General features: G+C 50.7%; 53 protein-coding genes and 1 other RNA gene (2 of these 54 running past the window's edge). 25 read left to right on the top strand and 29 right to left on the bottom strand.

The features are described from left to right. From argH to NNX04_RS16385, 3 genes are all read left to right on the top strand, one after another. Positions 1-800, top strand: partial view of an argininosuccinate lyase gene (gene argH, locus NNX04_RS16395; RefSeq protein WP_261946477.1) — the 3' portion only. Its footprint begins 601 nt before the window's first position; the window shows 800 of its 1,401 coding nt (coding positions 602-1,401); its start codon lies beyond the left edge, outside the window; its stop codon occupies positions 798-800. 191 nt (positions 801-991) lie between these two features. Then, positions 992-3,145 (top strand): PAS domain-containing hybrid sensor histidine kinase/response regulator, encoded by a 2,154-nt coding sequence (locus NNX04_RS16390; protein WP_261946476.1) that lies wholly within the window; start codon positions 992-994, stop codon positions 3,143-3,145. Between the two features lie 5 nt (positions 3,146-3,150). After that, positions 3,151-6,084 (top strand): class I adenylate cyclase, encoded by a 2,934-nt coding sequence (locus tag NNX04_RS16385; protein WP_261946475.1) that lies wholly within the window; start codon positions 3,151-3,153, stop codon positions 6,082-6,084. Positions 6,085-6,121: 37 nt separating this feature from the next. Here NNX04_RS16385 and NNX04_RS16380 read toward each other — a convergent pair whose 3' ends face one another. Both NNX04_RS16380 and NNX04_RS16375 read right to left on the bottom strand, forming a co-directional pair. Then, complete coding sequence (locus NNX04_RS16380; protein WP_261946474.1) at positions 6,122-7,237, bottom strand: hypothetical protein; 1,116 nt, start codon at positions 7,235-7,237, stop codon at positions 6,122-6,124. A 71-nt stretch (positions 7,238-7,308) separates the two neighbouring features. Then, positions 7,309-7,809, bottom strand: coding sequence for an ester cyclase (locus tag NNX04_RS16375; RefSeq protein WP_261946473.1), 501 nt, complete (start codon positions 7,807-7,809; stop codon positions 7,309-7,311). 260 nt (positions 7,810-8,069) lie between these two features. Here NNX04_RS16375 and NNX04_RS16370 point away from each other — a divergent pair, with 260 nt between their 5' ends. Continuing rightward, positions 8,070-9,044: an AraC family transcriptional regulator gene (locus NNX04_RS16370; RefSeq protein WP_007638362.1), complete on the top strand. Its 975-nt coding sequence runs from the start codon at positions 8,070-8,072 to the stop codon at positions 9,042-9,044. On the opposite strand, the gene NNX04_RS16365 is transcribed toward NNX04_RS16370, so the two are convergent. The 4 genes from NNX04_RS16365 to cobA all read right to left on the bottom strand — a co-directional run bounded on the left by NNX04_RS16365 (position 9,041) and on the right by cobA (position 14,640). Further along, positions 9,041-10,396, bottom strand: coding sequence for a PAS domain S-box protein (locus NNX04_RS16365; protein WP_157152424.1), 1,356 nt, complete (start codon positions 10,394-10,396; stop codon positions 9,041-9,043). The genes NNX04_RS16370 and NNX04_RS16365 overlap by 4 nt on opposite strands. A 219-nt stretch (positions 10,397-10,615) precedes the next feature. Next, positions 10,616-10,948, bottom strand: coding sequence for a nitrite reductase small subunit NirD (gene nirD / locus NNX04_RS16360; RefSeq protein ID WP_151055743.1), 333 nt, complete (start codon positions 10,946-10,948; stop codon positions 10,616-10,618). 119 nt (positions 10,949-11,067) lie between these two features. Continuing rightward, the gene (nirB, locus tag NNX04_RS16355; RefSeq protein ID WP_007638372.1) at positions 11,068-13,608 is read right to left on the bottom strand and encodes a nitrite reductase large subunit NirB; all 2,541 of its coding nucleotides are present in this window, start codon (positions 13,606-13,608) and stop codon (positions 11,068-11,070) included. A 99-nt stretch (positions 13,609-13,707) separates the two neighbouring features. Continuing rightward, positions 13,708-14,640, bottom strand: a complete 933-nt coding sequence (gene cobA / locus NNX04_RS16350; protein WP_261946472.1) for a uroporphyrinogen-III C-methyltransferase — start codon at positions 14,638-14,640, stop codon at positions 13,708-13,710. Positions 14,641-15,143: 503 nt separating this feature from the next. On the opposite strand from cobA, the gene moaA reads away from it, so the two are divergent. The 3 genes from moaA (at position 15,144) to NNX04_RS16335 (ending at position 18,897) form a co-directional block, all read left to right on the top strand. Further along, positions 15,144-16,148 (top strand): GTP 3',8-cyclase MoaA, encoded by a 1,005-nt coding sequence (gene moaA / locus NNX04_RS16345; RefSeq protein WP_007638375.1) that lies wholly within the window; start codon positions 15,144-15,146, stop codon positions 16,146-16,148. A gap of 1 nt (position 16,149) precedes the next feature. Beyond that, a complete protein-coding gene (moaB, locus tag NNX04_RS16340; protein ID WP_007638377.1) occupies positions 16,150-16,665 on the top strand; it encodes a molybdenum cofactor biosynthesis protein B in 516 nt (171 codons plus the stop codon). Positions 16,666-16,917: 252 nt separating this feature from the next. Next, positions 16,918-18,897, top strand: a complete 1,980-nt coding sequence (locus tag NNX04_RS16335) for a putative bifunctional diguanylate cyclase/phosphodiesterase (protein ID WP_261946471.1) — start codon at positions 16,918-16,920, stop codon at positions 18,895-18,897. Positions 18,898-18,941: 44 nt separating this feature from the next. Here the strand turns inward: NNX04_RS16335 and NNX04_RS16330 are convergent, their stop codons facing one another. The 3 genes from NNX04_RS16330 to nudE form a co-directional block, all read right to left on the bottom strand. Beyond that, positions 18,942-19,157, bottom strand: coding sequence for a hypothetical protein (locus NNX04_RS16330; protein WP_040390962.1), 216 nt, complete (start codon positions 19,155-19,157; stop codon positions 18,942-18,944). A 203-nt stretch (positions 19,158-19,360) separates the two neighbouring features. Further along, positions 19,361-20,230, bottom strand: coding sequence for a 3'(2'),5'-bisphosphate nucleotidase CysQ (gene cysQ / locus NNX04_RS16325; protein WP_261946470.1), 870 nt, complete (start codon positions 20,228-20,230; stop codon positions 19,361-19,363). Then, positions 20,220-20,819, bottom strand: coding sequence for an ADP compounds hydrolase NudE (gene nudE / locus NNX04_RS16320; RefSeq protein WP_050976951.1), 600 nt, complete (start codon positions 20,817-20,819; stop codon positions 20,220-20,222). The genes cysQ and nudE overlap by 11 nt, the downstream gene beginning before the upstream one ends. A 68-nt stretch (positions 20,820-20,887) precedes the next feature. On the opposite strand from nudE, the gene yrfG reads away from it, so the two are divergent. The 4 genes from yrfG to hslO are packed head-to-tail and all read left to right on the top strand — an operon-like array spanning position 20,888 to position 23,384. Further along, a complete protein-coding gene (gene yrfG, locus NNX04_RS16315) occupies positions 20,888-21,544 on the top strand; it encodes a GMP/IMP nucleotidase (RefSeq protein WP_040390964.1) in 657 nt (218 codons plus the stop codon). A 3-nt stretch (positions 21,545-21,547) separates the two neighbouring features. Continuing rightward, entirely contained in the window at positions 21,548-21,982 is a 435-nt protein-coding gene (locus NNX04_RS16310; protein ID WP_007638385.1) for an RNA-binding S4 domain-containing protein, read from the top strand. A gap of 18 nt (positions 21,983-22,000) precedes the next feature. After that, entirely contained in the window at positions 22,001-22,438 is a 438-nt protein-coding gene (locus NNX04_RS16305; protein ID WP_261946469.1) for a DUF4124 domain-containing protein, read from the top strand. A gap of 40 nt (positions 22,439-22,478) precedes the next feature. Beyond that, positions 22,479-23,384, top strand: coding sequence for an Hsp33 family molecular chaperone HslO (gene hslO, locus NNX04_RS16300; RefSeq protein WP_261946468.1), 906 nt, complete (start codon positions 22,479-22,481; stop codon positions 23,382-23,384). A 47-nt stretch (positions 23,385-23,431) separates the two neighbouring features. On the opposite strand, the gene NNX04_RS16295 is transcribed toward hslO, so the two are convergent. Then, positions 23,432-24,745, bottom strand: coding sequence for a gluconate:H+ symporter (locus NNX04_RS16295; protein ID WP_261946467.1), 1,314 nt, complete (start codon positions 24,743-24,745; stop codon positions 23,432-23,434). Positions 24,746-25,022: 277 nt separating this feature from the next. Next, positions 25,023-26,399 (bottom strand): ATP-dependent RNA helicase DbpA, encoded by a 1,377-nt coding sequence (gene dbpA, locus NNX04_RS16290; protein WP_261946466.1) that lies wholly within the window; start codon positions 26,397-26,399, stop codon positions 25,023-25,025. 133 nt (positions 26,400-26,532) lie between these two features. Here dbpA and NNX04_RS16285 point away from each other — a divergent pair, with 133 nt between their 5' ends. Then, positions 26,533-27,372 carry a MipA/OmpV family protein gene (locus NNX04_RS16285; protein WP_261946465.1) on the top strand — a complete coding sequence of 280 codons (840 nt, stop codon included), beginning with the start codon at positions 26,533-26,535 and terminating at the stop codon, positions 27,370-27,372. A gap of 18 nt (positions 27,373-27,390) precedes the next feature. Here the strand turns inward: NNX04_RS16285 and NNX04_RS16280 are convergent, their stop codons facing one another. Beyond that, positions 27,391-27,999, bottom strand: a complete 609-nt coding sequence (locus NNX04_RS16280) for a class I SAM-dependent methyltransferase (RefSeq protein WP_151055729.1) — start codon at positions 27,997-27,999, stop codon at positions 27,391-27,393. An 87-nt stretch (positions 28,000-28,086) separates the two neighbouring features. Between NNX04_RS16280 and NNX04_RS16275 the strand changes: the two genes are divergently transcribed. From NNX04_RS16275 to NNX04_RS16265, 3 genes are all read left to right on the top strand, one after another. Next, positions 28,087-28,809 carry an acyltransferase gene (locus tag NNX04_RS16275; protein ID WP_151055727.1) on the top strand — a complete coding sequence of 241 codons (723 nt, stop codon included), beginning with the start codon at positions 28,087-28,089 and terminating at the stop codon, positions 28,807-28,809. Between the two features lie 33 nt (positions 28,810-28,842). After that, on the top strand, positions 28,843-29,676 hold the full coding sequence (locus NNX04_RS16270; protein WP_007638408.1) for a helix-turn-helix domain-containing protein: 834 nt from the start codon (positions 28,843-28,845) through the stop codon (positions 29,674-29,676). Between the two features lie 110 nt (positions 29,677-29,786). Beyond that, positions 29,787-30,236 carry a carboxymuconolactone decarboxylase family protein gene (locus NNX04_RS16265; RefSeq protein WP_225318547.1) on the top strand — a complete coding sequence of 150 codons (450 nt, stop codon included), beginning with the start codon at positions 29,787-29,789 and terminating at the stop codon, positions 30,234-30,236. A gap of 58 nt (positions 30,237-30,294) precedes the next feature. Here the strand turns inward: NNX04_RS16265 and NNX04_RS16260 are convergent, their stop codons facing one another. The 9 genes from NNX04_RS16260 to NNX04_RS16220 form a co-directional block, all read right to left on the bottom strand. Next, entirely contained in the window at positions 30,295-31,137 is an 843-nt protein-coding gene (locus tag NNX04_RS16260; RefSeq protein WP_261946464.1) for a hypothetical protein, read from the bottom strand. A 162-nt stretch (positions 31,138-31,299) separates the two neighbouring features. Beyond that, a complete protein-coding gene (locus NNX04_RS16255) occupies positions 31,300-31,869 on the bottom strand; it encodes an NUDIX domain-containing protein (protein WP_007638414.1) in 570 nt (189 codons plus the stop codon). A 33-nt stretch (positions 31,870-31,902) separates the two neighbouring features. Next, a complete protein-coding gene (locus tag NNX04_RS16250) occupies positions 31,903-32,220 on the bottom strand; it encodes a DUF3301 domain-containing protein (protein WP_261946463.1) in 318 nt (105 codons plus the stop codon). A gap of 134 nt (positions 32,221-32,354) precedes the next feature. Beyond that, positions 32,355-32,564 carry a cold-shock protein gene (locus tag NNX04_RS16245; protein ID WP_039912329.1) on the bottom strand — a complete coding sequence of 70 codons (210 nt, stop codon included), beginning with the start codon at positions 32,562-32,564 and terminating at the stop codon, positions 32,355-32,357. A gap of 282 nt (positions 32,565-32,846) precedes the next feature. Then, a complete protein-coding gene (locus NNX04_RS16240) occupies positions 32,847-33,221 on the bottom strand; it encodes a hypothetical protein (RefSeq protein WP_151055718.1) in 375 nt (124 codons plus the stop codon). A 36-nt stretch (positions 33,222-33,257) separates the two neighbouring features. Next, positions 33,258-33,779: an MgtC/SapB family protein gene (locus NNX04_RS16235; protein WP_007638428.1), complete on the bottom strand. Its 522-nt coding sequence runs from the start codon at positions 33,777-33,779 to the stop codon at positions 33,258-33,260. A 36-nt stretch (positions 33,780-33,815) separates the two neighbouring features. Beyond that, positions 33,816-36,350 carry a 2-octaprenyl-6-methoxyphenyl hydroxylase gene (gene ubiH, locus NNX04_RS16230; RefSeq protein ID WP_261946462.1) on the bottom strand — a complete coding sequence of 845 codons (2,535 nt, stop codon included), beginning with the start codon at positions 36,348-36,350 and terminating at the stop codon, positions 33,816-33,818. A gap of 53 nt (positions 36,351-36,403) precedes the next feature. After that, a complete protein-coding gene (gene pepP / locus NNX04_RS16225) occupies positions 36,404-37,717 on the bottom strand; it encodes a Xaa-Pro aminopeptidase (RefSeq protein WP_261946461.1) in 1,314 nt (437 codons plus the stop codon). Between the two features lie 119 nt (positions 37,718-37,836). Next, positions 37,837-38,445, bottom strand: a complete 609-nt coding sequence (locus NNX04_RS16220; RefSeq protein WP_007638438.1) for a UPF0149 family protein — start codon at positions 38,443-38,445, stop codon at positions 37,837-37,839. A 231-nt stretch (positions 38,446-38,676) separates the two neighbouring features. On the opposite strand from NNX04_RS16220, the gene NNX04_RS16215 reads away from it, so the two are divergent. The 4 genes from NNX04_RS16215 to NNX04_RS16200 all read left to right on the top strand — a co-directional run bounded on the left by NNX04_RS16215 (position 38,677) and on the right by NNX04_RS16200 (position 40,198). After that, positions 38,677-38,883, top strand: coding sequence for a TIGR02449 family protein (locus tag NNX04_RS16215; RefSeq protein WP_007638440.1), 207 nt, complete (start codon positions 38,677-38,679; stop codon positions 38,881-38,883). Positions 38,884-38,895: 12 nt separating this feature from the next. After that, positions 38,896-39,198, top strand: a complete 303-nt coding sequence (locus NNX04_RS16210) for a cell division protein ZapA (protein ID WP_078044256.1) — start codon at positions 38,896-38,898, stop codon at positions 39,196-39,198. A 145-nt stretch (positions 39,199-39,343) separates the two neighbouring features. Then, positions 39,344-39,520, top strand: a non-coding RNA gene (gene ssrS / locus NNX04_RS16205) — 6S RNA. Positions 39,521-39,571: 51 nt separating this feature from the next. Continuing rightward, positions 39,572-40,198 carry a 5-formyltetrahydrofolate cyclo-ligase gene (locus tag NNX04_RS16200; RefSeq protein WP_261946460.1) on the top strand — a complete coding sequence of 209 codons (627 nt, stop codon included), beginning with the start codon at positions 39,572-39,574 and terminating at the stop codon, positions 40,196-40,198. 107 nt (positions 40,199-40,305) lie between these two features. Here NNX04_RS16200 and NNX04_RS16195 read toward each other — a convergent pair whose 3' ends face one another. From NNX04_RS16195 to ilvA, 3 genes are all read right to left on the bottom strand, one after another. Further along, complete coding sequence (locus NNX04_RS16195; protein ID WP_007638444.1) at positions 40,306-40,428, bottom strand: hypothetical protein; 123 nt, start codon at positions 40,426-40,428, stop codon at positions 40,306-40,308. Between the two features lie 301 nt (positions 40,429-40,729). After that, a complete protein-coding gene (locus tag NNX04_RS16190; RefSeq protein WP_261946459.1) occupies positions 40,730-43,303 on the bottom strand; it encodes a family 20 glycosylhydrolase in 2,574 nt (857 codons plus the stop codon). A 290-nt stretch (positions 43,304-43,593) separates the two neighbouring features. After that, positions 43,594-45,108 carry a threonine ammonia-lyase, biosynthetic gene (gene ilvA / locus NNX04_RS16185; protein ID WP_410004061.1) on the bottom strand — a complete coding sequence of 505 codons (1,515 nt, stop codon included), beginning with the start codon at positions 45,106-45,108 and terminating at the stop codon, positions 43,594-43,596. A 172-nt stretch (positions 45,109-45,280) separates the two neighbouring features. Here ilvA and rpiA point away from each other — a divergent pair, with 172 nt between their 5' ends. Further along, positions 45,281-45,955, top strand: coding sequence for a ribose-5-phosphate isomerase RpiA (gene rpiA / locus NNX04_RS16180; protein ID WP_007638459.1), 675 nt, complete (start codon positions 45,281-45,283; stop codon positions 45,953-45,955). A 103-nt stretch (positions 45,956-46,058) separates the two neighbouring features. Continuing rightward, the gene (locus tag NNX04_RS16175) at positions 46,059-47,678 is read left to right on the top strand and encodes a methyl-accepting chemotaxis protein (RefSeq protein ID WP_261946458.1); all 1,620 of its coding nucleotides are present in this window, start codon (positions 46,059-46,061) and stop codon (positions 47,676-47,678) included. Between the two features lie 64 nt (positions 47,679-47,742). Here the strand turns inward: NNX04_RS16175 and NNX04_RS16170 are convergent, their stop codons facing one another. After that, complete coding sequence (locus NNX04_RS16170; RefSeq protein ID WP_261946457.1) at positions 47,743-48,696, bottom strand: choice-of-anchor A family protein; 954 nt, start codon at positions 48,694-48,696, stop codon at positions 47,743-47,745. A gap of 226 nt (positions 48,697-48,922) precedes the next feature. Continuing rightward, complete coding sequence (locus NNX04_RS16165; RefSeq protein WP_261946456.1) at positions 48,923-50,188, bottom strand: glycoside hydrolase family 26 protein; 1,266 nt, start codon at positions 50,186-50,188, stop codon at positions 48,923-48,925. 184 nt (positions 50,189-50,372) lie between these two features. Between NNX04_RS16165 and tsaA the strand changes: the two genes are divergently transcribed. From tsaA to serA, 3 genes are all read left to right on the top strand, one after another. Beyond that, on the top strand, positions 50,373-51,095 hold the full coding sequence (tsaA, locus tag NNX04_RS16160) for a tRNA (N6-threonylcarbamoyladenosine(37)-N6)-methyltransferase TrmO (protein WP_261946455.1): 723 nt from the start codon (positions 50,373-50,375) through the stop codon (positions 51,093-51,095). Between the two features lie 17 nt (positions 51,096-51,112). Next, positions 51,113-51,838, top strand: coding sequence for a DUF4197 domain-containing protein (locus NNX04_RS16155; RefSeq protein WP_007638467.1), 726 nt, complete (start codon positions 51,113-51,115; stop codon positions 51,836-51,838). A gap of 237 nt (positions 51,839-52,075) precedes the next feature. Further along, on the top strand, positions 52,076-53,305 hold the full coding sequence (serA, locus tag NNX04_RS16150; RefSeq protein WP_007638468.1) for a phosphoglycerate dehydrogenase: 1,230 nt from the start codon (positions 52,076-52,078) through the stop codon (positions 53,303-53,305). Positions 53,306-53,417: 112 nt separating this feature from the next. On the opposite strand, the gene NNX04_RS16145 is transcribed toward serA, so the two are convergent. After that, positions 53,418-54,416 (bottom strand): DUF368 domain-containing protein, encoded by a 999-nt coding sequence (locus NNX04_RS16145; protein WP_261946454.1) that lies wholly within the window; start codon positions 54,414-54,416, stop codon positions 53,418-53,420. A 106-nt stretch (positions 54,417-54,522) separates the two neighbouring features. Further along, complete coding sequence (locus NNX04_RS16140; RefSeq protein ID WP_261946453.1) at positions 54,523-55,500, bottom strand: alpha/beta hydrolase; 978 nt, start codon at positions 55,498-55,500, stop codon at positions 54,523-54,525. A gap of 193 nt (positions 55,501-55,693) precedes the next feature. Between NNX04_RS16140 and NNX04_RS16135 the strand changes: the two genes are divergently transcribed. After that, positions 55,694-56,839: a helix-turn-helix domain-containing protein gene (locus NNX04_RS16135; RefSeq protein ID WP_151055697.1), complete on the top strand. Its 1,146-nt coding sequence runs from the start codon at positions 55,694-55,696 to the stop codon at positions 56,837-56,839. An 18-nt stretch (positions 56,840-56,857) separates the two neighbouring features. Here the strand turns inward: NNX04_RS16135 and NNX04_RS16130 are convergent, their stop codons facing one another. Beyond that, positions 56,858-57,671 carry the 3' portion of a metallophosphoesterase gene (locus tag NNX04_RS16130; RefSeq protein WP_261946452.1) on the bottom strand. It continues 1,232 nt past the right edge of the window, so only the last 814 of its 2,046 coding nucleotides appear in the window; its start codon lies off the right edge, out of view — the gene reads right to left on this strand; the stop codon is at positions 56,858-56,860.

Here is a 57,671-nt window from a genome sequence, read left to right as displayed (position 1 = left end):
TGGGCGCCGCTGCACTCGCCGGTACAACTTACCCTATCGACCGTGCCTACACTGCGCAGCTACTGGGTTTTGATGCACCGACCGAAAACTCACTCGACTCAGTGAGCGACCGCGACTTCGCCATCGAATTTGCCGCCTTCGCCAGCATCCTGATGATGCACTTGTCGCGCGCAAGCGAAGAGCTGGTGCTCTGGACTTCATCGCAATTCAGCTTTATCGATTTACCGGATCGCTTCTGCACCGGCTCCTCGATCATGCCGCAAAAGAAAAACCCCGACGTGCCTGAACTGGTACGTGGCAAAACTGGCCGTGTTTACGGTCACTTGACTGCGCTTTTGACCCTGATGAAATCCCAGCCTTTGGCTTACAACAAAGACAATCAGGAAGACAAAGAGCCGGTGTTTGATGCAATCGATACCGTGAAAGACTGCCTGCGCGCCTTCGCCGATATGATTCCCGCGATTCAACCGCGCAAAGAGAAAATGTACGAAGCCGCCAAACGCGGCTTCTCCACTGCCACTGACCTCGCGGACTATCTGGTACGCAAAGGCGTTGCCTTCCGCGATGCCCATGAAATTGTCGGCAAATCCGTTGGTTATGGTGTGCAAACCGGTAAAGACTTGTCGGAGATGAGTCTGGCCGAACTGCAAGCCTTCTCCACGGTTATCGAGCAGGATGTATTTGCTGTATTAACGCTGGAAGGTTCCGTCGCCGCGCGCAATCACATCGGCGGTACTGCACCGGCGCAAGTAAAAGCTGCGGTTGAGCGCGCCAAAACAAGCCTTGCCAATCGCGCCTGATTGAACTGATCGTGTCTTACCTCAAAACGCCGCCCGTTAATCGCGGGCGGCGTTTTTTATTGCCGTGGATTTTTCCCTCGCCAAAACCAGGATCGATAGCCTGAATTTCTGGAATTCACGCCGGAATGAACTAGGCTTTAATTCTGGCAGCTTGTTTTTGCCCGGATACAACAGAGGCACTGGTTAGGGATATGAGTGAACACCCACCCCATTCAGGAACAACTGAGCAAGCACTGGCAGCCAGAGTCCGGCAGCTGGAGGAAGAGCTCGCCTCCCTAAAACAAGAACTGCAACAACAGCAACTTCAACAACAAGCCATGGTTGATCGGGATACGCGCCATCAGTACGCGATGGAGGCGACTAACGACGGTCTGTGGGATTGGCATATCCCGAGCGGCAAAATTTATTTCAATCGCAGCTACCTGCGCATGCTCGGTTACGACTATGGCGACCTGCCCGGCAACCTGGAAACCCTACGCGATTATTTTGTCCACCCCGACGACCTGGATAACATGCTCACCGAGTACCGCACTGCGCTGGATAATCGGCGCGAGTCCGTGCAGTTGCAATGCCGCATGCTACACCGCAGTGGCGAGGTGATTTGGGTACACGCCAAAGCCAAATTTTTTGAACCCGATGCCGAGGGGCGCGCCACTCGCTGTGTGGGTGTAAATACCGATATCAGCGACTTTATTAAAACCCGCGAAGACCTGCTCAGCGCCAAAGCGCAAGCCGACCTGGCCAACAAAACCAAAAGCGAATTCCTCGCCCGTGTCAGCCATGAAATTCGCACGCCGATGAATGCGATTATCGGTATCGGCTACTTGCTGCACGACACGCCGCTGGATGAGCAGCAACAGAGTTATCTCTCCAGTATTAATTCCGCCGCCGATTCACTGTTGCAAATTATCAACCAGTTACTCGACTTCTCCAAAATTGAAGCGGGACGAGTCATTCTGGAATATGCCCATTTTGATATTGAACATTTGTTTGAAAAAATATCGCGCCTGTTTGAAATCAGCGCACTGCATCGCAACGTCAATATTGTGTACGACATCAAACCCGATGTGCCGCGTTTTTTGCGCGGTGACGCCTCGCGTTTGAGCCAAATTCTCGGCCATTTAATTAGTAATGCCTTTCAGTATTCCAATACCGATCAAGTGATTGTGCGCGTTGCCAAAACCCGCCAGACCCGCAAACAGCTGATGCTCGAATTCACCGTGGAGGACAAGGGTACAGGCATGAGCCACAAACAACTGGCGGCGATTAAAGAACAGCTGGTGTTTAACAAAAACCTCATCTCCACCGATAAAAATACTTATGGTCTGAGTATTTGCAGTCACTTGGTGCATTTGATGCAGGGCAAGTTTGCAATAGAGTCCAGCCCCAAAAAAGGTTGTAAAGTCAGTTTCAGCGTAGTTTTGGAACACAGCCATCTGGGCGAAAAAACCCTGCTCAACCAACCGCGCAACTTAAACAATATTCGTGTATTGATTGTGGATGACAACACCATCGCGCGCACTATTATTGCGAGCACAGCGCGCAGCATTAACTTGCAAGTGGACGAAGAGGACTGTGCGCTAAATGTGCTGGAGCGCATTCGCAACGCCGACAAATATGGCCAGCCTTACCACTTTGTACTGCTCGACTACCGCATGCCGGGTATCAATGGTTTGCAATTAACCGGCCTGATTAAAGCCGATCACACACTGCGCAAAAAACCTTGGGTATTTTTAATTTCGGCTTATCACCGCGACGAAATTTCCAGTGCCGACCCCAGTGCTGTTTTAGTCGATGAATTTTTAAGTAAACCAGTGAGTGAATCGCGCCTGTTTGATGCGATAGGCCAAACGATTGCGCAAGTGCAATCGCTGCAGGAAATCAGCCCGCCGATCAGCAGCGATCAGGAAACCACAGCACTGCTGGATAATAGCCGCGTGCTTATCGCCGAAGACAATTTGGTGAACCAACAGGTACTGCGCGGTATTTTGAAAAAGAAAAACATTAGCTGCACCATTGCCACCAACGGCGTTGAAGCCCTGCAATTATTGGAAGTCGCCGAGCAACCTTATGCGGCAGTGTTGATGGATTTGGAAATGCCGGAAATGGATGGCATAGAAGCAACGCGCCAAATTCGCGCCGGTGCGGTGAGCAGTAAATTTCCCGTGGCACAGATTCCAATTATTGCTGTCACAGCGCAAGCCATGCGCGGTGATCGCGAGCGCTGTTTAGCCGCCGGCATGGATGGTTATTTATCAAAACCGGTGAACCCGGAGTTACTTTATACAACACTGGCTGATATTTTACGTGCCCACAGTGTAACCAATGACCATCTGCCACATTGAGACCTATGTTTTCCCGCCCGATAGATATTCACGATATAGACGATGGTGTTGACCGCAAACAACTCAGCCAACTGAAGCAGCGATTTCTCACCTTAAACCAACAGCGTTATGCACGCACTTGTGCGGCGCTGTCCGAGCGCCAGCAGCAATTTTTACAATTGTTGCCACTGCTGTTTCACGTTAATCACCCCATGCTGCCGGGTTATATTTCCCACAGCACACCCGCCGGTGTTTACCAATACTCGCCCACGGCTGAGCAACTGCGCTACGCAAAAATTATTGCGCGCAGTTTTAATTATCAGCGCGATCTCACTGAAAAGAATTGTTACATTGATGCACTGTTTATTATGGGTAGCGTGGGCACTATTGCCCAAAGCGACTCCAGCGATTTGGATGTATGGGTGTGCCACAGTTTGGATGCAAACTACCCCACCCTGCACGAACTGGAACGCAAATGCGCGTTGATCAGCGCCTGGGCCGCGCAACAAATTCACTTGGAAGTGCATTTCTTTTTAATGAATGCCGACGAATTTTCACAGCAGCGCAACCAGGGGTTAAGCAGCGAAGCCAGTGGTTCGGCGCAACACTATTTATTACTGGACGAATTTTATCGCACGGCGCTTTGGCTTGCGGGCAAGGTTCCACTCTGGTGGTTTGTGCCCGCTTCACGCGAGCGCGACTATCAGGATTTTTGTGAAAAATTAGTAGGCCGCCGATTTCTTAAATCGCAAGATGTAATCGATTTTGGCGGGCTACCCGATATTCCCGCCAACGAATTTATTGGCGCGGGCGTCTGGCAACTTTATAAAGCGATTGAATCGCCCTACAAATCTGTGCTGAAACTATTGTTGCTTGAGGTCTATGCCAGTGCGAGCAGCACTAGCCTAAGCAGTTTTACGTCCGAAGAAAATTCCACTGCAATCACTCACGCCGCCGAGCCATTGGCCCTGAGTTTAAAACGCGCGATTTATAGCAGCGAACCGGACGCCGATTTGCTTGACCCCTATGTGATGGTCTACCAGCGTATTGAACAGTATCTGGAGCAGCACCAACAATTTCAGCGCTTGGATCTAGTGCGCCGCTGTTTTTATTTTAAGGTGAATAAAGCGCTGTCCCGCACCAGTGCAAAACGTAAAAAATCCTGGCAGCGACAACTGTTGGAAAAAATGGCCGCCAACTGGGGTTGGAGCAGCCATCAACTATTAATGCTGGACAACCGCGCCTATTGGAAAGCGCCGCACGTGATTAGCGAGCGCGCGTTATTGGTGAATGAATTAAACCACAGCTACCGCTTACTCAACGAACTCAGCAAACAACATCGCGATGAAATTGCAATCACCAGCGATGAATTAATGATTCTCGGGCGAAAACTGCACGCGGCCTTTGAGCGTAAGGCAGGGAAAGTAGAATTGATTAACCCGGGAATTTCGCGCGATATCAGTGAAGATGCACTGTGTTTTATGGTAGAAGAAAAAAACCAAGACCAAAAAAACGCAGGCGAAAAGAATTGGCAATTGATTCGCGGCACCCAGCAGGATGTGATCCTGCGGTATATCGATGTGGCGCCCATCAAACGCTCACGCAGTTTGGTGGAATTGTTACTCTGGTGTCACGCCAATCAAATTCTGGAAAACCACACCAAAATCGATATTGTCGGTAGCGAAGTTGAACTTACCCACGGTCAAAAACAACAACTTATTCAGGCACTGCAACAGTGGCTGCCGGTACCATTCACCATAGAGCACGAACACTTTACCCGCCAGGCTTCCATCGAGCGGATATTGCTCATTATCAATACCGGCGTTGAACCCCAGGTTGAGTTACATAAAAAAGGCATGCAGATGCTCAGCAGCCAACGCGATGCATTGGGTTACAGTGGACTGCGTGAAAATTTGATCATCAATGCCGATGTTATTCACATCAACTCCTGGGGTGAATTGATTTGTCGCCACTATGCCAATGACGCATTGGTCAATTGCCTGTTGCATTATTTCCGCTTATTTTCGCCGGGCAAACCCTTCAGTTTGCCCGAGCTGAGCATTCGCTGTTTTAGCAGCAGCCAGGGCAACAATATTACCCAGCGCCTTACCGAATTATGGCGCGACCTGATCAGCTGCTTTTATTCCGGCACCCGCCCGCGCTCCAGCCGCTACGTGCTGGAAGTCGGCGATGAATATTTGGTACTGCAATTTGTGCAGCAGCTGCCGCAAATTCAGCGCTTTAAAAGTTACGAAAAATTATTGGAACGGTTGGGGCAAGCACAGAGCGATTACAGCCCGATTGTGATTGACCGCTATGGGTTGCGCGACAAACCCCTGCGTTTAATCTGCGAGACCGCTAAGAAGCGTGCGATTTATTTGTTTTATTATCTGGAAGGCAGCGATGCCAAAATCATTATTATTGATGAACGCGGTTCGCTGTTTAGCATCCATTCTTCTTATCACAACCAACAAACCCTATTGCGACCGCTGGTGACGTTTATTAATGCCGCACTGCAGCGCCAATTATTGAACAGCGCGCAGACGATTACTGCGGGTGAACAGAAAGATATTCTAATTTACGAACTCACCGGCAACATCAAACAACAACAAGCTATTGCGGAACCACGTCACTTGCAAAAAGACTGGTCGCAATTGCACTTTATCAACATTAAAGCGATTGCCGAAATGGATAGCGAACAACAACTGCGCTATACCATTTTTTGTGATGAACAGGAATTTTCTGCGCTCAGTTATGGCGAGCAATTATTTAGCGCTGTGGCCAATTACATTGTGCAGCGCCGCAAACAGGGCGAGCGCTACCCCTGCTACATTACCGATCTGGATTTATCGCTCTGTCAGGACACTATTGCCCAACAAACCGGGCTGCAACTCGGGCACTATTTGCACCTGAAATCCGAACTGGAAGACAAGCTCAATCAGGCACTGGCACTGCTCTGATTACACCAATCAATTGTGGTGAAATAATTGTCAGCGCTTAGCGTGTAAGCTCAAATTCACGGCGCGCTATTTCTGTACCATTGATTTGGATCGCCACTTGATGTGCACCAGTGTAGTAGCGGCGGGTAGTAATAGGTTTGAATGAGTGGCGCTTGGAAATAACAACAGTTTCGTTGGCAGCAAGTGCAATATTTTTTAATTTAAAAACTTTGGGTGCGAGCTTGCCGTTGGCTTTCATAAAATAGATCACATAATCCACCACCACATGTTGCGCGCGTTTGCCGCCGCTAAGCGTGCAATTAAATTCAAGCGCATCGCCCAGGGCAATGGTGTGTTTAGCAAGCTTAATATCACTTAGCGTTACACTGGGTTTAGCGGCATAACCCAAAAGAGGAAATACCCGCGCATCGCCCGCTTTTACCAAACTGCGCATGGCGTGTTTTACAATCCAATTGGTATGCTCGTGAGAATCGGCCAACCAGGCTGCACACAACTTGATCATCCATTCCGGATTGTCCTTACTGATGTCGTTCAGGTTATTCGCCACCGAGCGACGCACATATAAACTCTCGTCAGTTTTTAATTTTTGCAAAATCCCCAGCAGTGGTTCGGGGTTATGAATAAATTGCGGCAGGCGCATGCCCCAGGGCAAACGCGGGCGCGAACCTTCCGACGCTAAACGGCGCACATGCTCGGAAGGGTGATCGCACCAGTCCACTAATTTTGCGTAGGTAAAATCCGGGTGTTGTTGGATAAACGGGCGAATCGCAAATTCTGCGCTGAACAGCGGTGTTAATTTTTCCAGCGTGTGCAGCGCTTCTTTGGGGTGCGCTAAGCCGTGTACGGCGACGTAATCAATCACCGGCCAAGCGGCAAAACCGGCTTTATTGTCTGCCGCGCTGCCCCTGTCCCACACCTCGGGTAAATGCTGCAAATAGTTGCTGAGTTTTTTAAACGGCAAATCGTAATGGCGATGCAAAACATCAATCAGGTGATGAACCCGCGCTTTTAATTCAAGCTGATCCAATCCGCGCCGGGCATCGGCCTCAAATGCCCGCGCATCAAATTGTGGAATCACCTGCGCCAGGCTGTTGCCAATACGCGCGATTGCCGCGCGGCCCAAGCCATCTTTCATCAAGGATTGTTCTGCCATAGCACCAGCTGCCGAGTATTTAGGGAACAACTATTGTTCCACAAAATGCGCGGCAGGTTAGTTGGCTTTTGTCATCGACTGGCGTGGGACCGGTGCGAGTGACACAGCGAAGTAAGGGGCGATGAAACTACCGCACGCGCCTCAGCCGAGGGCTGTAACTCAAAACACTTACCCTTGCTGGTGATAAGTTGAATGGATTTTCCGTACATCCAGGATTCACTAATTTGCCCGGCTTTTACCCGCAGCAGCAAACGCGCGCGCATCGTCAGCAGACACCCGGTTGCTGGCAGCCCCATAAATTCCTCGTGATGAACGCCCTGCACACTAAAGGTTACCAGGGCCTCTGAATCGCTCGTCAACAATTGCTCAATCGACCAATTGGCATCAGCAAATACATCCATCAATAAATTAAAAAAGCCCTGATACTCATGGCGACATTCAGGATTAAACTCCGGAAATCCCCAGCAACGAACCTGTTCGGCAACATAGCGTTCAAAGTGCGCAGCAGAACCGGAAAAAGCGCCACGTAAAAATTCACGGATGTCAGCATTCAGGGATTGGTGGTGTTGCATACTCAGCTCCTTCCCTTGTGGGGATTCTCAAATAAATTGGCCGGCCCGGATAGGGTGAGCGCCAGTTTGAAACCTTCCGCCATGGTAAGGTCAAGGCGGAATTGCACAGCGGCAGGGTAAATATAGGGTTTGCGCGCGCGCGCGGATAGCCAATTACTCTCGGGTTATTGCCTATTCCTCCAGACTCATGCTGCAACCGGTTCTAGGCACGAAGCCAACGCGCTACACTCGGTGCTGTGTTATTAACGAGGATTCAAGCGATGAATGCGGCCGACCCCAGCCTTATAACCAGCCCCAGTGTCGATGCCATTCTGGCGGAGATGGTAGCGCGAACGCTCAAACTTGCCCCGCAGGAAGGCATGAGCAAAACCGCGTTTGGGCCGCTGCAAATTTATCGCGCCAACCGCACGAGTGAAGCAATCCATGGGCGCTATGAACCCGCGCTATGCATTATTGCGCAGGGGTGTAAACGCGCCATGCTGGGCGATGAAATTTATAACTACAGCCCCAGGCACTATTTGGTCGCCGCTGTGGATTTACCCGTGGTGGGCCAAGTTGTTGAGGCGAGCGAGGATAAACCTTATTTGTGTGTCCGCCTGGAATTAACGCCACAAAAAATCAGCGACTTGTTAATTGAAACCACACCCAAAAATACCTCGCCGCAAACCAGCCACGACAAACTTAGCCGTGCGGTCAGGTCGCAGCGCGGGCTGTTTGTAAGCCAGGCCAATGGGCACTTATTGGATGCTGTGCTGCGCCTGTTGCGCTTGCTGGACAATCCCGCTGACCTGCCGATTCTGGCTCCGCTGTTTGAGCGCGAAATACTCTACCGCCTGCTGCAAGACGACCAGGCTGATGCGCTCCACCAAATCGCGCTTGCCGATAGCCACGCGCAAAAAATTGCCGCCGTAATTGCACTACTGAAACGGGATTTCCAAAAAAGCTGGCGCATTGAAGAGTTGGCGCAAACGGCGTGTATGAGTAATTCGTCACTGCACACCCATTTTAAAAACGTGACCAATATGACGCCGCTGCAATATCAAAAAAATTTACGCTTGCAAGAAGCGCGGCGTTTGTTGTTTGCAGAAAATCTGGATGCGGCGACAGCCAGCCATCGTGTCGGCTACGAAAGCCCATCGCAATTTAATCGCGAATACCATCGCCTGTTTGGTTTGCCGCCGGTACGCGATTTGGCGCAACTGCGCGCCACCAAACAACTCATGGCCAATGCTTAACCCAGCGCCAATTGAATATTAAAACAGGTGCCGTTTTGCTCGTCGGAGGTGACTGCCATTTGGCCGCGGTGGTGATGGGCGATGATGAAGTAGGAATAGGACAAACGCTGCTCGACCGGGCAACTTTCCGGATGACTGTTCATCGCAAAATAGGGCTGGAAAATATCCAACTGTTCTTCTTCGCTGAGACATTTGCCGTTGTGTGCCAGCTTAATCCACAGCGAGTCGTAAAATTCTGCTATCTCAATATTAATCCAGGGTTTGTCATTGTCATGCCAAGGTTTGGCGTTGAGCGCATAAAATGCATTGCGCATCAAACGCACAAATACCTGTGCCAGTTCCGCGGGAAAACAGGGGATTTCCGGCAGATTAGCAGCGTAGTTGCGACGGATATTAATCTGGCGAAATGCCAACCCCTCTGCATCTTTGAACAACTGACTCGCCAATTCAATGCTGTGATCCATAATCGGCGCAATTGCTGCGGGCTGCTTGATGTCGTGATGACTACTGGCCAGCTCCAATAAATTTTGTGCAATCGCTGTAGCTTGTTGCGCGCTTTGACGCACCATTTCCACTTCGCTTAACAAAAACTCTTTTACTTCACCTAAATCCGCCGCTTCCAATTCCTGGCGCGCGCTGGAAACCCGGGCAAAAATACTGTTGATGGGTAGGCTGATGTCATACACCATCGCCGAGGCCAATTCACCCATCGCAGAAACCTTATCGCGCTCGGCTAATTTATTTTCGGCGTTGACTTGTTTGGTGACATCGGAAATCAAAATCACTATGCCGGTATCATCCTGTTTATCCAGCGGATAAAGCGTGATATCAAAACTGTATTGGCCGGGCTGGGCATGTTTGATGTTCATGGTCTCGCCCGATTCCAATACCGCCTTAACCTGAGCCTCGGTCAGGGTGATGGAGGAATAAGCTTTCCACAAATTTGTGCCCACTACATCTTTGAGTGGGCGACCAGTAACCTCTTCGGCCTTTTTATTCCACTGGGTAATTTCCAATTTCTGGTTCAAGCCAATCAACATCACAGGCATGGAATTCACAATACTGGCGATATAAGCCTCGCGCTCCTGCAATTCAGCAGTGCGGTGCGCCACACGCTCCTCCAGGGTTGCCTTAATTTCGGTCAGCGCACGATTGGAGCGCACTGCACGCCAGTGGGCGCGAATGAGAAAAAACAGCACTATCAGCAACGCCAATATCAGCAAGCTGGCGCTGGTATTGGCCACATATTGCCAACGGGTACTGCCGTCCTCTTCGCGGAACACGGCAAATACATCGGCATAGGCGCTCAAACTCAGGCTGGCAAAGGCGATAAACACCAGGGCGTGTCTCATAAACGGGGGTCTCGTCAAAAAAGCGGGAATAAAACTTGCCAAATTTTACTCGATTGCAGCCGGCAATAGCTATGTTTGCCCAGCAAGGCGTCATCAGCGGCAATAAAAAAGGGCAAATCAAACGATTTGCCCGTGGAAGCGACTCATGAAGCAGTCGAAGAAGAGGGGGAAGTACTCACAAAAAACTATTGCTACAGCGCTTACACTTTGCGCGGTTAACTAGACCTGCACTTGTACCAAACCATCATCAACCCGCACTGGAAATACCGCTACGGCATACTCGGGTTTTTCCAAACACTCACCGGTGCGCAGATTGTAGTGCTCTTTGTACAGTGGCGAAGCGACAACCACTTCATCACCGATTGAACCAATAATACCGCGCGACAATACATTCGCCTCGCCGATAGGATCGTAATTGCTGATCGCAAAAATTTCATTTAAACGACGCGAACGAAAAATGGCGACCTGCTTGCTATTTACCTGCGCACAAACACCGGTATCGGGCAACAAATCATCAAGCTCACACACGCTGATCCAGGGTTTATCACTCATAATTTTTTCTCACTAAAATACTTTTTGATTCGTAGCCCGTATGGCGCCTAGCGCCCTACAGGATCATTAATTTATTCAAAGCCCCGTATTTCGTTAGACGCCATACGGGCAGCGGATAATTAATCCACCAACTCAACAAATTGAATGCTGCTGTTGCTACGTTCCAGCGCCGTCGCAGGGCGAATTTGTTCGCGCTCTACGACATAAGCCAAATTGTCATCGGTGGCATCGGTGTTGATAAAATGTTTGAAACGTTTTTGCAGCGTTTCGTTTTCGACGGTGGTTTTCCATTCGCACTGGTACTGGCTGATGTTGTAGGCCATTTGCGCTTCCAATTCCGCACAAATAGATAACTTATCGTCAATCACCACTTTCTTCAGGTAATCCAAACCGCCTTCCATATTTTCCAGCCACACCGACGTGCGCTGTAGGCGATCCGCGGTACGGATGTAGAACATCATGACGCGGTCGATATATTTAATGAGGGTGACATCATCCAAACCGGTGGCAAATAAATCAGCGTGCCGCGGGCGCATACCGCCGTTACCACACACATATAAACTCCAACCAGTTTCGGTGGCGATAACCCCAAAATCTTTGGACTGCGCTTCAGCACATTCACGGGTACAACCCGACACACCAAATTTAATTTTGTGCGGTGCACGGACACCCTTGTAGCGATTTTCCAATTCAATCGCCATGCCCACCGAATCCAACACCCCATAACGACACCAGGTGCTACCCACACAGGATTTCACGGTGCGCAATGATTTGCCGTAGGCGTGACCCGTTTCAAAACCGGCATCGACCAAAATTTTCCAAATCGCCGGCAACTGATGCAATTGCGCGCCGAATAAATCGATACGCTGGCCGCCAGTGATTTTGGTGTAGAGTTTGTAATCTTTGGCGACTTGGCCGAGCACAATTAATTTGTCCGGCGTAATCTCGCCACCGGCAACACGCGGCACGATGGAATAGGTGCCGTCTTTTTGCATATTGCCCAGGAAAATATCGTTAGTGTCTTGCAAGCCAATGTGTTTTTCATCCAACACATATTCATTCCAGAAAGCAGCAAGAATGGATCCAACGGCCGGCTTACAAATTTCACAACCCAAACCATGGCCGTGTTCATCCAGCAAATGGTCAAAGGTTTTGATTTTTTTGATGCGCACTATGTCAGCCAATTCCTGACGCGAATGCGGGAAGTGCTCGCAAATATGGTTGCTTACTTCCACGCCCAACTTGGTCAGTTCGGAGTCCATCACTTGTTTGGTTAATGCGCTGCAACCACCGCAACCGGTAGACGCTTTGGTGATGGCTTTGATGTCGCCCATGGTGCGCGCACCGTCTTGTACGGCACAACAAATTGCACCTTTACTCACATCAAAACAGGAGCAGATCATGGCCGTTTCCGGCAGCGCATCCACACCAATTGCCATGCCGCCGCCATCGACGTTAGGCAGAATTAAGCAGTTGGGATCATCCGGTAAATCCATACCGTTAACGCACATTTGTTGCAATGTGCCGTAAGCCTCTACATCGCCTACCAATACCGCGCCCAACAATTTTTTATTGTCGGCAGAAACGATCATGCGCTTATAAACTTCATCGACATCGTTGCTGTAGGTATAACTTAATGAACCCGGAGTAGTACCGTGAGCATCGCCAATAGAAGCTACATCCACGCCAAGCAGCTTTAATTTGGTGCTCATGTCCGCACCCATAAATTGATCGCTGCCGCCAGTAATATGGGATACCGCTACTTTTGCCATTTGGTAACCGGGCGCAACCAAACCGTAAATGCGATTATTCCACAGCGCACATTCGCCAATTGCATAGACATCTTTGATGGTGGTTAAGCAATTATTGTCCACTACAATACCGCCGCGCTCACCCACACCCAAACCGCATTTGCGCGCGAGTTCGTCCTGCGGGCGAATACCGGCAGAGAATAAAATCATATCGGTTTCCAAATGGCTGCCATCAGCAAAATTCATGCGATAGCGCGCTTCGGTACCTGCCACAATTTCGGTGGTGGCTTTTTGGGTGTGAACTTTTACGCCGATAGCTTCAATTTTGCGGCGCAATAATTTACCGCCACCTTCATCGAGTTGTACTGCCATCAAGCGCGGTGCAAATTCCACCACGTGAGTTTCAAGGCCAGCTGCTTTTAACGCGGCGGCCGCTTCCAAACCGAGCAGACCACCGCCCACTACTACACCCACTTTGCTGACGCTGGCAGAATTGGTAATGGCCTCCAGGTCTTCAATAGTGCGGTACACCAAACAGTGCTCACCATTGTTACCGGGAATTGGCGGTACAAACGGAAACGAACCTGTCGCTAACACTAATTTGTCGTAGCCTTCGCGGCGACCCGATGCGGTAATCACTTCTTTGTTTTCAAAATCCAGATCGATCACTTTATCTTTCAAGATAAAGTCGATATTTTTTTCGCGGTAATAATCTTCGCTGGTCAACATTAAATCGTCAGCGGTAGAACCGGAAAAATATTTGGAGAGCTGTACGCGGTCATAAGCAAGGCGCGGCTCCTCTGAAAAAGTTACCACTTGATATTGATCAGCTTCAGCATGGTTTACCAAATTATCAATAAACTTGTGCCCTACCATGCCGTTACCGACTACAACAATACGCTTCTTCATATGTGCCTCACGTTATTAAACGCTTATCTATGTCTTTGAACTGAATGTTTTAACTAGCCAAAGCTAACCGGTTGAAATATTTCTCTTGCGCTGCTGCCACTAGGCCAGCAGCAAACTCTCTGCGCTGGAGTGCTGCCAGACTTGTGCTTGCAACTTTTCTTTCATGCGCACCACTTCGCCCACAATAATCAGCGCCGGTGATTGCACTTGCTCGCGAATTACCGCGACAGGAAATTCAGTTAAGGTGGAAATAATGTCGCGCTGGTCTTTGCGGCAACCGTTTTCAATAATCGCAACCGGCGTGTCCGCCGCCAAACCGCCCGCCAATAATTGCGTAGCAATTTCATCGGCGCGAGTCAGGCCCATGTAAAACACCAGGGTGTGATTCAATTGCGCCAGTGCAGCCCAATTCACATCCAAGCTTTTTTCAGCGTGACCGGTGACAAAGGTGCAGCCCTGCGACAAACCGCGATGAGTTAACGGAATATCGGCGTAAGTACTGCAGCCGGAAGCGGAGGTAATGCCGGGAATGACTTCGGCATCGATACCCGCGCTACGCAGCTCTAACAATTCTTCGCCGCCGCGACCAAAGACAAAAGGATCACCACCTTTAATGCGGCAAACGTTTAAACCCGCTTGCGCTTGGGTAACCAATAATTGATTTAAATCTTCCTGCCTGATGCTGTGTTGGTTTTTTGCTTTACCCACATAGTGCGCAGGAATGTGCGAAGGGAACAGCGCGCGAATATCCGGGCTGACCAGATAATCGTAAAAAATAATGTCGGCGTTATTGATCGCACGCAGCGCTTTCAGCGTTAACAATTCCGCATCGCCCGGGCCTGCACCTACCAACCAGACTTTGCCAGCAGGTGATTTTTTGGCTCGCTCCTGACTGTCGCCTGTTTTTTTTACGCCGCGCGCTTTTATCAGCGCCGAGGGCAGTATCTGGATATTGGCTTTGAAGAAATGGTTCATGACATTACCTGCCTGTTGTTTACAATCAGGGAATTGCAAACGCAGTGCCATATCCATTTTTTTCTACAAAAAAATTATTTTCCTTTTATTTTCATATGCTTATAAATACGACGCAGCCGACATGCCACAGCCCGGCGCGATCCCCCTTGGGATAAAATTTGTTTTTCTGTTTTTTATTGGTGCATGAGCGCACCAGATAAAAGCAAAATGCAAAAATTTGATTTCCGCAAAATGCACCATATAAAAACAAAGTGATGGTGCACCGCGCACCACAAGATTGCATTTTTGATTTTTTAGCCACCGAACAAACTATTTTTGCGTTGGATGCAGATCAAACCCCGATGAAATAAATCCCTGCAATAGGCCGCAAGCGGTTTACACTGCAACTATTCACCATTTTGGAACAGGCTTTGAATGACAATTCTGCGCGCCAGCAAAAGCTACAGGGCCGAAAAAGCCTTGAGCGAATAGACACGGCTCGCTAGAGTTGTTTGGCCGCCTACGGCGGCAGCCTTGTCACTTGTTAATGTTGTTTTGCAACGGGGAACTACCTTCCTTATATGTCACTAGTCGATAGTTTTGGTCGAACCATTAATTATGTGCGCCTGTCGGTGACTGATCGCTGCGACCTGCGCTGCGTCTACTGCATGGCGGAGGAGATGCAATTTCTGCCGCGCAGTGAGGTATTGAGCATTGAAGAGCTGACCACCTTGGGCGAAACCTTTGTGGCTCTGGGCGTGACCAAACTGCGTATTACCGGCGGTGAGCCGCTGGTACGCAAAGGCACCATCGATTTACTACAACGCCTCGGCCAGTTGAACGGATTAAAAGAGCTGTGCCTCACCACCAATGGCACCCACTTGCCGCAATATGCCCAGGCGATTAGGGATGCGGGGGTTGAACGAATCAATATCAGCCTCGACAGCTTGAGCCCGGCGCGTTTTCGCCAGCTCACCCGCTTTGGCGATATCAACCAGGTATTAGCCGGGATCAAAGCCGCGCAAGCGGCTGGCTTTAAGCGCATCAAACTCAACTGCGTTGCACTCAAACACTACAACGCCGATGAAGTACCGGCATTGGTGCGCTTTGCATTGGATGAAGGTCTGGATATCAGCTTTATCGAGGAGATGCCGCTCGGACGGATTGATGAACACGGGCGCGCGGCGGAATTTATCAGCAGCGATGAACTGCGCGCGCAGCTACACGACCTGCAATTGCAGCCCCTTGCCGCCAACGATGACCACAGCAGTGATAATGCCGGCCCAGCGCGCTATTGGCAGGCCGCTGGCTATAGCAGTCAGATCGGATTTATCTCGCCCCACTCCAACAATTTTTGCGGCAGCTGCAACCGCGTGCGCGTCACCGCCACCGGTCGCCTGCTGCTGTGTTTAGGGCAGGAAAATAGCGTGGATCTGCGTGCGACCTTACGCGGCAGTAGCAATCCCAATAGCGACCTGCGCGCGCAAATCATCGCCGCCATGCAGCACAAACCCGAGAAACACACCTTTGATATCAACAATGACGAACCGCAGATAGTGCGGTTTATGAATATGACAGGGGGCTGATATGTCAGCACAAAAAGAATTCGAGCCACTCAATATCTGCGTCCTTACCGTCTCCGACACCCGCAACCTGGAAACAGATACCTCAGGTCAAAAACTACAGGATTTACTCACCGCTGCCGGCCACAAATTGCATGATCGAAAATTAGTGATCGATGACATCTATCAAATCCGCGCCGCGCTCTCCAATTGGATCGTCGACCCGCTGGCGCAGGTGGTGCTGATTACCGGCGGCACCGGCTTTGCCGGGCGCGACTCGACCGTCGAAGCGGTGACCCCACTGTTTGATAAAACCGTGGTGGGTTTTGGCGAGCTGTTCCGCCAGGTCTCCTATGAGGAGATTGGCACCTCCACCATCCAGTCCCGCGCCACAGCAGGGCTTGCCAATCGCACCCTGATTTTTTGCCTGCCCGGCTCTACTGGCGCCTGCACCACCGCATGGTCAAAAATCATTGTCGATCAACTGGATGCGCGCCATCGCCCCTGCAATTTCGTAGGGCAACTGCGCTTGGAGCACTGAAAATCAGCTTTTTGGCGCTGAAATTTGCACTATTTCTGCACCTTCCTCTGGAATCCCGCCCCTAAACAGGGAGCGGAACACAGCTTGCATACCAGTTTTTTTAAAAAACCTACTCACCGCTCGCGCCTGCCACATCAAAAACCGATCAAATAACATAAATCTGACCGTTGCGACCTAAGTGGCAAGCTAATTGCTGATCACACCTGCCTGAGCTGTTTTGGCGCTTTTTGATGTACTTGTGAGCATGCATCCATGAACCATTCTTTATTGTTAGACACCGCTGTGCCATCGCTATTGGCCACCATGGATGCGCTGACCCTCGAACCGGATTTCCAATTATTTTTTAAAAAAGCCGCTGCAGCGGTGCGCACCCTATTGAATGCGGACGGTACCGCACTGATTTTGCTCGACGAAGAGAGCCAGACCTTTGAATACAAACTGTTTGAAGGCGAGCAACAACATTTATTAAGTGCGTTTAAAGGCTTTCGTTTCACCTCCACCACCGGTATTGCCGGGCGCGCACTGGCAACCAAACGCAGTATTTTCACCCGCGATTACGCCAATGCCCCCGAGGCGATTCCCCAACTGGTAAATGCAGGCCTGCAGTCCAATTTGGTGATTCCACTCATCTCCTCCGACAAGGTGCTGGGGGTTATCGCCTCCTCCTGGTTTAAACACACCGAAAAAACCGCCGAGTTATCACCGCAGTTGTTGGCGCTGGCTGAGCGCATTGCAAGCCAAATTGCCGTGGCGTGCCATCGCGAACAACTGGAGGCACAACTGCGCTCGCTGGTGACCATAGACCCGCTCACCAAGCTGTTAAATCGCCGTGGAATTCTCGATTGCCTGGATCACAGCCTGGAAAACCTGCAGCGCTACAACCGTGGTTTTGCCTTGTTTTTTATCGATGTCGACGGGCTGAAAGCCGCCAATGACCACTGGGGTCACGAGACCGGCGATGTATTACTGCGCGACTTGGCGCTGCGCTTGAGCGATGTGATGCGCAAAGGCGATCAACTCGGGCGCTTGGGCGGTGATGAATTTTTAATTATTGCAGAGTGCGACGACAGCCATATCGAACTGCTCGCCAAACGCTTTTTGCAGGCGCTGCGGGTGCCCTACGGCAGCGGGCGCAAACGCGGGCGCTTGAGCGGCAGTATTGGCGTAGTGCTGGCGCCGCAGGACGGTGTGGACGAAATTAACCTGATGCGCAAAGCCGATGCCGCCATGTACCTCGCCAAGAGCCAGGGTGGCGACCGCTTCCAACGCGCCTCGGTAAAAGCCGCGCTGCCACAGGAACAACTGATTTCGATTGTGGATGTAGAGGGCGCGCTGGAGCGCAATGAACTGCAGTTGTGGTACCAACCAATTTGCCATTTGCACGATCTGTCGCTGGTGGGGTTTGAAGCGCTGCTGCGCTGGTGCAAACCCGACGGTGAAGTAATCAGTGCCGGCCCGCTAATTCAGGCGTTTGAGTCCGCCCGTGGCGATTTGGAATACCGTATCGGCAACTGGGTATTGCGCGAAGCCGCACGCCAGATGCGCCTGTGGAACAGCAGCGAGTTGGCGCCGGATATTCATATCAACATCTCACCGCACCACTTTTTACACCCCTCGTTTTTGCTGGAGCTGCAAACCCTGTGCGAACAGCAACAGGGCTTTGGCGAGGCGCTAATTATTGAAATTACTGAAACCGCCATGCTGGAAGATCTGGAGCGCGCCAAGCGCATTATGCTGCGCTGCCGCGACTTGGGAGCGCGTATGGCGGTGGATGACTTTGGTACCGGCTATGCGTCGCTCACCTACATCAAGCGCCTGCCGCTGGATATCATCAAAATCGATAAATCCTTTGTCGCCGATTTACCCGGCAATAAGGTGGACTGGGATATCACCCAGGGCATAGTGTCCATCGCCCATGCGTTGGGCCTGACCGTGGTGGCCGAAGGGGCGGAAACCTTTGAGCAAATCAGCTGTTTGCGCGAACTCAACTGCGATCAAGTACAAGGCTATTTTATTCATCGCCCCATGCCGTTTAGCGATGCCAACGGCTGGCTGGAGCACAAGAGCAAACGCCTCGGCGCCGAGATAACCGCCAACCACTTGCCTGCCGCCAGAAGCCACAAAACAGCTGCACTTGGCAGCTTGGGGTGTAATCACCCGGCAGCGCTATTTCCGCAGGAATTGTTTGATCCGCGTTTTACCTTGGTCAACCAGCAACCGCGCTCGGCCTGATTAGATAATCAGGCTCCCGCGATTACCGTGAAATGGAAGGGAACTTAGTAGTGCACCGGCAGCCTTCGCAACATATCCTGCCGCGCGCTGATCAGTTCTTTGTAGGTTTGGATCATGGTGAAATCGACCTTGTTGCCATTGAGTTTCAACTCGGCTAACTGTCGCTCGTAATCGGAAATTTCGCGAATTAATTTATCGCGCATTAAATCGGTGCGATTCACATTAAAATCGGCTTTCAAGTTTTTACTCTGCCTTCTCATGCTTAACACTCCCTAAGAAAAACGCTCGTACTGAGACAATAAACGCACAGCAATGCAGACCCATTCCACACTGCTCGCCGGTAAAGGCTAGCTCTTGAAGCCTAGCGCAGATGACCGGTGCAAACGCGGCAAAACTTAGAATATTTTCTTCTCGGGAACCTAGAACCTTGGTTATAAAAAGAAGGGCATAAGCGGGCTCTTATTTAGCGTCCGTTTAAAAGTGTCGCCCAAGCAAACCTGCGATCACCCAGCGCATAAAAATGCGGGTTGAGAATATCCTCACGACTGTTGTACACCAGCGGCGGAAGCGTTGGAGTTGCCTCCACCACGGCGCCACCGGCAGCTTCTAAAACAGCTTGCGCGGCGGCGGTGTCCCACTCTGAGGTGGGAGCGAGGCGCGGATAAAAATCAGCAAGCCCTTCGGCGATCACACAAAACTTGAGCGAACTGCCAGCGTTGCTGGTTTCAATCGGCCCCGGCCATTGCTGCTTCATCACCTCCAATAATTCCATAGTCGCTTGGGTACCGTGGCGATGACTGAGCAATAGCGTAAGAGGTAAACCCTGAGCCGCGCGGTCATTTAAATCGCGCACCTGGATCGCCTGGGGTGTTTGCCCATGAGTGTACTTCCAAGCGCCGAGGGATTCGTGTTGTTGCGCGGCAAGCACACCCAAATAACTAATGTCCGTAGTCGGCACATGCACCACACCCAGCATTGAGCGCCCTCCATGTACCAGCGCGATATTGACGGTGAATTGGCCGTTGCGCGCGATAAATTCTTTGGTGCCGTCAAGCGGGTCCACCAACCAGTAACTGCCCCAGCTCTGACGCTCGGCAAAATCCGGCAGCTGCGCCTCCTCGGAAATAATCGGCACATTGAGCAGGGCAGGTAAACCTGCGGCGATAACCCGCTGCGCCGCCATATCCGCCGCAGTCAGCGGGGACTCATCGGCCTTGTGGGTGATATCGTAGCTGTCCTGCTGTGCGTAGATAGCCATGATCGCCTCACCGGCACGCCGCGCCAGCGCAACCAAATCAGCGATCAGCGCTGGGCTAATCGGATTATTGTCCATGGTTTGGCTCCTGCTGCGGGCACACCACTGGCGAATCCAGCAACAAGCGGCCGGCGAGCCACTCGCGCGCCATAAACAGCGCGGCGATGCTGCGGCCTTCGCACACATCGGGGCGCATAATCAATTCCAGCAAATCGGCAAGTGGATAAGGCACCACCTCTATCGGTTCCGGCTCATCGCCTTCCAGCCGCTCCGCGTATAAGTCCCAGGCCAGCACCACATTAATACCGTGCTCCATGTAGGCGGGGGAGAGGTTAATCTTCTTCAAAAACTGCAACTTGCGCGCGCCGTAACCCACCTCTTCTTTCAGTTCGCGATTGGCGGCCTCCAGTAACTGCTCGCCCGCGTCTATCGCCCCTTTGGGCAGTGCGAGGTGATAATCCTCAATGCCGGCCGCATATTCACGCACCAAAAGCACCGTATTTTCATCGAGCAGAGGTACAATAAGCACCGCCCCCGGGCCGCCGGAACAGAGTTTTTCGTAGGTGCGCTCTTCGCCATTGCTAAAGCGCAAGTGGATTTCATCGGCGCGAAACAACCGGCTGCGCGCCACTGTGGCGCGCTTGAAAATACTGGGTTTTGTAGGCATAGGCGTGTTACTAGGTTTGTTAAATACAGTTATTAATACAGTGTGTAAATTCGGTTAGAGACAATTCTATGATCAACTGGGACTTAATAGATACCGTCATGCTAGACATGGATGGTACCTTGTTAGATCTGCATTTCGACAATTATTTTTGGCTGGATCACCTACCCCAGCGCTATGCAGAAATCCACCAGGTGGATCTCGCCACGGCCAATACGCGCTTGAAAAATCATATCCAACAATACGAAGGCACCCTGCAATGGTACTGCCTGGAGTTTTGGTCCAAGGCGCTCGATGTGGATATTCGCAGCCTCAAAGAAGAGGTAAAACACAAAATTCAAATTCGCCCTCATGTCGGCGAATTTTTAATGCGCCTGCGCGCGTTAGGCAAAAAAGTGCTGCTGGTTACCAATGCGCATCCACAGAGTTTGTCGCTAAAATTGGAGATCACCCAAATTGACAATTGGCTGGATGTGATTGTTTCCTCGCACCAATTTAATGAGCCCAAAGAATCGCAAAAATTCTGGCAAGAGCTGCAAGCCTTTGAACATTTTGACCCGGCGCGCACCTTGTTTATCGACGACACTGTGCGCATTCTGGATTCCGCCAAAACCTTTGGCATTAAATATTTGCTCGGCATTCACCAACCGGATAGCAAAATTGAACGGCGTATGGAGCAGTACCCCGCCATCCACCACTTTGATGAAATTATGCCGGAAGCGGTTTAACCAATGAGTAAACAAAAACAGCATCATGATGACGACGATGACGATAAAATTCGCATCGACAAATGGCTCTGGGCCGCGCGTTTTTTTAAAACCCGCAGCCTTGCCAAACAGGCCATTGACGGCGGAAAAATTCACTGCGATGGCCAACGAATTAAACCGAGTAAAGAAGTCACTGAAGGTTTGGTGTTAACCATTCGTCAGGACCTGGATGAAAAAACTGTCGTAGTCAAAGCACTTTCCGCCCAACGGCGCGGTGCACCAGAAGCAGCGCTGCTGTACGACGAAACCGAAGAGAGCAAAATCCTGCGTGAAAAACGCAGCGCTGAACGCAAAGCGGGGTTGGGCAATTACATTATCAGCGATCATCGCCCCAGCAAAAAAGAGCGCCGCCATATTCATCGCTTTCAGCGCATCAATTTATTGGGTGCCGACGATTAATTACACAAGGAGAGCACTATGCAAGGTCGCACATTGGTATTTATTCTGTTGTTGGGGTTCAGTATTAACTGCATAGCGGAGGTTTACCGCTGGGTCGATAAAGATGGCAAAGTACATTTCACCGACAAACCACCGGCAGCCGATGCAGAAAATATTACCAAACAAGTTAACAAACAGAACCTGGACACCAGCCGTGAAGAACTGAACAAAGTGCAGCAGCTTCATCTTCAGGAAGCGCAAGCGCAAAGACAGCAGCGCCAACACGCACAAGAAATAAGTGCCAGTGAAGCTTATGCCCGTGGCGCGAATTGCACAGCAGCTAAAAACCGTCTGCGCCGCATTAGCGGCAATGTTATTTTTTTGGATGACCAGGGCAAGGTTGTCAAAACTACCGAGCAAGAGCGGCAAGCCATGGTTGCCGAATTAACCACCTATATCGACAATAATTGCAATTAGTCATTGCGATTGTTACCTGAAAGTCTACAAAAGGTTTTTTATGTCCAGCAACGATCTTCTCCACCGCTTTTTATTTGACGACTGCGATATTCGCGGTGAAATAGTGACCCTCGGCGATAGCTATCGCGAAGTGCTCAGCCACAATCCACAAGCACCGGCGATCCACCGTTTACTGGGTGAATTTCTCGCTGCCGTAAGTTTGTTATCCAGCACCTTGAAGTTTGAGGGGAAAATTATTTTACAAGCGCGCGGCGACGGCGCCATCTCTACCATTATGGCGGAGTGCAACCATCACAATAGCCTGCGCGGCATAGTACGCTTGAATAGCGATATTGAATTGAGCGATGAATTGGCACAGAGCGGCAATTTACAACAACTGCTCGGCAATGGTGTGTTGGTAATTACCATTGAACCGCAACGTGCGGAAAATTTTGGCGGCACGATTGAACGCCACCAAGGCATAGTGCCGATGGACGCGGATAACCTCGCCGGATGCCTGGAGCATTATTTTGAACAATCGGAGCAGCTGGCAACCCGCATGTGGTTTGCCGCCAATAACAACACAGTCACCGGCTTTTTAATTCAAGCACTGCCGCAACAATTAATTACCAACGAAGACGACAACCGCGACAAATGGGAAACCGTCATCGCTCTGGCGGACACCATTAAAGCCGACGAGCTGTTGGAACTGGAACACAGCACCGTGCTTTACCGTTTATTCAACGAGCATCCGCTGCGTTTATTTGAACCGAAAGCCTTACACTTTGCCTGCAGCTGCTCGCGCGAACGCAGTGCGAGTGCATTGCTGTCGATTGGCAAAGAAGAAGTAGAGGAATTATTGGTTGAACGTGGCAGCATCGATATCGACTGCCAATTTTGTAATCAACACTATCACTTTCCTGCCGATGAAATTCGCCAGCTGTTAGGCGGTAGTGTATTGCATTAATTTTATTGGCTTCCCCTCGCTATACCCGCGCAAGCGGGTATCTAGCCTCAAACAAAAATATCCAGCACCAATACCCCCATCAAACCCACTATCCCTACAATAGTTTCCATCAAGGTCCAGGATTTAAAGGTATCTTTTAAACTCAAATTAAAATATTCCTTGTACATCCAAAAACCGGAATCGTTAACGTGTGAACACATCAAACTACCCGCACCAATCGCCAATACCATTAAATTAGGGTCAGCGCCGGTGAGTGGAATAATGGGGGCGACTATGCCCGCTGCCGTTAACCCTGCGACTGTGGCAGAACCCAAGGCAATACGAATTATCGTCGCAATTAACCAAGCCAGCACCAATGGGTTTAGCGCAACGTTTTTGAGCGATAGCGCTAATTGTTCACTCACACCACTATCAACCATCACCTGCTTTAGCGCACCGGCACCGGCGACAATTAATAAAATCACAGCGATATCTTTAATGGCATCAGCATAAATACCCATGATGCGCCCCATACTCATACCGCGTTTAATTCCCAGCGTGTAAGTTGCAAGCGCCAGTGCAATCAGCAAGACGATCATGGAATTGCTGAGCAGCTGTACCCAAGGTGCCTGGGCGATTGCAGCGGGCAATATGTAAATCGCCAAACTCGATAAGGCAATCATCAACACCGGTAATAGCGAAGTAAAAAAACTGTTAGCAATACCGGGTAATTCATTGGCGGGTAAATCTGTTGGTTTGAATGTTGCCAGCGGCACGCTGTGAATATTTTTAAGCGTTGAAGTGAACACCGGGCCTGCAATAATCATGGTGGGAATTGCCACCATAATCCCGTAGAACAATGTAGTGCCCATATCCGCACCAAACTGCGGAATTAACGCAACCGGCGATGGATGTGGCGGTAAAAAACCGTGAGTCACAGACAGTGCAGCCAATAACGGAATACCCAAATACACCGCCGGTAATTTGGTTTGGTACATCACTGAAAATACCAGCGGCACCAGCAGTACAAATCCCACGTTATAAAATAATGGCAGGCCGACAATAAAACCGGTGAACATCAGCGCCCAGGTGATGTATTTTTTTCCACACCAGCGCATCAAACTACTACTGATTTGTTGCGCGGCGCCTGACTCGGCTACCAATTTTCCAAACATCGCCCCCACACACAAAATAACGGCGAGCGAGCCGAGAATACCGCCAATGCCGGCTTCAATAGTGGCGGGGATTTTATCCAGAGGAATGCCGAGCATAATCGCCGCAGCGATGGAAGCAACCAGAAAGGCTAAAAAGGGATTGAGCTTTACGCCGGTAATTAACACCACCAGCAATAAAATTGCGATAACAACAGCAGCTATGGCCATGGGATCTCCTTTTATTTATTAGTTATTTTTTTGGTCTTTTGCGAGTGAAACCGAGTCCGTCTTCGAAGGTATCTTTGCGACACGCCGTAAATCCATCCATGGAGGCTTGTCGTCGCCCGCAAGCGGACCAGCCAACGGATAAATCCGTTGTCGTTCAGCTGCGTACAAAGCATGCTTTGTAAACACTTGCTTCACCCATGTCTCCGGCAGTCTCAAAGACTGAATAGAACCCCACCTCTTGCAGTCTCGATACAGACTGCATAAAACATTTTACTGATTAAAACCGACGCGCGCGGAACTTACGCCCTTTCAATTTACCTTGACTCAAATGTTCAAGCGCTGCACGGGCAATGGATTTATCCACCGCCACGTAGGTAGCGTAATCAAACACATCGATCTTGCCGATTTTATCAAAAGGTAATCCGGCATCTTTGGTTAGGGCGCCGATAATATCACCGGGGCGCAGTTTGTCTTTTTTTCCGCCGTCGATATTCAAAGTCACCATACTAACTTCTGGCAGTGCTTTTTTATCCGCAGCAGGTAGTGGCTCCAGCGTAATCGACTGTTTCATATAATCTTCAAGACGATTAATTTTGTGAACTTCTTTTTGTACAACCAAATTCAATGCCAAACCCGATTCACCCGCGCGGCCAGTGCGCCCAATGCGGTGCACATGTACTTCACTGTCGCGCGCCAAGTCCACATTAATTACGGCATCCAAACCTTTAATATCAATACCGCGTGCAGCCACATCAGTCGCAATTAATACCGAGCAACTTTTATTGGAAAAACGTACCAATACTTGATCGCGTTCTTTCTGCTCCAAATCACCGTGTAATGCCAAGGCATTTACACCTTGCTTACGCAAATAGTCCAACAGCTCATCGCAACTTTGTTTTGTGTTGCAAAACGCAATAGAGCTTGAGGGTTGAAACGTAGCGAGCAAGGTTAATACTGCCGGGTAAACCTCATCGTCTCCGCGCAGCTCATAAAAATGCTGTTCGATTTGTGTTTCACTGTGAATAGATTCCACTGCGATCATTTGCGGGTCACGCTGGCAGCGCGCACTGATTTTTTTAATATCGTCAGGGTAAGTGGCAGAAAATAATAAGGTTTGACGCTCGGTATTGCAGGCAGCCAGTACCGCATCAATATCGTCAGAAAAACCCATTTCTAACATACGATCCGCCTCATCCAACACTAGCTGGTTAACGTTATCGAGTTTTAATGTGCCTTTAGCGATATGATCAACAATCCGCCCCGGTGTACCTACAACAATATGCGCACCACGCTCCAGTGAACCAATTTGCGGGCCAATGGAAACGCCACCGCACAGCGTGAGTACTTTTACATTGTGTGTTAAGCGCGCCAGGCGACGAATTTCTTTGGCGACCTGATCGGCTAATTCGCGGGTGGGACACAACACCAAAGCTTGCACACCAAAAAAACGCACGTTTAATTTTTCCAACAGCGCGATACCAAATGCGGCAGTTTTACCGCTGCCAGTTTTGGCTTTGGCGATAACATCGCGCCCCGCCAGTACCAGCGGCAAGCTTTGCGCTTGGATTGGTGTCATTTCGCTGTACCCCAGGGATTCAAGGTTGGCCAGCATGTCCGCACTCAGCGGTAAAGTGGAAAAAGCAGTAGGATTCACAGATGACTCGTTGATTGTGCAATAAATGGATTAGTGCAGCAGAATACCAGTAAAATCGCAGCAAGTCGCCCTTGGGGCAATTACGGATACTCGCGAATAACGCCAATCAATCACTCGCTAGCGCAGGGTTTTTATGAAGATTTCTTTGTTTGAGCGCCACTTACCCCGTGTGCAATTACTTCTATTAATTCTGCTGCTGGCACCATTTGTTCAGGCCGATGAAGACAGCGATAAACCACAGCAAAAAAACTGGGAACTGGGTTTGGGATTGGGCGCTGTTGCCGGACCCGACTATCGCGGCTCTGACGAATATCGCAGTTTTATCAGCCCTATTCCCTATTTTATTTATCGCGGCAAATATATTCGCTCGGATCGCGAGGGGGTGCGCGGTAATTTTTTTCGTACCGATCAATACGAATTCACACTCAGTGCTAGCGCATCGATTACACCAGAAACGGATAAAAGCACATTGCGTGAAGGCATGCCGGAGCTGGGATCAACCTTTGAATTAGGGCCATCCTTTAATATTAATTTAAGTGGTGAAGATTTTAGTCGCGGCTGGCACCTGCAACTACCTTGGCGTGCAGTGTTTGCGCTTGGTGCGGAAGAGTCGGGTTACATAGGGTCGATTATTCAACCGCAGTTGGTGTATCGCACCCGATTCTCAGAGTGGACATTTAGTTATCGCGCCGGCATTACTTACGCCAGCAACGATTATCATAATTACTATTACAGCGTTGCACCGGAATATGTAACTGCAGAGCGCCCTGAATTTCGTGCAAAGGCCGGTTATAGCGGCTGGAACAATAATTTCTCCCTCAGCCGCAGTTTTTCACACCAGGGTTTTCAAACCCGTTTCGCTTTTTTTATTCGCTACGACAACATTGAGCATACGGATATTACTGACAGTCCACTGGTGGTAGATGATCACAGCATGCGCGGTGGTATTGCGCTGATTTGGGTGATTAAATAATTCCCCAAGTCGCTATTTTTATAAACGGCGCAACAAGCCAAGTGTTTTTATTAACGGCATGGCTTCAAATAAACCGGATTGCTGTGCGAGCTGCCAAATTTCAAACGGTGGACGACCACCATCGGCGGGATCGGGAAATACATCGTGAATCGCCAACAAACCACCACGCACCACATGCGGCGCCCAGCAGCGATAATCTGTCAACGCAGCTGCCATGCTGTGGCCACCATCAATAAAAACCATGCCCAAAGGGGTAGCCCAATGTCGCGCTGCTAATGCAGAGGGCGCAACAATTGGCACCACCACATCTTCCAATTGTGCGCGTGCTAGCGTGTGGCGAAACTCGCGAAAGCTATCCATTTTTTCGAACTGCACATCGTACAACTGCGGATCGTGATATTCCTCGCCTAACTGGTGCTCCTCCGAACCGCGATGATGATCAATCGCATAAAGAACAGCGCCAGAATTTTTACACGCCTGACCTAAATACACAGTGGATTTACCGCAGTAACTGCCGATCTCCAAACATGGACCCAAACGAGCGGTTTCAAGCGCGGCCGCATAAAGCGCGGCACCTTCGTCCGCATCCAAAAATCCTTTTACTGTTTCAATAGCGATTGGCAGCATAATGTTTCTCACTCATAATCAAAGTACGCATTCTAACAGACACTAATACTCAATAAACTCACGACGACAACCCTAGAAAATAAACCTATGCGCCGCAGTAATACACCTTACCTGATCAAATCCATTTACAAGCGCATCAACCATTGGTACGTCCGTCGTTTTATCGCCCCGCAATTTGATAGCCTGGGCACCATTCCTGAAATTGCCCACCCACGCAGCCTGGTGATTTTCGGGCGCAATATTCACCTTGGAAAATACGCGCAAATTATTTGCGCCAGCGATAATTGTATTCGTTTCACTACCTGGCCCAGCAAACAAGCGGATGCGGAAATTCGTATTGGCAATTACTGTTTAATTTCACCCGGTGTGCGCATTTCTGCAGCGCAATCTATCCAAATTGGCGACAACTGTATGTTGGCCGCCAATGTCACTATTAGCGATAGCGACTGGCACGGGATTTACAATCGCATTCGCCCATTTCGCTGTACCAAACCGGTGGTGATTGAAAATAATGTGTGGCTAGGTGAACGTGTTACCGTCACCAAAGGCGTCCGCATCGGTGAAAATTCCGTCGTGGGCACAGGTTCGGTAGTGACAAAAGACATTCCCGCCAACTCTGTTGCCGCTGGCAATCCCGCACGCATCATTAAAACTATTAATCCCAACCGCCGCATGCTAAAACGCGAATTGTTATTTAAAGACGCCGAACATTATTTTTATAATCAGGATCAGCTGGATAAGTTTATGCTGGGCAATAATGGCTGGTGGAATTGGCTGCGCTCACTGGTAAAACCGAATCACTACGATTAATCGCGTGGGACAATTGCCACTACAGGGGGCGACATGAATAAACTTATCACTCCTTCAAATACTGCCAGCCCGCCCGCAAACATATTGACCCACCTGGGTTTTCGCAGCTTTGCGCCACATGCCTATTTACACAACTGGATTCAATGTTATTGGACTGTACAACAACCGCAACTACCCGCGCAGGGGTTTAGCGAAAAACTTTACCCGGACGGTGGCACCAATATTAATTTTCGTTTTATTGCAAACCAAATTCCGCAAGTCAGTTTTAATGCAATACAAACCCTGCATACCATGCATTTTAGCGGGAGCGTGGATCTGCTCGGCATTCGCTTTCATCCGGGTGGCGCGTTTCAATTGTTTGGTTTGGATATGCCGGGTTTGATTGGCAATCACCTTGCGGCAGAGGAACTGGATACAGATTTAAATAATGCAGGCTTACGCGAATTGCGCGAGCGTTTGGCGGAAAGTGAGAGTACTAGCCGGAGGATAGGGTTGATAGATGATTGGCTGCTACAACAAGCGGCACAGCAACTCGCAAAACAAGGGCCAATACAAACCCTTCTGCCTCAGTTATCACACTCAACTGATTCAATCGAAACCCTGAGTGCCCAAGTCAATATGGGAAGGCGTCAATTAGAACGACGCTTTCAACAAGAAGTTGGTCTGACATTGGTTCACTTGAAACAATTACAACGCATCCGCCGCGCACGGCAATTAATCAGCCTCAACCCGAACTTACCCTTGGTGGATATAGCTCAGGAAGCAGGGTTTTACGATCAAGCTCACTTTATTCGCCAATTTCAAAAAGTGCATTTACTCACACCGGGCGAGTACCGCGAGAAAAAGCGCGATAAAGAACGCCGCTGATAACCAGGGGAAAAAGCTGATTAAACATTTCACCAAGCATGTCGCAAAAATACAATTCCTTCTTGCTTACAGAGTTCATCATAGCTTCAACAACCCACCCCAAGGAGCTTATGATGAAAGAACGTATCGCCTACCAACAAGTTTACAAACTACAACCCGCGCTGGCTCAATCACTGATTGGTTTAGGTGACGCGGCAGCAAGCAAGCTGGAACATTCACTAATCCATCTGGTAAAAATACGTGCATCACAATTAAACAACTGCGCTTTTTGCCAACATATGCACGCCAACGAAGCGCGCAAGGATGGCGAAAAACAAAGTCGATTGGATGTGTTGCCGGCATGGAAAGAAGTGCCCTTCTTTTCGGCGCGCGAACGCGCAGCACTCAGCTGGGCAGAAACGCTCACTCTTTTGGCGCAAAAGGATATTCACGATGAGGACTTTGCCTTGGTGCGCGAGCAATTTTCAGAAGAGGAAATCGTAAACCTGACGGCCGTCATAGTGGCGATTAACGCCTGGAATCGTATAGCAGTAGGTTTTCATTTTTTACCAAAAATTTAACTGAATTTTTATAAAAAAGGCCGCAAAAAAGCGGCCTTGATCAATTCACACAAAATACTTAATGGAAACGACAATCCTTCAAGACCAATTTACTCGGACTACCTTGCCAGTAGTGATCGACTGTACCTGTTAATTTAGCAAACTCACCTTCCTGCAATTTTGCTGCCCGAGCGCGAGCTTCGGGCGCCATACGGCAGACAATCGGCGGCCAGAACATGGATTCTTTGGTATCGAGGGTTTCAAAAATACTATTGCGATCTATAGTCACTTTGTACCACAACTCGATAGTGCCATCATTTTCCAAAGGTGTTCCCACGGTACCATCCAACAGATAACGTTTGCCTTTGTAGTGCGCCGTAATCATTTCTGTTGTTTTACGTTTTGACATTCGATAAATATCTTTAGCTAACCAGCGTGGTTGGATTTCTACCAGCGGCTCGGGAACAATCGCCGCACGTGCCGCTGCAGCAATTTTTTCACCCTCGGCACCAGTCTTGATTCGTGCAATCATGCCGCACATACCACTGCGGATATCTTCCGGTTTCGCCGCTGTGCGCCGATTCAGTCTAGTCCGAATGCTAACATCGGCGGCAGCGCCCTTATTGACCGAAGTAAGGTAAATTAGAAACGGGTGACGCCCATTTTTCTGCTCAATGGTCAGCGTTCCTTGCGTGGCTGTTGACTCTTCTCCCAACACTTTAAATCCGTCAGCAAGTGCAATCGCACGTAACTGTCCCAGTGCACTCGCCGAATTAAGACCAGAAATTGTGGTGGACGTAGAAAACTCGGCACCGTTACGTGGATCACCTTCGGCAAGAAAATTATTTTCGCAGGTGTTTGCGCTTGTCATTTTTGCAGCGCACAAAAGAATTAATAGCGTAACTATAGGGGTAATTTTCATTGGGATTTCCTTAATCAATTAAGCCTCAGGTAGCGCACGGATGCACTCTTCACCTTAATCAGGATCTGGGCGACTATCTGTTAAAAAATGTAACCTGGATGGGCACTTTTACGCTGAGAATTTTATTTAATCTATCAATCAAATGTAGCTGTATAAAGACGATCAACAATAGCTACCGGGCGTCAGTGCAACCCGCAGCAAAGCCGCCACCGAAATGCCATCGGTAATTTCACCACGCAACACCATATCTACCGCGTCGCGCAGCGGTAATTTTCTTACTTCAATATCCTCTGTTGCCTCCAGCTGTTGCTGACCCGCAAATAAATCCCGCGCAACAAATACTACACAGAATTCATCGGTGACAGAGTTGGATAAATGCATAGTCATTAATTGCTGCCAATCGTGCGCTTGCATACCCACTTCTTCTTCCAATTCACGCTTGGCGGCATTGAGTGGGCTTTCACCCTGCGGGCAACCGCCCTCGGGGATTTCCCACGTATATTGATTGAGGCTATAGCGACTTTGTTTTACCAACCAGGTATTGCCCTCATCATCGATAGGTATCACGCCGATAGCGATATTCTTAAAATGCACCACACCGTAAATACCATCGGTTCCTTTAGGCGTTATCACCTCATTGTGCGACACACTGATCCAGGGATTTTCATACACCAGGGCGGTGCTTTTGGTTTTCCATCCACCGACTTTTTCATTCAGATATTTTTCGCTCATGTGACAACACCCATTCATGAAATCGACAAATAATTAGTGTAAGCGATGCGCATCCAACTCGACCTGCGTAATGCGCGCGCCAAGCATAATTACTCGCCCAAAATAACGATCAGCACCACTGACCGTAAACTCAAAATAAAATGCGCGCCAGAGCGACAACTTGCCTTGGTCATTGCGCTTAAACCACAAGCGTCGCAGATAGACAGTTTCATCGAGCAATTGCACCTGCATTTCTTCACAGCGTTTTTGTGCAGCGGCATAGGCGCGATCTTTTACCAGCAACGCACCGCGCCAGTAATAAATCACAAGAACAATCAGGGTGAGCCAGAGAATGGATTGCAAATCAAACATGAAAAAAGCCAGCGAACGCAACAGGAGCCCCGTTTGCGTGTGGAAAAGGAAGGAGGTTTGGCGCAAAAATGTTGCACCAAAAACAGCAAAGGGTGATTGATTACTCAATCACCCTTTTTGAAAACTCACCCATCTTAGAGAGGAGTTACGTTTTCTGCTTGCGGACCTTTTTGACCTTGGGTCACTTCGAAAGTCACTTTCTGACCTTCTTTCAAGGTTTTACGGCCGTTGCCGTTAATTGCACGGAAGTGTACAAATACATCTGCACCACCTTCACGCTCAATAAAACCATAACCCTTGTCATCGTTGAACCACTTAACAACACCAGAGACTAGATCTGACATAGTTTCCTCATCTTGCATCTAAAACGTCAGCGTAGCTGACCGAACAAAAAAACCGACTTTACTAAAAGCCAGAGTGAAATAGCTTGAAATAAAGCTATTGCTCAGGTCGTGGTACGTCCAAGTGTCTTGAGCAAGCGGTTGTCTTACAAAAGCCTAGTCTTGGTGCGGATCTCAATCTGTAGCAATTCAAAATTAAAGCACTTGGACATAGAGAGTCAAGCGCTTATCGGCGAAATTAGCGATTATCGACACTTTTTGTAATGGTGTGTAACAGGCACACAATTAATCGGGCATTTTGCGATTTGTATCGTCATTTTTGCCATTATTTTGTGCAGATTTAGCGGCAGCTTTACCCAGGGTTTCGTGCAAAAACAGTGCAATAGGGATCAAACTAAAACCCAAAATCATTACCTGCCGTTTGATTGCCTGAAATTCATAACCTTGTTTGGACAATTGATAACACGCCAGCGCCCACGCGGCGGCAGCAAAGTAACCCCAGCGCTGGTGCTTATACACGCCCCACACAATCACCGCCGTCACTGCCGCTAAAAACAGCCCGTAAAGATTACCGAAGGAAATAAAACCCGCCACTGCTGCAATTAATATCAACAACAGAACGACATTTAATACGTTTGCAACAATCAGCATTTTTGACATAAAGGTATCCGCAATAGTGTTACTTTTTTACACTTATCAATCCGAGCTGGGCTTATCCTTACCGCGCCAGGTTTGATATTTTTTGTGTACGCCACGGGTAAAGGATTGGGAATAATCCTCCAGTAAGTCCACGCCTACCAACACCGCAATCACCACTAAGGATAATTTGATCGCCACCAGGTTGTAGCCGATGGCAATCACCACACCGATTGAGGCCAACGCCCAAATAGTTGCCGCCGAGGTTACACCAAGCACAAATCCGTCCCGCGCCAACATCACGCCCGCACCTAAAAAGCCAATACCGGTAATCACTTGGCCAATAATACGCGATGGATCGGTGACAACTTTTTCCGGCCCCGAAAAATGGGAGGATGCAAAAAGTGACGCGGCGATAAATAAATAAGTACCGAGAGTAATTAATGAGGAGGTGCGAATGCCCACGGGTTTACCGCGCAACTGGCGCTCTATTCCAATAATGGTGCCACACAAAATAGCAGTGCCAATGGACGTCCATTCAAACGGCGCCACGGTAAAAATCTCATTCCAATTTACAGCCATAACAACGAATTCCCATCAATACCAATGACAGCCAGCTTAGGACACACCCAAGGCAGCATTGATAATCATTTTTTTGATTGCCGGTACTGAGTTTAACTGACGCATACCAGTATTGCGCAGCCAATTCACCGCCAATGCGCGGCTGCCGAACAAACGTTTGAAGGCTTCCATGGCCGACATCATGCCGAGATTGCTGGCCAGACGTTGGCGTTGGTAACGACGCAGAATGGAATAATCGGCGAGCGGAATATTGCGCTGCAATGCACGCTCTATTTCCTGCGCAAGCGCGATCACATCCAACAAACCCAGGTTAACGCCCTGCCCTGCGAGCGGATGGATATTATGGGCAGCATCGCCCACCAAGGCGATGCCCGGTTGAATATAGCTAGTCGCATGGCGCTGACGCAGAGGCACGGCGTAGCGTTTATCGCACGCAATTACCGGTCCGAGGCGCGCTTCAAATGCGCTGGTCAGGCGCGCGCAAAACGTGACGTCATCCAACGCCATTAATTCCTGTGCAACCGCGTCTTCCGCCGACCACACAATCGAACACTGGTGATCATCGCCATTATTCTGCAAAGGTAAAAATGCAAGCGGGCCAGTGTGCATAAACCGTTGCCACGCGGTGAATTGATGCGACCGCTCAGTGCGCACAGTGGTAATAATGGCCTGCTGGCCGTAATCCCATTCGCGCGTGGAAAACCCCACCAAGTCGCGCACATTTGATTTGGCACCGTCGGCAGCAATTAATAGGGGCGCGGTGATTTCGCTACCATTATCTAACTGCACCCGTACTCGCGGAAATTCAGGCTGCGCCGGAATAACATCCATCACCGTTACGGGTTGAATCAACTGGATATTCGACAACTGTGCCATGCGTTCACGCAGTTGATTAACAATTACTGAATTTTCTACGATATGCCCAAGATGATTTTTTTGCACTTCGGCGCAATCAAATTCGATTGCTGCCGTGCCTTCACCATCCCACACTTTCATTTCGCGGTAAGCACACACTCGCTGCACGACAATGTCATGCCAACAACCAATATCGGTTAATAATTGTTGCGATGCGTGTGTGAGCGCAACCACCCGCGGATCAAAATTTTCACCGGAAAAATGTTGCACTTCACTACTCGCCTCAATCACAGCGATACGCAAATTCTGCGCGGCATTCGTTTGGGCAATCGCACAGGCGAGTGATGCGCCCACCAAACCAGCACCGACGATAATTACATCGTAATCGATGCTATTGATTGACTTATCGGCATTCCCGCGCACGCGGGAATCCAGTTTTTTTGTATCGCTCGATTCTGCAGGGCTGGCATCATCCAACTTCCAGCGAAATTGACGGCCTGCAGTACCCATAGTCTGCGCGATAAATTGGTTTTTAATGAGTGGAATAGATTCAAGACTTAACAAGCCGAGGTGTCGCATGGCAATTAATGGCAGCTGATCACTGGAAAACAAGCGCACCAATTTATCGCTAAATTCTATGGTAATTTGCTGATCCAGCAATTGTTTATCCAAATAAATTTGCAGAACTGCCAAATCGCCCACGGCTTGATTATTTGCAATCGCCTCGCGCAGGGTTTCCACTAAACAAACACAATCGCGCAGCGCCAAATTGAAACCCTGTCCTGCGACTGGATGTAAAAAATGCGCAGCATTACCAAGCAATACCAGATGTGAGCGAATTTGTTCTTCGGCTAAAACCAGCTGCAGTGGATAAGCAAAACGTTTGGCGACCCGTGTAAAACGGCCCACGCGAAAACCAAAACGCTCCTGCAAGCGCACCAAAAACTCAGCATCGTTTAAATTAAGAATTTCATCGGCCTGCGCTGCTGGTAAAGTCCACACTAATGCAGATTGCTGCGCATTATTTGATTCACCCAGAGGTAATAATGCAACCGGGCCATCGGCAGTAAAACGCTCGTAGGCCACGCCACAATGCGGCTCGGAGAATTCGACATTGGTGATAATGGCGGTTTGTCCATACGCCCGTGTTTGCGTGCCTATGCCAAGCGCGGCACGCAGTGGTGAATCACCGCCATCAGCAATAACTGCCAGTGAGGTTTTAATTAAAAATTCTTGTGCGTCAGTTTTAACACTCAGCAGCGCACAATCCTGTTGCGGTGTTAGTGATGTCACTGCAGATGAAGCAAAACACTGAATATTATTTTGCACCTGCAAATGCCCGAGCAACACATTACCCAGCCACGCATTTTCAATCACATAACCGACGGCATCGAGATTATTTTCTTTTGCATCAATCACACCACCAAGAAAATGCCCGCGATCCGACACATGCACCTGCGCAATCGGCGTGATGTGTTGCTGCAATAAATCCCACAAGCCCAGCTCGCGTAAAATATTCGCAGTGCCGTAGGACAAGGCGGTAGAGCGCGCATCAAAACTGGGTTGAAAATGCATTTCATCTGCCCGCGCAAATGGCTGGGCTTCGATCAGAGCAATACGCAATTGCGGCTGGCTAGCAGCAAGTAAACTGGCGAGACTGGTGCCCACCATGCCGCCGCCGATAATGGCGATATCAAATTCGAGGGTATGGGTCATGAGGTTGACCTGCGTTGAGCGCACCCAGGCAACGCTTGGGTGCGAGAATGTTTTTACACGGCCATTAACGCTTCAATTTCTACAACGGTTTTGGGCACATCTTTAGTGAGTACTTCATTGCCATCTTTGGTGATCACCACATCGTCTTCAATGCGGATGCCGATGCCGCGCCATTTTTTAGCGACGCGTTCGTTATCGGGGGCGACGTAAATACCTGGCTCTACGGTGAGTACCATGCCCGGCTCGAGCACACGCCATTCACCACCAACTTTGTAATCGCCCACGTCGTGCACATCCATACCCAACCAGTGACCGGCGCGGTGCATATAGAATTCTTTGTAAGCTTCGCTTTTAATTAATTCGTTCACATCGCCTTCCAGCAAACCAATTTTCACCAAACCTTCGGTAATTACCCGCACTGTAGCCTCGTGTGGATCATTCCAGTGGTTACCCGGTTTACACATGGCGATGGCGTCAAGCTGGGCTTGCAGGCAAATTTCATACAAGGCTTTTTGTTCGGGAGAAAATTTTCCATTGACTGGAAAGGTACGGGTGATATCAGCGGCGTAATAATCCAATTCACAGCCAGCGTCGATCAATACCAAATCGCCATTTTTAAGCGGTGCGGAATTTTCAATGTAATGCAAAATACAGCCGTTTTTTCCACCGCCCACGATAGTGTTGTACGCCGGAAAACGCGCGCCGCTCATTTGGAATTCGTGCAGAATTTCAGCTTCCAATTGATATTCCATCACCCCGGCCTTACTCGCTTTCATTGCACGCACATGGGCGCGCGCGGAAATTTCACCGGCTTCTTTCATCACACGCAATTCAGCGGCACTTTTGAATAAACGCAATTCATTGAGGAAGTGACTTAAATCCAAAAACTCACCGGGCGGTGTCGCGCCGGAGCGAACTTTCGCACGAATGGTATTTACCCAATCCATCACATGTTTATCAAATTCGCTGTCTTTACCCATGGCGTAATACACGCGCTGTTTACCTTCCAGTAAACCCGGCAAAATATCGTCTATATCATCGATGGGGAATGCATCGTCGGCATCGAATTCGCTGCACGCACCTTCGGGGCCAGCGCGATAACCGTCCCAAATTTCGCGTTCGCGATTGCGCTCGCGGACAAACAATACAAACTCACCGTGTTCGCGCCCGGGAATTAATACCAGCACTGCGCTCGGCTCTTCAAAACCGGACAGATATAAAAAATCGCTGTCCTGCCGGTAGTGATGCTCAGTATCGCGGCTGCGCGTGCGCTCAGGCGCGGCGGGCACTATGGCGATGGAATTGGGTTCCATCATCGCCATCAGTTGTTTGCGGCGGCGGGCGAATTCGGTTTTACTAATTCTCATGGACGTTCTCGCAAAAAATGAAAGTTCTCGCAAAAAGCAATTCTTGTACAAAACAATTTTGGTAAAAAAGCGGTTCGCCTAAAAAAACGTTCCTGTAAAAATCCGCGCTTATAAAAAGCTTAGTGCAATGTATCTGAAGCAGGCGCGCTGACAGTAGGCGCGGCTAATTCCTTGGCGGCAAATTCCAGATACAAACTACTGACTACCACGCGCACATATTCGGTCACTTCCATATAGTCGGCTTCTGCGCTCGGTTCGTCCTCTTCATCATCCACCTGGATTTGCACTATGTTGGCGATGTCTTGCAACATTTCGGCGGATTCTTCGTCAATCGTGCGCTTACCCTGATGGTCCACACTGCCAAAACCGGTAAGGAAACCGTGACACCATTCACCCAAGGCACGGACGCGCTCACCCAGCAGTGAATCATCTTCCGGCAACATCAACTTGAGGCTGAACTCACCCTGCAATTCGCTGCAGGTGTTGTGATACAACTTACTCAAGGCAATACGTACGGATTCGTCGGGCGCAGCAACAAAATCCAAAAACTCTACGGCATCCAACAGCCAGTTAATTTCGCTCAACTGGGCCCCGCCAGCCAATTTTCCACACAGCAGACCGTGCAATTCAGAAGGGCTATTGAGGGTTCCAAGGGGTGCCAGCAGGTTGGCGAGATCGTCAAAATTCAGGGGGCTAAGCAGTTGTTCGGGGGATGTGTGTTCGGTCATATCGGCCTCTCGTAGACAGTAAATGAATGCTATCACGATTGCCCATGACGCCTGCGCAAACTTTTTATAGAGCAAATCCTGCTATTGATTCAGCTCAAGTAAAACTTATTGGTTAATCATTTAATAACAACCAACTTCTCGAATTTACATTAACTTGCGCACCATGATTGACCCCATGCCGGACGCACAATATAGTGGGCGACCTGCGCTATTTATTGGTTAATTATTATCATGTCTGACGATCTTTTACTCGCCCTTGAAACCAAGCTGGACAAGCTGATTCTGCAATGCAATCGCCTGCAGCAAGAAAACGCCGAGCTTAAAGCGCGCGAAAGTGAATGGCAGCGCGAGCGCGTGCGCCTGATCGAGAAGAATGAACTGGCCCGCAGCCGTGTGGAAGCCATGATCACCCATTTACGTAATCTGGACGCCGAATAAGCGGGGCCACCAATGAGCAACGAAACTGTTTTTGTAAAAATCCTCGATAAAGAATATCAAGTCGCCTGCCCGCGCGAAGAGCGCCAGGCGCTGGTAGAGTCCGCCCAATTGCTGGATGAGCGCATGAAAGCGATTCGCGGCACTGGTGCAGTGATTGGCCTTGAGCGTATTGCGGTGATGGCGGCACTCAACCTGAGCCACGAATTATTGCAGGCCAAAAATGCCAGCCATGCCGGTGGCAGTGCCGCCAGCCAAAGCGATTTGCTGCGGTTGAATGACAAATTGGATCGCGCCTTGAACCACAACGCCGGTTAAAAAACCAGTTTGTATTAAATCTGATCCAATGCTTATTTCCCTCACATTTACCAGCGGCGTTTAAGACGAATATTTCCTAACCGCCGCCACAACCCAAGCATAAATTCATTTGCGGAAGGCCAGTAACCTTGGGTTATACTGGCGCCACGCCCTGGAATGTTTGCAAACCGACAAGTCCTTGAGCCGATTTCCACAAAACTGGTGGTGTCTCGTTGTGTTTGGTGTGCATGTCCGCCTGACGGAAAGCCTTAAAAACCACAGGTACTACCTCCTTGAACCTATGGGTTCAAGGCCAGCTTGGTAGCGGCATTTCGGGGTCTCTTATTTCTTCCCTGCGGTAGTTGAACTGACCGCTTATTATCTAAGGCTGCTTATGGCCGATGCGTTAACTCCCACCGCTGCTGATCAACGCGACTACAAACAACAATTGCGCCATGAACTGCGCGCTCGCCGCCGTGCCTTGACGCCCGCACAACAGCAACATGCGGCCTTATTATTACTGCGCCACCTGATGAAACTGCCGCAATTTATGCGCGCGCAGCATATTGCACTCTATATCGCCAACGATGGCGAAATTGACCCTGCGTTAATTGCGCAACAGCTGTGGAAGATGGAAAAACATACCTACCTGCCCGTATTGCGCCCCGGTAAAAGTAAGGATTTGTGGTTCGTGGAATTTTCGGCAAACACAGCTCTAAGTCCGAACCGCTATGGCATCGCCGAGCCGGATCATCGCCGCGAACATCGCCTGCCAGCCAATTTATTGGATGTGGTGCTGATGCCGCTGGTTGGTTTTGATTCCAGCGGGGCACGTTTGGGCATGGGCGGCGGTTTTTACGACACCACCTTTGCGTTCAAACATAAAAAGCCCGCCGGCAGACCCTATTTGATTGGCCTTGCGCACAGCTGCCAACAGGTTGATGCACTGCCCAAGGATAGCTGGGATATTCCCCTGTTTGCGATAGCGACGGAAACGGGGATGTTAGCGGTCAAACCCTAAGTCTTCCAATCTACGGAGACACCATTTTCACTTCCCCAGAAAGCACTACTCCCGCCGAAGCGGGAGTAGTGGGTACAAATCCTTCTCGCCCTTAAGGGCTTGAGCAATTACTCAGACACAGATTCAACAGCCGCTTCAGCAAAAGAAACTAAAGCACCTAAATCCAACAGGGTAATGCACACTCCTACGCAAAAAATCACGGTTACGGCGGAGAGAACATCAACTTTCATGGTGGTAGCCTTGCGCGTTATTGTCTTCAATGGAACACGGAATTAAAACAGCAGTTTTTATGCCAACCACATTACAGCTAAAAAGCTATGGCGCGATCAAATAATAGGCAATTTTTTAGAATAATCAAACTGTCCGAACCTTCAAAAACGCCATAACGCGCACACATTTGAATATTTACTGCAAAAAATACTGGAAAATCGCCCATCAAGCTTGAACACGCGCACAAAAAGCTGGAATGAGCGACTTTGTTGCGCGTCCCTGCACTCATTGTAAATGGTCAATAAATGTCAGTTATTGCCTTTATGGGCTGACCCTAACCACACGGCTGGCAGTATCGCCCAAACAGCTGCGCACCAATACAGGCCCGTTTGTGACTGCCAATGCACCAGTGAATACAACCCAGCTCTTGCCTTGATCCAGACTGACTTCAAGCGCCAAACCGGGCAGCGAGCTGTTTGCCAGCAGCTGGCCGTTTTCGATTACAGCACCTGGTGGTGGCAAGTAGAAGTCGGCACCGGTCGCCGCCAATTTAGGCAGCTCTTTGCGACTGAGCTGGAGGGCGAAATCAGCCCAATCCTGTTGGCGAGCGCGGGCATCCGGTTTATCCCCCTCCCAACTGGCTTTATGCCAGGCGCGTTCAGCCAAGCTCATCACCCGCGGGTAGATCATCTGCTCAAATTGTGCGCCGGTGCGCACTGTTTCACTCCATAGCTGGCCTTGAATACCGCGCAGATTTTCCGGCTTTTCCAACCCTGGCAGGGCGCGACCAACGAGCGCCTCCAGGTTTTCGATAGGTTCGCCCATGCGGGTTTTGTCGGCGTTGGCGTAAAGGTTGTCGGGCATAAAACCAAACACTTTTTCGGTGCTGCTGTAACGGGTCGCCCAGTAGTAACCTCGCTCTTCGGGGTTGGCTTCGTAGGGGTGATCAAAATACAGGTGGGTGCCGGGTGACAAAATCACTTCGTAACCCGCATTTGCCAAGCGATAGGCGCGATCAGCCACACCCCACTCCCAAATATTGTCCCAGGCATTTGCCATCACGGTTTTATTAGCAAACTGGCTGCGATTGAAGGTATTGGTGGCGTCGTACATCAAACCATCTTCCCAGCCCGCCAGCGCCAGACCGCGAGTATTGGTAATCGCTGCCAGCTTGCTGACAAAATAAGGCTTGAGGTCAGCAACCCCGGCCACACCCTGCTCGCCCTTGGCAAACAACGCGGCGCAAGCCGGTGATGCCGCCCAGGAACCGGCGCCCACTTCATCCCCACCCATATGGAAAGTCACCAGTTTAGTTCCAGCTTTGCGGTACATTTGCTGCAGTTCGTAAATCACCTTATCAACAAACGTATAAGTGGAGGGCAAACACACGTTGATGGAGTTGTCGGTGTAGTTTTGCACCGTCATGTATTGGGATTTATCCAGTGGATCGGATAACAAATACTGTTCGGCGGCAATTTTGTCACCCGCTTTCAGCAGTTTGTTATAGCGCGCTTCCATCGCTTTCACCGCCGCGCGGGCGTGACCAGGCATATCAATTTCGGGGATCACTTCAATGTGACGCGCGCTGGCAAACTTGAGGATTTCGATAAAATCCTCGGTGGTGTAGTAACCGTTACCCGAACCGCTGGTGTGCGGGCCTGTGCCCAATTGGGTGAGTAAACAGGACTGCTCGGTGAGATCGAAACAACGCTTACCGCCGATATCCGTCAACTCCGGCAGACCGGGGATTTGCAAACGCCAACCCTCATCCTCCGTTAAATGCAGGTGCAACTTGTTCAGTTTGTAGCGCGCCATCTGCTCGATTAAACGCAGCGTGACCTCCTTACCGTGAAAATTGCGCGCCATGTCGTAGTGCATACCGCGCCAGTTAAACCGTGGCGCGTCGCTCGCACTGAGCTGCGGCAGCGCATAACTGCTGGCCGTTTGCGCGGGCAGTAAACTCAACACACTTTGAATGCCATAAAAGGCACCGGCATTGTCACCGCCGACGATGGTGATTTTGTCGGCCGCGATAGTCAGGCTGTAGCCCTCGGGTTTGGCCGTTGTTGCATCAACGCGCAATTCGATTAACTTGCCGCTGAGTTTGATGTGATCGGCGCTGGCATTCAGCGTCACCCCATAGGCTTTGAGTTGGTCGGCCAAATACTTGGCCTCGCCCGCCAATCGCCCGGCAAAACTGATTTGCCAACTGCCATCGAGTGTTGCAGTGCTGCTGCGGTACTTAATTTGCGCGGGTGTAGGAATAATTTTCGCACCCGCATCCAGCGTGGCAATGCGGTTAACCGCCACATTGTCCTGATAGCGGCTCGCCGCTGTCGCAATCGCATACTGATCATTAGCACTGCGCAACTGCTGCTCGCGAGTCGCAAAAGGGGCAACAAATTCACTCAGGTTTTCGGTATCGGTATTGGCAAATACTTCCGCCTTCAAGCCAGGCTGGGCGATAAACGCACGCGGCATAAAATCGCTGTAGCTCACCAAATGCGCGCTGGCGGTATAGGGAATGGCAATAGATGCTCCCGTCGCCAAACCTTTAAACGCCGCCGTGGGTGCGATTTCATGCAAATCGCCCTGCACGTGACGCAGACTCAAACCCTCTACTTGAGTGCTATCGAGTTTACGCACCGAATGGATATAAATACGCCAATCACCAGCACCGGCAGGCAGCGCCACCGACGAGTCATTGGTGAGAGTCACCCGCGCTTCCGGTTTGGCGCCCAAATTGGATACTGCCGCAAACTCCAATTTCGCATTGCTGGCAAAGCCAGTTAGCTGTTGCTGACTCAAATTCGCTGCTTGCGCCAGGGGCACAAACCCTGCTGCCATCACCAGGGCCACAAGGCCCGACCGCCACACTTGACCGGATACACTCATTATTGGAACTCCCACCTGCTGGAAATGAAATTGGGCCTTTAGGATTGTTGGCGTTTACTGTTTATTGGCGGCCACTGATTATTTGCAATCAGCAATTATTTTAACTTGCCACCTGACAACGTTGTCCAGCTTACACCAAAATCCGCCACGCGCCACTTTCTGAACATAAATTAACCCTGTGGGCGATTAATTAAGCTTTTGGCGGGGACAAAGATCAAACAGCGAAAGATCAAAAGGCAGAAATAGCAAAGGGCGCCGAAGCGCCCTTTGCAGACGAGCAAGGAGGAAAATCACCCCAAAAAGAACTTGTAAGCTTCGTTTTTGGTTTCATCCCAATAGGGATAGTTGAGCTCATTCAAAAACACTTTCAGTTCGGCGTAGTCTTTTTTCGGCACTTGCATGCCAACCAACACCCGCGCGGAGGCGGAGCCGTGGTTGCGGTAGTGGAACAGGGAAATATTCCAGCGACCGGCGACTTTGTTTAAGAAGGTCATGAGTGCACCCGGGCGCTCCGGGAATTCAAAGCGGTAGAGCACTTCGTCGGTGGCTTGTGGTGCGTGGCCGCCAACCAAGTGGCGAATATGTAATTTCGCCAATTCGTTTTCGGTCATGTCCACCAAATCGTAACCCTGATTTTTTAATTCAGTGACCAGATCCGCACGATCCTTACCACCCGCCGCCACTTGCACGCCCACAAAAATGCGCGCGGCTTGGGCATCGGCGTAGCGGTAGTTAAATTCGGTGATATTGCGTTTGCCGAGTGCCTTGCAGAACTCTTTGTAAGCACCCGGGCGCTCGGGAATAGTCACCGCCAGAATCGCTTCGCGCTGTTCGCCAATTTCGGTGCGCTCGCTGATATAACGCAGGCGATCAAAATTGATATTGGCGCCGCAGTCGATGGCAATCAGGGTTTGACCGGTAATGCCGTGTTCGGCCACATACTTTTTCAGCCCGGCAATACCGGTTGCGCCCGCCGGCTCGGCGATGGAGCGGGTATCCTCAAAAATATCTTTGATGCCTGCGCAGATTTCATCGTTATTCACGGTAATGCATTCATCGACTGTTTTGCGCAGTACCCGGAAGGTCTCCTCGCCGATTTGCGCCACCGCGATGCCGTCGGCAAAAATGCCCACTTGCGGCAGTACCACACGCTTTTTCTTTTCCAGCGCGGCTTTTAAACAGGCGGACTCTTCCGATTCCACCGCAATAATTTTGATCTCGGGGCGCACATATTTCATGTAGGCAGAAATACCGGCCGCCAAACCACCGCCGCCAACGGCGATAAATATCGCATCGATTTTACCGGGATACTGACGCAGGATTTCCATCGCGATGGTGCCCTGACCGGCGATCACATCCGGGTCATCAAAGGGGTGCACGTAGGTCAGGCCTTTTTCTTCCACCAGCTTTTTGGCGTGGGCCGAGGCTTCGTCATAACTGTCACCGTGCAATACGACTTTGGCGCCGCGCGCACGCACGGCATCTACCTTAATCGCCGGCGTGGTACGCGGCATCACAATCGTGGCTTTGATACCGAGGTGTTGTGAACCGAGCGCTACACCTTGGGCGTGGTTACCGGCCGAGGCGCAAATCACGCCGCGATTGCGCTCCTCTTCGGTGAGCTGCAGCAACTTGTTATAAGCGCCGCGCAACTTGAATGAAAAAACGGGCTGCAAATCTTCGCGTTTCAGCAGCACTTTATTGCCGGTGCGCGCGGAGAGCAGGCGCGCTTCATCGAGTGGTGTTTCCACTGCAAGGTCGTAGATGCGGGCGTTGAGAATACGTTTTATATAGGTTTCAGGCATGGGAATTCTGGCGTTCGCGAGTGAGTGGACTGATAAGCCGACGAATAAAAAAGTCGCCGCAGTGTAAACAATTTAGCCGCCGCTGGCACGGCGAAAATCCGTATAATGTGGCAAGTTTTTGACTCACACTCCCGAATTTCACGACTAGCCTGACCCCCAGATAGAGATCACCATGACCCAAGACCAACTCAAACAAGCCGTGGCGCGCGCCGCAATTGCATACATCAAACCCAAATTATTCAGCGATTCGATTATCGGCGTCGGCACTGGCTCTACCGCCAATTTTTTTATCGATTACCTGGGTGAAATCCGCGACCATTTTGCCGGTGCGGTTGCCAGCTCTGACGCATCGGCTGCGCGCCTGCAAAAACTCGGCATCGAGGTATTGGACTGCAACTCGGTGAGTGAGCTGGTGGTGTATGTGGATGGCGCCGATGAGAGCAACGCCTATTTGCACTTGATCAAAGGCGGCGGTGCCGCGCTTACCCGTGAAAAAATTGTGCGCGCCATATCCAAAGAATTTGTGTGTATCGCCGACGAAAGCAAATGGGTGGATGTGCTGGGCAAGTTTCCGCTGCCGGTAGAGGTGATCCCCATGGCGCGCTCTTATGTCGCCCGCGAACTGGTAAAACTGGGCGGCGCACCGGTCTATCGCGACGGCGTAGTTACCGACAACGGCAATGTGATTCTGGATGTGCACAATTTGCAGATCATCGACCCGGTGGGATTGGAAACGGCCATCAACCAGATTACTGGCGTTGTCACCAACGGCCTGTTTGCCGCCAAGGGCGCCGATGTGTTGCTGCTGGGCACCAACGACGGCGTAAAAACCATCCTGCCACGCTAAGTATTGCCTCCCCAAACGCGCCTCGTCTCGCTGGCGCGTTTTATCTCTTGCTCTTCAAGTTCCATCTATACTTCAAGCTCAATTGCTCTCGAAGGATTCAACCATGTTCTCCCTCTCCAGTATTCAAGGGCGGCTGCTCGTTGCAGTCAGCGCCGGCGTTGTGCTGTTTATGATTATCAGCGGCATTGCCATCGCCCTACTCAGCAATACCATTGCCAATTACAACCAGCTGATTGCCAACTCGGTCGCCCATGAGCGGGCGATTAGCAGCATGAACTACCACTTTAAAACCCAGGTGCAGGAGTGGAAAAACGTGCTGTTGCGTGGCAAGAACCCGGACAAACTCCAGCAGTACTGGGGCCAGTTTGAAACCCTGCAACGGAGTATTCAGGCAGAAGGCAAAGCCCTGAGTATTGAACTCAGCGGCACCAGCCGGGAACAGGTAGAGGCTTTTTTGCGCGCCCATGAAACTGCCTTTGGCCGCTATCAAACAGGCTTGGATGCGTTTAAAGCGGCGGATTTTGATTCAGCAGCGGGCGATGCAGCCGTCGCGGGTATCGACCGTGAACCGAGCAAGCTGCTGGAGGAATCAGCCGCGCTGATTAGCGCTAAAGTCAGCACCGAGACCCAAGCCAACCTGGAGGCCAGCGCCAGCGTCTCCTTCTGGGCAAGCGCCCTGATCCTCTGCGGGGGATTTGTGGTGGTGTTTTTGGTGTTAATTATTTTGCGCAAGAATCTGTTGCTGCCGCTGGGCCTGATCAATGAACACCTCAGCAAACTGGCGGCGGGCAACTTCCGCGAGCCACTTAACTTCCGCGATAACAGCGAGCTGGGCAAATTGGGCGCCAGTATCCAGCAGGTACAACAAAGCATTGTGAGTGTGGTTGCCGCCGTACAGGGGTCGATGCAGAGCTTGAATCAGGCCTCCAGCCAGATCACCGAGACCGCCTCCACCCTCGCGCGTTATACCGACCAAACCCACCACGCTACCGATCAGGTATCCGCCGCCATTACCGAGATGACAGCCACCGTACAAGAAGTGGCAAGCAATGCAGGTGGCGCCGCCAATGCCGCGCAAAATGCGGACAACAACGCCAATCAGGGGCTGAAAATCATGGAAAGTACCCTTGGTGCGATTGACCAGCTCAGCCGTGAAGTCAATCACGTAGGCCAGGTCATGACCCAGCTGGAGGGCGATACCAACCGTATTGGCGGGGTGCTGGATGTGATAAAAAACGTGGCCGAACAGACCAACTTGCTGGCGTTGAACGCCGCGATTGAAGCCGCGCGCGCCGGTGAACAGGGGCGCGGTTTTGCGGTAGTGGCCGACGAGGTGCGCTCACTGGCCAAACGCACCCAGGATTCCACTGCTGAAATCCAACAGATTATTCACGCGGTGCAACAAGGCGCGAGCAATGCCATGAGCGCCATGCAAACCAGCTTGGCAAAAACCGGCGCCACCATGGAAATGGCCGGTCAGGCGGGCAACTCCATTAACGAGATCAGCCAGTCAGTGAACCGGATTCTGGGCATGAATATGCAAATCGCCACCGCCGCTGAAGAGCAAAGCTACACCGCGGAGGAGATCAACAAAAATATTATCCAGGTGGTGAGTTTGATCGATAACGTCAATCAGGATGCACAAAAGTCGGTGCAGATCGCCCAGCGTTTGGATAACACCGCTAAAAACCTGCAAAGTCAGATCGCTCACTTTGCGATTTAAAAAAGTGCAGGCATAAAAAAACCGGGCTAAGTCCCGGTTTTTTTATTGTGGCGCGGTGAAGAATTTAGCGGCGACGCAGCCGACCTAAACCAATCAAACCGATACCAGTTAACAACAGGATAAAAATCGATGGTTCGGTCACTTCGGTAACGGGTGGGGTGTAATCCCAACTACCTTTATGGATTTCACCATTGCCCACGTAAGACTTGGCGGCGACGGCACCATCCAGATTGGAATTGGTGGCAATAGTCGCGTTTAAAGCTAGTACCGAGCCAAACCAGGAGTCGCCAAAGTTCAGGTTGGTCGCCTCGTAGAAATTCCACAGCACATTGTTGAAATTATCGCGGAAGCTCTGGGTGCCGTTTTTGGTATTACCAGCGTTAAAGCTGCTGCCAGACACGTTGATCACCACATTCAAACTTGTCGGAAAGTCCATATTCAGGCTCCACTGCGGCCCGGTCAGCTCCTCGGCGGTGATGTTAAACACCACCAAATCCGTCGCGGCTCCGCTGTAGGTGAAGGCTTTATTGTTCATATCGCCAACCAGATCGGTGTTAGCCGACGCAGCCAGGTTTTTGTAGTAGGCAGACTCGGCCTGCAACTGCGCAAACAGGCTGGTTTTTTCCGCTGTCAATGAACCGTCGGTCACTTGCTTCAAGCAGCCATTGGGCACCAAACCACTGCCGTTACAAATATTTGTCGGGCCGGAAAAGTTGCCTTGGTAGGCAAGGTAGCCGCGATCGATATGGGTGCCATTGTTACTGGCAAAGTTGCCCACAACCTTGACGGTATCGGCGGTGGAATTTTGCGGCTCCTTCTGCGCAAACACCGAAGCGTTTACTACGTTGCCACCAATGAAGGCTTTGCCTTCAATATGACCGCTGCCGCCAGACACATTTAAATCACCAAACAAAATCAGGTTGTAATCATTCAATGGGCCTGCGCTGGTAAGGGATGAAAGGCCCAATAACGCGGCGGCAGCGAGCAGGTTGCGGTAAGTTATGCGATGAAAAGTCATAAGAAAACCTGTGTTAGTAATATCGACTTCTAAAGTTGATCGCAGTAAAGCAGATTTCATGCCCGTTTTACTTTTTCCTTTGGGATCAATAATACACACCACAACCTGTGATGCACATCACACAAAACTGTAAATTTTGCCGACAATCATAAATTGACAGCGAAAGACAAACCCAAGCCGATAAACCCTGGCAATTGCCAGGGCTGCAAAATTTAAGCGATAGAACCTAGGGGGATGGCTTGTCGTAAAGCCTGGGCAATTCGTTTTCAAACAGCACATAAGGGCTTTGGTAAAAACGGATAAAGTCTTCCGCCGTTTCCTGCCCCGGATAGGGGGCAAAAAACTGCTCGGATTTCTCCCGCGCCATATTGGCATTGCGCCACACCATCACATAAGCAATTTGACTGGCCTGGGCATCAGCCAGGGTTGGCGCCAGAATCCGCTCAGTCCAGAAGTTGGGAATGGTCAATGTGTTGTTGCCGGTTTCGGTGAGCGCAGCGATTTTATGGCGCGCAGTGGCAATGCCCGCGATCTGTTTGAGCGCGGCGGTGAAGTTCGCAATTTGCTCATCGGCACTGGCGTTATTGGCGCTGTGGCCGACATCCCAATAGTTATCCAAACCGATCACGTCCACATAGTCGTCACCGGGGTAGCCGTACAAATAATCGCGCTCAAAGTTAGCCATATCGATGCGGCTGCGGTCGGGTGAGTAGGCGTAAATCAGGTTGCGCAGACCTTTTTCATCGCGCAAATACTTGACCGTGAACTGCCACAGGGCGATGTAATCCGCCTCGCTCGCATGACCCTTACCCCACCAGAACCAGTCGCCATTGTGCTCATGCCAGGGGCGGAAAATAATGGGGATGTAGGTTTCCACACCCGCGCCATCGGTCACTTTTAGCGCTTCATTAAAGGTGACAAAACTGTCGAGATAGGCTTTTAGTTCGTCGTGTTTGGCGCCGCCGGGAATCAGCTCGTGCACCGTAGGGGTTTTATCCCAGGAATTGCCGCCGGAAACGGGGCTGTACATATGCCAGCTGATGGTTATCACACCGCCACGGCTGTAGCCCGCTTTAATCCACTGCTGCATTTGTTTGAAGTTAACACCATCCAGATTCTGTTCATGCCCCAATTCCAAACCGCCCAGCTCCCAGCCGTAGAGTGCGGGATTGCTGCCGGTGACGTCGCGCACATCGGAGCGGTCCAAATCCCCCTCCCAATGCACACCGTAGGCGAGGCTGTCCTCATGGCCAAACAACAGGTGTTTACCGCGCAGAGCGGCGAGGTTGTGGTAGAGCGCGCGGGTTTGTGCCGTCGCCTGGGTGTCGATCAATGCAAGCGCGGGGGACTCAACCGCTGCTGCTGAGCTACCACTACTGGAACTGTCAATGTTGGAACTGCCAACACTGCTGCTGGATGGATTATCGCAACCGAATAATAGGCTGGCGCACACCAGCACTAATGAGAGGCTAAAACGGGATTGAATGGGCATAACATTTCCTCGGAACTGGCCAAAACAAGGCAGGATCTTATCGTTTTTAATAATGTAACCGTTTACAAATGCAAATACTAACAGTCAAAACACAAAAAAGAAGCCCTTGGCGATGTAAATAAAGGTTGAGCTGCCCGATGCTTTTGCCTAGCCTTGGCGGCTTGTTTCCCACCTGTGCCTCCTTATGGATTTCACCTTCCCCGCCATAGGTATTGTCCACTCCTGTTTTAAGGAGAAATTTGGCATACCGCGCCAGCCCGGTTTGGCACCACTGGCCACCGCCGAGATCGAACTGCTGCCGCCCTACAACGATCCGGCAGCGTTTGAGGGACTGGAAGGCACCAGCCATCTGTGGGTGCAGTTTGTCTTCCATGCAAATAGCCGCGAGGAGTGGAAGCCCAAGGTCAAACCACCGCGCCTGGGTGGCAATAAAAGTCTGGGCGTCTTTGCGACCCGCTCACCTACGCGCCCGGCGCCGATTGGTCTGTCAGTGGTGCGTTTTGCCGGGCTGCGCGAGCGCGATGGGAAATTACTACTGGGCATTAGCGGCGTGGATTTGCTCGATGGCACCCCGGTTCTGGATATCAAACCCTATGTGCCCTATGTGGACGCGGTGACCGATGCCTATAACCACTTTGCCCCCCAGCCGCCAGCGGTTATTGAAGTGGAAATACCCACCGATCTTGCGGTAATTTGTCGCGATTACCAGCAAAAAATGAGAATTGACCTAGTGGGATTAATCACCCAGGTGCTGCAGCAAGACCCGCGCCCCCAATACCAGCAGCCCGATCCCGAGCGGATTTACGGTATGAAACTACTGGATTTGGATGTACGTTGGCGCTATCAGACTGACCGCCAGCCCCATCGCATTCTTTTACATGCCCTGACACCGGGCGACACCTTTTAACTCACCGAGGAAAGATTATGAAATTTGCCCGCACTTGCCTGTTACTGATGCCACTGAGCTTGGTCGCCTGTAATGCCACCCTGCCACAAATGGCAGAAACCGGCGCTGCCGTTGCCAGTGCCGCTGGTTATAACAATCAGGCACAGCTGATTCGCGGCATTAAAGAAGCCTTGGAACTGGGCAGTAACCGCGCGGCCACCAGCCTTTCCGCCCCCGGCGGTTACGCCAATAGCTCGCTCTACCGCATTGAATTACCCGCGAACCTGCAGCCAATTGCTGGCACTTTGCGCCAAATGGGACTGGGCAGCCAACTGGATCGCGTAGAAGGCTTGATGAATCAGGGCGCGGAAAAAGCGGCCGTGGAAGCCCAAGCAGTGTTTGTGGATGCCGTGCGCAATATGAGCGTGACCGATGCCTTGGGCATAGTACGCGGCAACAGCACCGCCGCGACCGACTACTTCCGTGGCCAGACCGAAGCCAGTTTGCGCCAGCGTTATATGCCGATCATCAAACAAAACCTGCAGCAAATCGGTTTCTACAACCAATATCAACAGCTGCTCGGCACCTACAATATGCTGCCGCTGGCCAACAAACCCAGCTTGGATTTGGAGCAACACGTGCTGAACATGGCGCTGGATGGCCTGTTTAAACAAGTCGCGGTGGAAGAACAACTGATCCGCAAAGACCCGGTTGGACGCGGCAGCCAGATCATCGGTTCAGTATTTGGCGCAACCAAACAATAAAGCCTCCCGCTATTTTTCACCCTGATCAACCCACCAAAAAAACCCAAGGCGGCACCCGTGCCACCTTCGGTTTTGGCGCTTGCAGTGGTATGATGCGCGCCTTTTTCAGCCAGCCGATACGCCTTTTTTAGCCTGCGGGCGCCTGAATACCGGCCCTTTCCGTCTCCTGTTTGATGCCCTTACTCGCAGAGACGCGCTGTACGCTTTTCTCACTTTAAGACTTTAGGAGTTGTTCCCATGAGCAAGACCTCGTTAGACAAAAGCAAAATCAAATTTCTGCTGCTGGAAGGCGTTCACCAATCGGCGGTGGATACCCTGCATGAACAGGGTTACACCAATATTGAATATTTAAAAACCGCGCTGGGCGAAGACGAGCTGATCGCCAAAATTCAGGACGCTCACTTTGTCGGCCTGCGCTCGCGCACCCAGTTGACCCGCCGTGTATTTGAAAATGCACCCAAGCTGATCGCCGCTGGTTGCTTCTGCATAGGCACCAATCAGGTGGATTTAAAAGCGGCGCAGGAACACGGTGTAGCGGTATTTAACGCGCCCTATTCCAATACCCGCTCGGTGGCCGAACTGGTAATTGCCGAGGCGATTTTGCTGCTGCGCAATGTGCCGCAGAAAAACGCTGTGTGCCATCGCGGTGGCTGGGACAAATCTGCAGTAGGCTCCTTTGAGATTCGCGGCAAAACCCTCGGCCTGATCGGCTATGGTTCTATCGGCAGCCAAACCTCGGTGCTGGCGGAATCGCTCGGTATGAAAGTGCAATTTGTCGATGTGATTACCAAATTGCCGCTGGGCAATGCCACCCAGGTGCGCAGCCTGGATGAACTGCTGGCCACCTCGGACATCATCAGCCTGCACGTCCCGGAAAACCAATCGACGCAAATGATGATTGGCGCACGCGAAATTGGCCTGATGAAAAAAGGCGCAATCCTGATTAACGCCTCACGCGGCACAGTGGTGGACATAGATGCGCTGGCCGCCGCGATTAAAGCCGGCAACCTGTCGGGTGCGGCTATCGACGTATTCCCCGAAGAACCCAAAGCTAACGACGACGAATTTGTGAGCCCGCTGCGCGGCTTGGACAATGTGATCCTGACCCCGCACATCGGCGGCTCCACCATGGAAGCGCAAGCCAACATTGGTATCGAAGTGGCCGAGAAGCTGATCAAGTACTCCGACAATGGCACCACCACCAGCTCGGTCAACTTCCCCGAAGTGGCCCTGCCCGGTCACCCGGATGCGCACCGCTTGCTACACGTACACGCTAACGTTCCCGGTGTCCTGTCCAAGATCAACAAAATCTTCTCCGACAACCAAATCAACATCGCCTCACAGTACCTGCAAACCAATGACAAGGTGGGCTACGTGGTAGTGGACATCAACTCCCCGTACGATGAAATCGCGCTGGAGCAGTTGAAGAATATTGAAGGGACTATCCGCTGCAGAGTCTTGTTCTAGTCGCTGCAGAATGTTGCTCTAAACGATTAATACCAGCTCCAACAAAAACGCCGCGTCCAGCAATGGACGCGGCGTTTTTGTTTGGGGTTTAGCAGGGAGGGCTTAGGGAGATTTAACTCTCTAGCGCCACCGCACTGCGGCGTTTGATCCAGAGCGCCACCAATTCCACACCCAGTACCAGCGCAACACCAAGGAATGCCCAGAGTATCGCTAGGCCGATGGCAGGTTCGCTGCCAGTGACGGCAAGGAAATTGAAGGGGCTGAGGTTTTCCTGCTGCAATACCACGGTGCGACCGTGGCTATCGGTAGTAGTGAGCAGGGCGTTTTTCCACGGCCATGTGACATAGAGCGAGCCGACTAAGAAGCCGATCAGCACCGACAGGGTTTGGTTGTGATAGGACTTGAGCAGCCAGAGCAGGAAGCGTGAAAAAACAACCAGACCGCAGATACAACCGGCGCCAAACCACAGCAGCTTGCCGATTTCAAGATTGTGTATCGCCTGCAAAAACACCGGATAGAGCCCTACCAACAGCAGGATAAAACTGCCAGAAATACCGGGCAGGATCATGGCGCAAATCGCCACAAACCCGCCGAGGAATAGAATCCAGCCATGTCCGGGCAGTTGCGCCGGCGCCATAAACGAGATGGCGAGGATAAAGGCTATGCCGAACAGCAGACCAAAGGCCTCTGTAATACCCCAGCCGCGCTGCTCGCGCACCAGGTGATAAATAGACGCGGCGACCAAGCCAGAGAAAAATGCCCACACCAAAATCGGGTAGCTATCCATCGCCAGTAATACCACCGCCGCAAAGGTTTTCAGGCTAATCAAAATGCCACCAAACAGCGCCACCAGAAAGTTGCCATTAATGTACTGCCAGGTTTTAACCAGCCCCTCGCGCTTTAAGCGCAGCAATACCGCCGGGGTACAGCGCTTGAGGGAGCTGAGCCACTCATCGTAAATGCCGGTAATAAACGCAATAGTGCCGCCCGATACCCCAGGCACTACATCGGCAGCGCCCATGCACAGGCCTTTGAGCAAAATAAAGAGGTAGTCCTTGAGGCTGCGCTGAGGTTGATGCAAGGTCATGTCCTGTTGATCGGGAGTTGCCATAACTAAAGTCTCGCCTGGGGCCAGTGATAGCCGGGTTAAGATTCAGGATTCAATATCCAGTAAAAAAGTGACGCGAGTGTGCCTGAAAGCGTGCGCGGGCAACAGGTTAATCGCTAAAAAAGTGGCGCTGGATCTCATCAAAAACCACGTCGCGATGCATGGGGATTTCATTCACCAGCTGGTGCCCGGCCGCCGGGATAAACACCAGTTTTGCCTGGGGTAATTTGCGCTGGAGTAAACGCGTATTGTAGCGCCAGGCCACAGTTTTATCGGCGGTGCCCTGAACCACCAGCAGCGGTGTCGCGCGCGGGGAGAAGTGTAAAAACTGACGATGCCAGGCTTTCATCGCCCCCACCCAGCGCACCGACAAGGTTTTTGATTGCAGGCAGTCGCGCTCATCAATGAAGTTAATAAATGACGCATCTTGCGAACTGCGCGAACGGCCGCGCGGCAGGCGTTTGACCCAGTTGTGCAGCAGCCAATAAAACACTCGCCCGGTGCCCCAACCGCGCGGCAAAATCAGCGGCGCACAAAGGGCGATACGCGCAAACTGCGCCGGATAACGCCACAGGTGATTCAGCAACACCGCACCGCCAGTGCTCTGCCCCAGCGCGTAGAAAGGCGCCGGTAACAGTGCTTGCGCGCGCGCCATCACTTGCTGCAACACGTCGGCGTATTCATCAAAAGAATCTATCGCCGCACGCTCGCCACTGCTCAAACCGTGGCCGGGCAAATCAAACGCCAGCACCGCCAAGCCCTGCGCCAAACCGAAGGCGATGGCATGGTCAAAAATCCCCAGGTGATCGTAGTAACCGTGAATAATCACCAGGGTGCCGCGCGGTGTGGGCGGCAGCCAATAGTGGGTGGCGATATCAAACCCGGCGGCGCTGATGCGGCCAAAACCGTGGTCGATGGATTCGTCCTGCGCGGCAAAATTAATCCGGTAATAGTTGAGGTACTGCTGCGGGGCATCGCCCAGCGCCCAGCGGCAATCGACGGACAGATCAAATTGCAACGCAGGTAGCTGCTGCATCAAGAGATGAGCATCGGTGAGGCTAAACATCGGCGGCAAATCAGCTGGCATAAACAACGGAACCTTGACAGGGAAGCAACAAGAATTGCCACTGTAACAAAATGCGACAATTAAACCGCGCCGAATAAGGGAAATGGCCGCAACACTGGCGTCAAAGTTCAACTATAATTCAGCTCCCGATGGGACATAAACCCAATCAACCTTAAAAAAACTTATAACAAACACAACCCCGGGCTAAGACTCTATGCAGAATTATATTTTTAACATTCACGACGTAGTGTTGTTTATGACCGTCGCGGAATGTTTCCTGCTTGTTATTTTCCAGGCAATACTTCCGGTCAAAAACCAACTCGCCAATCGTTTGCTGAGCGTATTCCTGCTCTCTATCGCTGTTAGTTCCGCCTGTATTTTGGTGCTGTGGAACGAGAACGTGCGCCTGTTTACCCTGTTCGATGAAACCCTGCTGCCCTACTTTTTGGTGACGGCGCAATTGCTCAAAGGGCCGATGCTACTGCTGTATGTTGTGGCGCTCACCCAGGATGCGTTTAACCTCAACCGGCGCCATCTGCTACACGCTATTCCCATTGTTATTGCACTGGGCTGGCTCCTGGTGTTTGGTATTAACGGCTCAGACTTGAGTTTTAAAACCCTCGATCAACAGCAATTGGCCAACGCGGTGTGGCATTTCATCAAGGTGATGCCGTTCTTTTACGGGCTAATGGCGTTTAACAAAGTGCGTTTGTATTTGATTAGCCTGCAAGATCAATACTCGACCTTCTCCTCCACCGAACCCAGCTGGCTCAAAACACTCAGCCTGGGCTTTTTAATTACCTGGAGTTTTTCGATTGTGGTGCACGTGGTCGCCAATACTATCGAATCACCGCGCATTTCCGACGTCATTGGCATCACTGAAAACTACATAGTCTTTATTTTGATTAACGCGCTGTTTATCAACAGTGTGGTGCATACCCACAAGCTACTCACCACCAAACCGGAGCTGGCCAAAGACATAAAAGTCGATGAAAAACTCACCGACTCGGCGATTCAAAAAGTGCAGCAAGGCATGGAAAGTCAGAAGTTGTTTTTGAAACAAAACCTGAACATTGAAGAGTTTTCCAAACGCATTAACCTGCCGGTCAAAGAAGTTTCCGCCGTTATCAACAAACACTACGGCACCAACTTTTTTGAGTTTATGAACAGCTATCGCGTGGAAGAGGCAAAACGCTTATTGGGCGATAGCCAACACGCCGAAATGACCGTGATGGATGTATTGCTGCACGCCGGTTTTAACAGCAAGTCAGCCTTCCACCGTTTTTTCAATCGCCTGGTCGGCATGTCGCCCACCGAGTATCGCAAACAGCAATTGCATAAAGAGGCGAAGGTCAGTTAACTGGTCTCATAGATAAATTCAAGGCAATGCCTGAATCTGGCCCCTATCCAACTCCAGTAAAAAATGATTGCTTGGCGCATCGCCAGCAAATTGCACAAGGATGTGCAGCAGTTGTGCAAGCCTCGTTTGATAGCGGGCACGCAATGAGCTTTCCTCTACTGGCGATAAAAATGCTTGTGCCAGCAACCGGTAGTGCGCAAAACGCTGGGCATCAATATCCTTTAGCGCAAGCTGATCCGCATTCCACAGGCGATAAAAATCCACACCCATATCCAGCCCATTCCACGCGGCAAAACTCTTCGTTGTTAACCCCTGGCGATGCGCCATATTTGCCGCCTGTTGGCTCGCCTGCTGCCATTTCTGCTCCAGCATCCTGTCCTGATTGGTATTGCCAATCAGTGCAGCAATTTGTTCAAGAGTAACATCGGCATTTAATTGCGACATAACCAACAGCTGCTCACCATTGAGGCTAAGCAGTAGTTCCCGTAGATCCGCAGGCCATTCCTGCGGCAGAAAACGCAAGCGCGCCAGCTCACGCAAATGCCACTGGGTAAATTGTCGGTAATTTTTTGCCTGCAGAATATTTTTATCCCAAATATCCGCCGCATTCATTCGCTGCAAATAATCCCATTCGGTACGGTAGTGCGCAAATAGCTCATCAAAATGCGGCACGTCATTTAATACCACGGTTTCGACTTCAATTTGTTGCGCCGTTTTAATCGTCAATACTTTGTAAGCTGGCACGTAGGCCGCAAGCGACGGCGCCTGAATATTAAATAGCACCTTGCCATTCTCGCTGCGATAAACACCGGTATCGTTAATGTGCATATGA

Origin of the sequence: Cellvibrio sp. QJXJ, assembly GCF_024452345.1 — a bacterium.
Taxonomy (GTDB): domain Bacteria; phylum Pseudomonadota; class Gammaproteobacteria; order Pseudomonadales; family Cellvibrionaceae; genus Cellvibrio.
Note: the sequence above shows the minus strand (reverse complement) of the source record. Positions and strands in the feature narration are given on the sequence as shown.

Excerpts from the sequence above, each read along its gene's own strand:
- NNX04_RS16170 (WP_261946457.1), bottom strand. The coding sequence starts at position 48,696 with ATGACTTTTCATCGCATAACTTACCGCAACCTGCTCGCTGCCGCCGCG.
- NNX04_RS16390 (WP_261946476.1), top strand. The coding sequence starts at position 992 with ATGAGTGAACACCCACCCCATTCAGGAACAACTGAGCAAGCACTGGCA.
- NNX04_RS16365 (WP_157152424.1), bottom strand. The coding sequence starts at position 10,396 with ATGAGACACGCCCTGGTGTTTATCGCCTTTGCCAGCCTGAGTTTGAGC.
- NNX04_RS16250 (WP_261946463.1), bottom strand. The coding sequence starts at position 32,220 with ATGTTTGATTTGCAATCCATTCTCTGGCTCACCCTGATTGTTCTTGTG.
- NNX04_RS16280 (WP_151055729.1), bottom strand. The coding sequence starts at position 27,999 with ATGCTGCCAATCGCTATTGAAACAGTAAAAGGATTTTTGGATGCGGAC.
- NNX04_RS16370 (WP_007638362.1), top strand. The coding sequence starts at position 8,070 with ATGAATGCGGCCGACCCCAGCCTTATAACCAGCCCCAGTGTCGATGCC.
- NNX04_RS16245 (WP_039912329.1), bottom strand. The coding sequence starts at position 32,564 with ATGTCAGATCTAGTCTCTGGTGTTGTTAAGTGGTTCAACGATGACAAG.
- ilvA (WP_410004061.1), bottom strand. The coding sequence starts at position 45,108 with ATGCCTGAAACCTATATAAAACGTATTCTCAACGCCCGCATCTACGAC.
- NNX04_RS16380 (WP_261946474.1), bottom strand. The coding sequence starts at position 7,237 with ATGGCAGAACAATCCTTGATGAAAGATGGCTTGGGCCGCGCGGCAATC.
- NNX04_RS16210 (WP_078044256.1), top strand. The coding sequence starts at position 38,896 with ATGAGCAACGAAACTGTTTTTGTAAAAATCCTCGATAAAGAATATCAA.
- moaA (WP_007638375.1), top strand. The coding sequence starts at position 15,144 with ATGTCACTAGTCGATAGTTTTGGTCGAACCATTAATTATGTGCGCCTG.
- NNX04_RS16275 (WP_151055727.1), top strand. The coding sequence starts at position 28,087 with ATGCGCCGCAGTAATACACCTTACCTGATCAAATCCATTTACAAGCGC.
- NNX04_RS16235 (WP_007638428.1), bottom strand. The coding sequence starts at position 33,779 with ATGGCTGTAAATTGGAATGAGATTTTTACCGTGGCGCCGTTTGAATGG.
- NNX04_RS16200 (WP_261946460.1), top strand. The coding sequence starts at position 39,572 with ATGGCCGATGCGTTAACTCCCACCGCTGCTGATCAACGCGACTACAAA.
- cobA (WP_261946472.1), bottom strand. The coding sequence starts at position 14,640 with ATGGATATGGCACTGCGTTTGCAATTCCCTGATTGTAAACAACAGGCA.
- NNX04_RS16270 (WP_007638408.1), top strand. The coding sequence starts at position 28,843 with ATGAATAAACTTATCACTCCTTCAAATACTGCCAGCCCGCCCGCAAAC.
- NNX04_RS16295 (WP_261946467.1), bottom strand. The coding sequence starts at position 24,745 with ATGGCCATAGCTGCTGTTGTTATCGCAATTTTATTGCTGGTGGTGTTA.
- NNX04_RS16135 (WP_151055697.1), top strand. The coding sequence starts at position 55,694 with ATGCAGAATTATATTTTTAACATTCACGACGTAGTGTTGTTTATGACC.
- NNX04_RS16175 (WP_261946458.1), top strand. The coding sequence starts at position 46,059 with ATGTTCTCCCTCTCCAGTATTCAAGGGCGGCTGCTCGTTGCAGTCAGC.
- nudE (WP_050976951.1), bottom strand. The coding sequence starts at position 20,819 with ATGCCTACAAAACCCAGTATTTTCAAGCGCGCCACAGTGGCGCGCAGC.
- NNX04_RS16285 (WP_261946465.1), top strand. The coding sequence starts at position 26,533 with ATGAAGATTTCTTTGTTTGAGCGCCACTTACCCCGTGTGCAATTACTT.
- NNX04_RS16305 (WP_261946469.1), top strand. The coding sequence starts at position 22,001 with ATGCAAGGTCGCACATTGGTATTTATTCTGTTGTTGGGGTTCAGTATT.
- rpiA (WP_007638459.1), top strand. The coding sequence starts at position 45,281 with ATGACCCAAGACCAACTCAAACAAGCCGTGGCGCGCGCCGCAATTGCA.
- moaB (WP_007638377.1), top strand. The coding sequence starts at position 16,150 with ATGTCAGCACAAAAAGAATTCGAGCCACTCAATATCTGCGTCCTTACC.
- NNX04_RS16140 (WP_261946453.1), bottom strand. The coding sequence starts at position 55,500 with ATGCCAGCTGATTTGCCGCCGATGTTTAGCCTCACCGATGCTCATCTC.
- tsaA (WP_261946455.1), top strand. The coding sequence starts at position 50,373 with ATGGATTTCACCTTCCCCGCCATAGGTATTGTCCACTCCTGTTTTAAG.
- NNX04_RS16155 (WP_007638467.1), top strand. The coding sequence starts at position 51,113 with ATGAAATTTGCCCGCACTTGCCTGTTACTGATGCCACTGAGCTTGGTC.
- NNX04_RS16255 (WP_007638414.1), bottom strand. The coding sequence starts at position 31,869 with ATGAGCGAAAAATATCTGAATGAAAAAGTCGGTGGATGGAAAACCAAA.
- NNX04_RS16385 (WP_261946475.1), top strand. The coding sequence starts at position 3,151 with ATGTTTTCCCGCCCGATAGATATTCACGATATAGACGATGGTGTTGAC.
- ubiH (WP_261946462.1), bottom strand. The coding sequence starts at position 36,350 with ATGACCCATACCCTCGAATTTGATATCGCCATTATCGGCGGCGGCATG.
- NNX04_RS16145 (WP_261946454.1), bottom strand. The coding sequence starts at position 54,416 with ATGGCAACTCCCGATCAACAGGACATGACCTTGCATCAACCTCAGCGC.
- hslO (WP_261946468.1), top strand. The coding sequence starts at position 22,479 with ATGTCCAGCAACGATCTTCTCCACCGCTTTTTATTTGACGACTGCGAT.
- NNX04_RS16265 (WP_225318547.1), top strand. The coding sequence starts at position 29,787 with ATGATGAAAGAACGTATCGCCTACCAACAAGTTTACAAACTACAACCC.
- NNX04_RS16330 (WP_040390962.1), bottom strand. The coding sequence starts at position 19,157 with ATGAGAAGGCAGAGTAAAAACTTGAAAGCCGATTTTAATGTGAATCGC.
- NNX04_RS16375 (WP_261946473.1), bottom strand. The coding sequence starts at position 7,809 with ATGCAACACCACCAATCCCTGAATGCTGACATCCGTGAATTTTTACGT.
- pepP (WP_261946461.1), bottom strand. The coding sequence starts at position 37,717 with ATGAGAATTAGTAAAACCGAATTCGCCCGCCGCCGCAAACAACTGATG.
- NNX04_RS16310 (WP_007638385.1), top strand. The coding sequence starts at position 21,548 with ATGAGTAAACAAAAACAGCATCATGATGACGACGATGACGATAAAATT.
- NNX04_RS16165 (WP_261946456.1), bottom strand. The coding sequence starts at position 50,188 with ATGCCCATTCAATCCCGTTTTAGCCTCTCATTAGTGCTGGTGTGCGCC.
- NNX04_RS16240 (WP_151055718.1), bottom strand. The coding sequence starts at position 33,221 with ATGTCAAAAATGCTGATTGTTGCAAACGTATTAAATGTCGTTCTGTTG.
- NNX04_RS16190 (WP_261946459.1), bottom strand. The coding sequence starts at position 43,303 with ATGAGTGTATCCGGTCAAGTGTGGCGGTCGGGCCTTGTGGCCCTGGTG.
- NNX04_RS16260 (WP_261946464.1), bottom strand. The coding sequence starts at position 31,137 with ATGAAAATTACCCCTATAGTTACGCTATTAATTCTTTTGTGCGCTGCA.
- cysQ (WP_261946470.1), bottom strand. The coding sequence starts at position 20,230 with ATGGACAATAATCCGATTAGCCCAGCGCTGATCGCTGATTTGGTTGCG.
- NNX04_RS16220 (WP_007638438.1), bottom strand. The coding sequence starts at position 38,445 with ATGACCGAACACACATCCCCCGAACAACTGCTTAGCCCCCTGAATTTT.
- nirB (WP_007638372.1), bottom strand. The coding sequence starts at position 13,608 with ATGAAGAAGCGTATTGTTGTAGTCGGTAACGGCATGGTAGGGCACAAG.
- serA (WP_007638468.1), top strand. The coding sequence starts at position 52,076 with ATGAGCAAGACCTCGTTAGACAAAAGCAAAATCAAATTTCTGCTGCTG.
- yrfG (WP_040390964.1), top strand. The coding sequence starts at position 20,888 with ATGATCAACTGGGACTTAATAGATACCGTCATGCTAGACATGGATGGT.
- NNX04_RS16215 (WP_007638440.1), top strand. The coding sequence starts at position 38,677 with ATGTCTGACGATCTTTTACTCGCCCTTGAAACCAAGCTGGACAAGCTG.
- NNX04_RS16335 (WP_261946471.1), top strand. The coding sequence starts at position 16,918 with ATGAACCATTCTTTATTGTTAGACACCGCTGTGCCATCGCTATTGGCC.
- NNX04_RS16195 (WP_007638444.1), bottom strand. The coding sequence starts at position 40,428 with ATGAAAGTTGATGTTCTCTCCGCCGTAACCGTGATTTTTTGCGTAGGA.
- nirD (WP_151055743.1), bottom strand. The coding sequence starts at position 10,948 with ATGAGTGATAAACCCTGGATCAGCGTGTGTGAGCTTGATGATTTGTTG.